Raw genomic sequence first — 48361 nt, forward strand, 5'->3', positions numbered from 1 at the left:
TGGGATTGCTTTGACAATCAGGAGGTTGGCTTAGAAGCAGCCATCCTTTAAAGAAAGCGTAACAGCTCACTGATCAAGCGATCCTGCGCGGAAAATGTAACGGGGCTCAAGCCGTGCGCCGAAGATATGGGTTTGCAGTTTACTGCAAGCGGTAGCGGAGCGTTCCGTAAGCCTGTGAAGGTCGCCTGTGAGGGCGGCTGGAGGTATCGGAAGTGAGAATGCTGACATGAGTAACGATAAACAGTGTGAGAAACACTGTCGCCGAAAGACCAAGGGTTCCTGCGTAAAGCTAATCTGCGCAGGGTTAGTCGGCCCCTAAGGCGAGGCTGAAAAGCGTAGTCGATGGGAAGCAGGTAAATATTCCTGCACCAGCTGGAAGTGACGGATGACGTAAGTTGTCGGGGCTTATTGGATTGTTCCCGGCAGCGAAGTTGTCCCTGGAAATAACTCCAGCAGAGACCGTACCCGAAACCGACACAGGTGGTCAGGTAGAGCATACCAAGGCGCTTGAGAGAACTGTGCTGAAGGAACTCGGCAAATTGCACGCGTAACTTCGGAATAAGCGTGACTCTTCTTTGGGCAACCAGAGAAGAGTGGCACAAGCCAGGGGGTAGCGACTGTTTAGCAAAAACACAGGGCTCTGCGAAGCAGCAATGCGACGTATAGGGTCTGACGCCTGCCCGGTGCCTGAAGGTTAAAGGGAGTTGTGCAAGCAACGAACTGAAGCCCAGGTAAACGGCGGCCGTAACTATAACGGTCCTAAGGTAGCGAAATTCCTTGTCGGGTAAGTTCCGACCTGCACGAATGGCGTAACGACTTCCCCACTGTCTCCAGCACAGGCTCAGTGAAATTGAATTCCCCGTGAAGATGCGGGGTTCCCGCGGTCAGACGGAAAGACCCTATGAACCTTTACTATAGCTTCGCCTTGGCGTTAGCGACCGTATGTGTAGGATAGGTGGGAGGCTATGAAACCGGGGCGCCAGCTCTGGTGGAGCCATCCTTGAAATACCACCCTTACTGTCGTTGACGTCTAACCGAGGGCCGTTATCCGGTCCCGGAACATGGCGTGGTGGGTAGTTTGACTGGGGCGGTCGCCTCCTAAAGTGTAACGGAGGCGCGCGATGGTGAGCTCAGAGCGGTCGGAAATCGCTCGTCGAGTGCAATGGCATAAGCTCGCCTGACTGAGAGACTGACAAGTCGATCAGAGACGAAAGTCGGCCATAGTGATCCGGTGGTCCCGCGTGGAAGGGCCATCGCTCAACGGATAAAAGGTACTCTAGGGATAACAGGCTGATTTTGCCCAAGAGTCCATATCGACGGCAAAGTTTGGCACCTCGATGTCGGCTCATCACATCCTGGGGCTGGAGCAGGTCCCAAGGGTATGGCTGTTCGCCATTTAAAGTGGTACGTGAGCTGGGTTCAGAACGTCGTGAGACAGTTTGGTCCCTATCTGCCGTGGGTGTTCGAAGCTTGAGAGGATCTGTCCCTAGTACGAGAGGACCGGGATGGACATACCTCTGGTGGACCTGTCGTGGCGCCAGCCGCGCAGCAGGGTAGCTAAGTATGGAATAGATAACCGCTGAAAGCATCTAAGCGGGAAACTAACCTCAAAACAAGGCTTCGCTGAGGATCGTGGAAGACTACCACGTTGATAGGCCAGGTGTGGAAGTGCGGTGACGCATGAAGCTTACTGGTACTAATAATCCGATCGGCTTGATCGTTTCTCAGCAAAACTCATTCGGTTTTACTTGCCGAAACAAAAACGCGACGATGTCTTCTCATTTCTGTGTGTCTGGTTGACCTGGTGACTATGTCGGAGGTTCCCCACCCGATCCCATTCCGAACTCGGTCGTTAAGCCCTCCAGAGCCGATGGTACTTCGTCTTAAGGCGCGGGAGAGTAGGTCGTCGCCGGGTCTACCAGACACACAGAATGCTTTTCGGCCTATGCTCGCAACGCGGTTGCTCGCGACTTGAGGCCGGATCGTTCTCGAACCCTTCTTCCTTCACATAGACCGCCTTGCCGCGGGATGGAGCAGCCCGGTAGCTCGTCAGGCTCATAACCTGAAGGTCGCAGGTTCAAATCCTGCTCCCGCACCCAAGACACAAAAAACCCCACGGTTCGCGCCGTGGGGTTTTTGCTTGTCCGGCGTCCAGTCAGCGGGCTTGAGCGTCAACCAGACGGGCGACCGCGTCGGCGGCGGCGGCCATGGCCGCCTCGGTCCCGTCCCAAGGCACCGCACCGAGGCCGGCGCGCGCGGACCTGGCGGTCGAGCGGCGATAGGCGGGGTCGTAGTGGTCGCGGATCAGGCTCTCGGCCAGGTCGGCCATTTCGCCGGCGCGGGCCTGGGCCAGCCAGGCGGCGCGGGCCTCGCGGCTGTGATGGGCGGGCAGGGCGGCGATGGCGGCCTGCAGCCGGGACAGGTCATTGGCGATGTCGGCGTATTCCTCGACGGTGCGGCGCACCCGCGCCGCGATCGGCACATCGAGGGTGATCGCCGGCGCCGCCTTCATGGCGGACCACAGGCCGTGAGGAATGATCAGCCGGCCGATGCGGCTGGACTCCGCCTCCACCACCATGGGGCGGTTGGGGTCGCAGCCCGCAAGAGCCGCGGCCAGGCGGCTCTCGAACAGCTTCTGGTCGGGCTGGGGCTCGGCCGCGGCGCCGAACAGGGAGCCGCGATGGTTGGCCAGGCCCTCCAGATCCAGGGTCTGGACGCCCCGAGCGGACAAAGCGGCGAGCAGGGCGGTCTTCCCCGCGCCAGTCGGGCCGTCCAGCAGGATCACACGCGGCGCCTGGGCGGGATCATGCAGGCTGGCGACCACATGGCGCCGCCAGGTCTGATAACCGCCCTCCAGCTGGGTCACCGGCCAGCCCACCTGATCCATCACGCTGACCATGGCCCCGGAGCGCTGACCGCCGCGCCAGCAGTAGACCAGGGGGCGAAAGGCGCCGGGACGATCGGACAGGACGCCGTCCAGATGCGTGGCGATGTTGCGCGCCACCATGGCCGCGCCCAGACGGCGGGCCTCGAACTTGGATTTCTGGACGTAGAGGGTTCCCACCTCCACGCGCTGGGCGTCGTCCAGCACGGGCAGGTTGATGGCGCCGGGCAGATGATCCTCGGCGAACTCGGCCGGGCTGCGCACATCGATCAGGGCGTCGAAGGCGGCCAGGGCCTCGGGCGAGACGTCGCGGGTCAGCCGCGCCATCAGACGACGCGGACGGCGGGCGGGCCGTCGGTCACCCGGCCGATGCGGCGGGCCTCCACGAAGCCGTCCGCGCGGATCAGGTCCAGCACGGCGGCCGCGGCATCCTCGGCCACGGAAATCAGCAGGCCGCCGCTGGTCTGGGGATCGGTCAGCAGGTCTCGGGACGCGGGATCGAAGCCGTCCGGCAGGATGACGCCGTCGCCATAGCTGTCCCAGTTGCGTCCGGAGGCGCCGGTGCGGACGCCCTCCCGCGCCAGACGGGCGGCCTGGGCGATCAGGGGCACGGCCTCGAGCTCGATGTGCAGCTCGCGTCCGGCGCCGCGCGCCATCTCCATGGCGTGTCCCAGCAGGCCGAAACCGGTGACGTCGGTGACCGCGTGGACGCCCTGGACGTCGGAGAGGCGCGCCCCGATGCGGTTCAGGCGGGTGGTGGTGGCGATCAGGGCGGCGTAGCCGTCCTCGTCCAGCCGGCCCTGCTTGAAGGCGGCGCTGAGCACGCCGACGCCCAATGGCTTGGTCAGGATCAGGACGTCCCCCGCGCGGGCGCCGCGATTGGTCAGGATGCGGTCGGGATGGACCAGGCCGAGGGCGATCAGGCCATAGATCGGCTCGACGCTGTCGATGGAATGGCCGCCCGCGACGGGAATGCCCGCCTCGGCGCAAACGGCGGAACCGCCGTCCAGAATGCGGCGGATCACCTCGGCGGGCAGGACCGAGACCGGCATGCCCACCACGGCCAGGGCGAAGATGGGCGTGGCCCCCATGGCGTAGACGTCGGACAGGGCGTTGGTCGCGGCGATGCGGCCGAAGTCGAAGGGATCATCCACCATCGGCATGAAGAAGTCCGTGGTGGCGACCAGGGCCTGCTGGTCGTTCAGCCGCCAGACGGCGGCGTCGTCCGAGGTCTCGCGGCCCACCAGCAGGTCCGCGAAGGCGCCCGGCGCCGGGGCCTCGGACAGGATGGAGCGCAGCACGGCGGGCGCCAGTTTGCAGCCGCAGCCGCCGCCATGGGCCAGCGAGGTCAGGGGAGGGTGCGGTTCGGACATGACCAGCGCATGACGAATGCCGCGCCGCGACGCAAGCCCCGGGGCGATGACCATGCGCCGCCACCCCGGACCCGGACAATCGGTCGAGTGAGTAGGTGTTGAATATAGAATCTCACATAACATTCGTATGCGATATATCGACAATGTAGTGAATTCGCCGTGCTGACTTGATTAATTAGTCATGAGTCAGTGCTGGGCGTGCCATCGGACTTGACCAATTATGATCATTGGCTAGAAATGGAAAAACAATGTTTTGCGGCATACGATTCTCAGCCGAATAGGTGATCGTCTGTGGATCGTAACGCAGACATTCAAGCGAGGGGCAAATTATGAGGAATTATGGGCGCTTAGTCTGTCTGGCAGCTCTGTCGGCGATGCTGACGGGATGCGGCGTGATCGGCGGGGGCGGGTGTTCAGCCGTTGAGCTGGATGTGCTGGTCGAGCGGGGCATGTTCGCCAACAACGTGTCGGCGCGCATCGAGAATAATTCCGATGACGAACGGCGGGTCACCATTTCAGCGGCTGATCCCGACGGGAATGCCTCGACCGTCGGTCCTCTGACGATCGCAGCGAACGGTTCCCGCACGGTTCCCCTTGGACCCCTGCTGACCAGCTACGGCTCGAACCAGGCGGAGCTGGAGCGCAGCGGGGCCAGTTTCGAGATTATCGACTGTGAGTGACGGCGAAGCAGATTTGCCGGTCCTTTTTTATTGGGTGAGGGTGTGATGAGAAAAGTGTCTTTGATGGCGGCCTGTGTGTCCGCTCTGGCGCTGGCGGCCTGCGGGTCCGGGGATGAAACATCCGAAGCCGGGGCGGACGGGGCTTCCGGGGAAGTGACGACCGCAGGACCGGGGGGCTCACCCGCGCCCAGCCTCGAAGAGAAGCGCGCGCTCATGGACGCCTTCCGCGAAGGGCCGCCCGCCGGCTGCGCGGATAATTTCGTGGAAGCGACCGATGACAGCGAGGGCAGGGAGTTGTCCGGAACATCCTTCGTTGCCTGTGCGGGGTCGGAGTCGTCAGAAGAACCCTATGTCTTGTCGTTGATCACAGAGGGCAATGGTCAGATCGAGGCCGGAACCATGGAGTTCTATATGCAGGCCAACTCGCATCCTCTGGCCTATGAGGCGCTCAAGGACATGATGCACGCCGCCGCAGGCATCGAAAGCGATGCGGAAAAAGTCCGCTTCGGCACGGAGCTGGGCCGCTTCATGATGGCCGGGGGCAACATGCCGCGCAACACCTACACCCTGTACGAGACGTCCGGCGGCGTCACCACGAGCGTCATGCCCAACAGTCCGGAGGGCGGATGGATTACGGTCCGGGTGCTTCCGTAGGAAAGGAAAAGTTGAAGTCTCGTCGCCTGTTTCGGGCGGCGGGGTGAGGTCAATCGGGTTGGACACCCGCGCACTCCAAGGGGGAAAAGATGACGGACATGCAGGCGCGCCTGGACGACTGGCGCCGGTTGAAGAAGGGGCATGCGCAGACGAGGCGAGGCGCCATGATCCTCGGGATCGCCACGGCGCTGGGCTGGGTGCTGTTCCTGTTCAAGATCGCGCAGACGTCCGAGATGGCGCTGCGCTATTCCGAGGCGGCGCAGGAAGACATCGGCAAGTGGGTGCTGATGCTGCTGGTCATGACCGCCGTCAGCATCGCGCTGTTCGTCATGGCGGGTCTGGCCAAGAAGCGCGTGGCCCGGGCGGCGAACGACCTGACCACGGCTCTGCGCCAGGAGCTGAGCGGCGCGGAAGGCGGGGACCGGGCGCGGATCGAATCCCAGCTGAGAGAGCTGGGCGCCTAGCAGAGCGAGGCGGGGCGAGCTTTATCCCCCGCCGCGACATCCCCGGCCCTTTTCCGCCGCCGTGCAGATGCTAGACCCGGCCCATGGCGTTGCATCTGATCAAGCTGTGCGTGGGCGTGTCCGAGATCGAGTGGCTGGAGACGCGGGCGGGCTCGGGGCGGCCGCTGATCGTGCACACGCGCATGACGCCCAAGCGGGCGGCCGAGATCGAGGACGGCGGATCGCTGTACTGGGTCATCAAGGGCGCGGCGGGATGCCGCCAGCCGATCCTCGACATCACGACCCTGGGCGAGGGCAAGACCAGCCGCTGCGAGATCACCCTGGAGCCCCGCGTCATCCGCACCGCGCCCTTGGCCCGGCGGCCGTTTCAGGGCTGGCGCTACCTGGAGGCGAAGGACGCGCCGACGGACCTGACCACGGCGGAGGCGACGGATCTGCCTCAGGATCTGGCCAAGGCGTTGCGCGAAATGGGAGCCTGGTGAGGTGAAAACCTCGTCTGCGATCATGCTGATCGGCGCATAATCGTTGTTCCACCGCGCCCGTTTGCCTATCTTGTTGAAATGAACACGCGCTGGACTCCCGACAGCTGGAGATCGAAACCCGTCAAGCACATGCCGACGGACTATCCCGACATGGCCGCCCTGGAGCGGGTGGAGGACGAGCTGCGCGCCATGCCGCCGCTGGTCTTCGCGGGCGAGGCGCGCAACCTGAAGGACCGTCTGGCGCAGGTGGAGGCGGGCAACGCCTTCCTGCTGCAGGGCGGAGACTGCGCCGAGAGCTTCAAGGAATTCTCCACCGACAACATCCGCGACACCCTGCGGCTGATCCTGCAGATGGCGGTCGTGCTGACCTTCGCGGGGCGCAAGCCCGTGGTGAAGGTGGGCCGCATCGCCGGACAGTTCGCCAAGCCGCGCTCTTCGGCGATTGAGCAGATCGGCGAGGTGGAGCTGCCCAGCTATCGCGGCGACATCATCAACGGCATGGGCTTCACGCCCGAAGAGCGTCTGCCGGATCCGCAGCGCCTGCTGAAAGCCTATCACCAGTCCAGCGCCACCCTGAACCTGCTGCGCGCCTTCGCGGGCGGGGGCTATGCGGACCTCTACAACATCCACCGCTGGACCCTGGGCTTCGCGGCCGAGAACGCCTACGGCGCCAAATACCGGGATCTGGCCGACAAGATCAGCGAAGCGCTGGCCTTCATGGCGGCGGTGGGCGTGACGCCGGAGACCCATCCGGACCTGAGCCGGGTGGAGATCTTCACCAGCCACGAGGCCCTGCTGCTGAACGTGGAGTCGGCCATGACCCGGCTGGACGGCGCCACGGGCGAATGGTTCGACACCTCGGCCCACATGCTGTGGATCGGCGAGCGCACGCGCCAGCTGGACGGCGCCCACGTGGACTTCATGAAGGGCATTTCGAACCCCATCGGCGTGAAGTGCGGCCCGACCATGGAGCCGGACGACCTTCTGCCCCTGATCGACGCTCTGAACCCGGACAACATCCCCGGCCGACTGACCCTGATCGGGCGCTTTGGCGCGGACAAGGTGGGCGACCGCCTGCCGGCCCTGATGGCCGCCACCAAGGCGGAGGGCAAGCGGGTGATCTGGTCCATCGATCCCATGCACGGCAATACGCTGAAGGCGTCCACCGGCTTCAAGACCCGGCCGTTCGACCGCATCCTGGGCGAGGTGCGCAGCTTCATCGACGTGGCCGAGGCCGAGGGGGTTCACCCGGGCGGCGTCCATCTGGAGATGACCGGCCAGAACGTCACCGAATGTCTGGGCGGCGCCCAGGCGGTGACCGAGGACGACCTGTCCAGCCGCTATCACACCCACTGCGACCCGCGCCTGAACGCCGACCAGGCGCTGGAGCTGGCCTTCCTGGTGGCCGAGCGGCTGAAGTCGGGCCGGGTGGAGACGTCCGAGGCGGCTTGATCATCCTCGCCCCGGAGTGAGGAACGGCCGGGGGGAATGCTGATGCGGCGTGTGATCGTTCTTGCACTCGCCGGGGCGTTTTGGATCCCCGGCATCTATCTGATCGCCAGCGTGTTTCATCCGCCCTTGCTGCTGTTTCCGCATGTACGGACCGTGGGCGAGACGCGGGTCTATTCCGAAACGCCGATCCCGGACGAGATCACGGGGGTCATAGTCCGCGCGGACACCCTGGTCCGGGCAAGCCCGCTGTTCCGCGGCGAGGTTCTGAAGCGACCGGTCTATCTCACGAACGGGGACCTGCGCTGGCGACTGCTGACCTTCAGTTCGAGCGCGTTGGCCATCTCGCGCCCCCCGACCGAGACCATCGTGATCAACCGCTCCAGCATCGTCACGGACGAGGTATGGAACAGCGTGGATCCATTCCCGGCCCGGGATCTGTCAGGGGTCATCGCCCACGAACGGACCCATGTGCTGATCCGCCATCGGTTCGGTTTCCTGGGGCATCGATCGTATCCGACCTGGGTCGTGGAGGGGTACTGCGACCACGTATCGGGTTCGGGGAGCCTGTCCGATGAAGCGGCGGCCCGGTTGATCGCCGAGGGGCGGCGGACGCCGGCGCTGTTTTACTACGAGAGCCGCCGGCGTGTGGAGCGTGAACTCGAGGCCAACGGCGGCTCGGTGGAGGCGTTGTTCCGCTCAAGTCTGGACGATGGTGGTTGACGCGCGACTGTTCGCGGTTACGCGAACAGCCGCGCCACCGTATTGATCGCCTGCTCCGCCTCGGCGCGGTCGGCGACCTCCTCCTCGATGCCATAGCCGTACATGTCGCTGCCGCCCAGGGCCTGGACGACGATGCCGTCGGGGCGGGGGACGACCGAGACGCCGCTGTAATAGAGGCTGTAGTCGACCTCCGGCTGGGGGGCGAGCCAGCTGATCTGGCCGCGCACGGGGGTGAGGGTGTCGTCGCCCCACAGGGCGCGGGCGCCGTAGCCGGTGCAGTTGACCACCACCGGTTCGGACAGGCGCGCAAGGTCGGCGGGGGTGTGGAAGGTCATCTGCTGGATGCGGCCGCCCTCGCGCAGGAAATCGTCGGTCAGGCGCGCGGCCAGGGCCGCGACATTGAAGGTCATGGTCAGGCCCAGACGCGCCTGGGCGACGGGGAAGGGGTGCTCGTGCGGCTCGAGCGGGCGGGACCGGGAGCCCAGGTCGCGCACGCGGCTGGAGTAGTTGGCGAAGTCGATGGCTGGTCGGCCCGGGTCCGGCGCGGGCTGCGTACCGGGCTGCGTCACGGGCGCGCGCGGGGCGTCGCGCAGGATATAGTTGTCGTTCCAGAACAACGGCCGGCCGGGCAGGCCCACATAGGTCTGGTGCATGGCCCAGGAGTCGCGGGTCATGCGCTCCCAGACATCCCCTAAGGCGGCGGGCGCCCGGGCGGCGTCGGCGATGCGGGAATCCGGCGACCAGACGCCGGTGGCGCGGGCCGAGCGGGTCTGGGGGGTGCGTTCGGCGGCGTAGATGCTCACGCGGGCGCCGGCCCGTTGCAGCGTCAGGGCGGCGGTCAGACCCAGGGCGCCGCAGCCGATGACGGCGATGTCGCGATGGCCGCCCTCCAGCGCATTGGCGGCCGCGATGCGGGCCGAGCCCCAGGCCAGGGACCAGCCGCTGCCGCCGTGGCCGTAGTTGTGCACCACCCGCTTGTCGCCCACGGTCTCCACGTCCAGTCGCGGCCCGGCGGCGCGGAACGGACGCAGGCAGACGGTCATGTGGGTTAGGCGCGACATGTCCATGCGCAGCGGCGCCAGGACGCGCGGCTGGAAGCCGGGACGGGCCGGAGCCGGAGCGGCGGGGGAAGTGGTGGCGCATCCCGCCAGACCCGCCACGCCGAGTCCGCCCACACCGGCGAGAACATGACGGCGGCGGACGGGGGCGAGGATCATGGACGGGCTCCGTGGACTGCGCCGACCCTAACGAGCGACGCCTGAGGACACCACCTCCTCTCTTGGCGCCCTGCGTGAAACGGCGGATATGTAAGACATGAACGCACCGGATCCATCGCAAGGCCCGGCGCGGGTGGCCTATCAGGGCGCGCCCGGCGCCTTCAGCCACGCGGCGTGCCTGGCCCTGCGGCCTTGGGACGAGCCGGTGGCGTTCGAGACCTTCGATCAGGCGATCGATGCGGTGCGCTCGGGCGACTGCGGCCTGGCCCTGATCCCGGTGGAGAACTCCACCATCGGCGTGGTCCAGCCCGCCGCCGATCTGGTGGCGGCCTCGGGTCTGGCGGTGGTGACGGAGGTGTGGCGGCCGATCCGGCTGGCGCTGATGGCGGCGCAGGGGGCGCGCCTGTCGGACCTGAAGACCGCCGAAAGCCATCCCGCCGCCCTCGGGCAGTGCGTGAAGGCGCTGGCCGAGTTGGGGCTGGAAGCGCGCGAGGTTTTCGACACCGCCGGGGCCGCGCGGGCCGTGGCCGAGGCGAAGGATCTGAGCCGCGCGGCCGTGGCGCCGCCGCCCGCGGCCGAAATCTATGGATTGTCGATTCTGCGCCACGATCTGCAGGATTCAGCGGATAACCGCACGCGCTTTGTCCTGTTGACGGCCTCAGAGGGTTGACGGCGCAAGGATTTTGCGTGTTCTGGGCCGCACGGTCGATCTGACCGCAACTGCCGGACCCTTGTCATGTCCATGTCGCGCGCGCTTTCCGTCTCCACCTCTGACCGTTCGCGCGCGGCCTATTTCGGCTATTTCGCCTCCGAGTTTCGATACGCCGGCTGAGGCGTCGGGTTTTCTGAAAACCGACCGCCTCGCCGGCGACCGCTCTGAACGCCAGAGCGGCGGACCGCGCCCCTGTCCCTGAAACTCCTCTCCAGCGAAATCACCCATGTCCAATTCGACCCTGCATCAGGTCTGGCCTGAATCGGCCGCTGACTCTCCCGAACACAAGGCGCTCGCCGCCCTGCGCGCCCAGATCGACGCCGTCGACGACCAGCTTCTTGAGCTGTTCCAGAAGCGCCTGGATCTGGCCGGTCAGGTGGGCCGGGCCAAGGACGCGCCGACGGGGCCGCACACCAAGCTGCGCCCGGACCGGGAAAAGGCCGTGCTGGCCCATGTCCACGGCCGTGCGGCCGCCCCCCACAAGGAGGCGGTCACGGGGCTGTGGCGCGAGATCGTCGGCTGGGGGCTGGCCCAGCAGGGCCAGCTCAAGGTCCAGGTGTGGTCGCCCAACGAACCGGCCCGGGCGTTCGACGGGGCGCGCCAGCGGTTCGGCCGGGCGGCGGACATCCGCATGGTGCAGGACGCCGAGGCCGCCCTGCGCTTCGCCTCGGACGGGGGCGGCGTAGCCGTGCTGGCGGTGAACAACGACACGCCCTGGTGGATAGGACTGCGCAAGGAGTGGGCGCACCTGAGCGTGTTCGAGGGCTTCGGGGGCGAGGTTCCGTCAGCCTTTGCGGTCGGCCCTATTGACCCGGCGGCCCTGCCGGGCGGACGGCGGGTGGTGGTGTCGGCCGGCGGCGACGCGGGCGACGGCGCGGGCGCACGCCGCTGGGGCCTGCACACCCACCACGGCTGGACCCTGGCCCTGACCGAGGCGCGCATCGCGCCGGGCGGGCCGGAGGGGTGTGTCGGAGCGGTGGGTTAGCTCGCTAAGGGGAAGGACACGCAGTCGTAGCTGTCAGCAAGGTTCATTGTACCGACCGCCTATCCCCCGGGTTCTCTACTGCTTGAGTCAGTATCGTTTCGCTTATTCACTAGAAAGGCCGATACAAATAAAACAAAAATCAATACATATGTTGTGTAAAATACTATTGCCAAATCAGTCGGAACATATCGAGGCCCCGGATTGTATATGTATACAGCGTATTTGGTTATATCCGTTTTTATCAAAGAGCTGCGTTCGTAGAGATAAACGCACAGAAAGAATGACGCAACTGTGATGTAGCTAAGAATGTTGTGAAACTTTTTCATTCTTCCGGACATGATCCGTTTAGCCGCAGGCGTTGAAGAAGCTTTCGACGGCGGCTTCGGACCCGGCGTGGGCGGCGTAGGCTTCGCGGCGGTCGCCGACCCAGGAGGCGATCCAGCCGACGCGGCGGAAGCGCTGGAATACCGGATGGGACGGGTCGGCCGTGGCGCTGAGGATCACACCGCCGCTGAGCATGGACGGCTGGGCCTCGGCGGGGAAGCGTTCGGTTTCGCCGCCGGATTCCAGATGGATGACCGGCGCCGCGCCCTCTTCCACATCCTTGTAGAGCATCAGGCCCGGCGTTCCGGTTTCGCAGTGCAGGCTGAGGCGCACGTCGTCGCTTTCAGCGACGCCATAGGCCAGGGCCGCGCCGTCGGCATGGCGGTTGAAGTGCCAGTCGAAGCCGGCGATGGGCGTCGGCGCGGGGCTTTCCGGACGCACCCAGGGTTCCGGCGTCGGCGTCTCCACCGAGGCGCAGGCGGCCAGAATCAGCACGGACGATACGGTGATCAGGGGATTGAGGGCTCTCATGGGGCCTCCGGGGTCAGCCGCCGCAGGCGCGGCGAAGTCATTGAGCAGGGCGCCGTGCCGGGCGCCCACGCGCACGGTCCAGCGGTTCTCGCCCTGGTGCAGGGCCAGGGCTCGGGTTTCCAGGAAGGCGGCGAACACCGGGTGCTCCATGCGCATGGAGGCGGTCAGGCGCGTGGCGCCTCCGTCTTCGGCCAGTTCGCCCTGGGACGCCGTGGAGGCCTGGCCCGAGCGGATCGAGACATAGCCGGCGTCGGCGCCCTCGCGGTCGAACACCGAGACCAGAACCGCGCCGCTGCCGGGGTCGCACTCGAGGGTGGCGCGCAGGCTCGGGGTGTCGGGGATTTCATTGGCCAGGACGACCCTGTCGCCGCCATCCGCGCCATAAAGGGTCCAGGTCCAGCGCGCCTGTTCGGGCGACTGGCCGGCGAGCGCCGCAGCCATCAACAGCCATGCGGTCATGGTTCAGGCACCCCCGTTTCCTGAACCGACAGTGATCAGGCGCGGTCCGAAGCGCAATAGCCGAGGAATCGCGAAACCGTGAGGCGCTCGGCCTCGGTGGCGGGCAGGGTGAAGGCGCCGGCGGCCCCCTCGACCTGAAGGGCGCCGCGCTCCACCAGATTGATCAGGGCGGAGTCGTTCAGGGCGATGCGGGTTTCATAGGCCTCGCCGCCCGACAGCGGGTCGGGCTCGGAATAGCTGACGGAGGCCCGCATCAGGCGGGGGGAATCGGGCTGAACGTCCCCATAGATCACCGCGCTGCGGTCACCGGGATCACAGGTCATCATCAGGGCCAGCTGGTCGGAATTGGCCACGCCATAGGCCAGCTTGGCCATGGAGCCTTCCTGGTGCAGGTGCCAGCCCATGGGCTGAACGTCCTGCTGGACCTCATAGCCGGACGACGCGGGCTGGGCGGCCAGGACCACAAAGCCCAGAAAACCGGCGGCGGGAATAAGAACCTTGAACATACTGTTACTGCCTCCGCCGATCAGAACGCGGACGGCCGGGAACAGTTCACGGCTCAGCTTTCTGCGTTCGATGATCAGACCCTGACAGGCCGAACATGAACGGAAGCTGAGCCGTTTTCGCGGGTCAGAACGGGTTGAAGCGCTCCACCAGGGACTGGGCGGCGGGGGCGCCCTGGACCCGGCTGATGTCGCCGCGTCCGCCGTAGTGGATGCGGGCCTCGGCGATCTGGTCGTGGCGGATGATGTTGGCCGAGGAAATATCTTCCGGGCGCACGATGCCGGCGACGGTCAGCTCGCGCACCTCGCGGTTGGTGCGCACTTCCTGCCGACCCTGGATCACCATGTTGCCGTTGGGCATGACCGCCGTGACCACCGCGGCGATCGTGACGTTGATGTTCTCGGAGCGGCTGACGCTGCCCGAGCCGGCCGAGGTGGAGCCGCCGCCGAAGCCGATCAGGGCCGAGGGGTCGAAGGCGCCGCCGATGGCGTCGGCGGCCTCGGCCTCGAGCCCGAAGAAGTTGGTGACGCCCGAGTTGATCTCGTTGGACCGGCTGCGCTGGGTCGAGTTCTGGGTCTGGGCCCGGTCGCGGATGTCGATGGCCACGGTCAGGATGTCGCCGACGTTGCGGGCGCGCTGGTCGCCGAAGAAGGTGCGCGAGCCCGAGCGCCAGATGGAGTTGGCCGAGGCGGGGCGCGTCTCGGGCGCGGGCAGGATCTGCTGGGTCGCCGGCACCAGGGCGGCGGGATAGCCGATCGGCGCCAGTTCGGGGCCGCGCACGGCCTCCATGGCGGTGGAGCAGGCGCCGAGCAGGGCCAGGGGGACGATGGCGACGAGGGCTTTACGCATGACGGGATTCCTCTAGCGCAGGGCGGCGAATTGTTGGGGATTGGCGCGGGCGGCTCGGGCGGCGGGACCGGCGACAGCCTGGCCGGGACCGACCGCCACCGCATCGATGGCGCGACCGGAGTCGAGGTTGGTGACGATCACGGGCTCGCCCATGGCGGCGTTGCGGGTGGCGCGGCCGGTGACGGTCAGGCGCACCCCGCCGGAGATGAAGGCCACCTGGACCATGTCCCCGCGCGCGATCACCTCGGGCGCCGTGAGGTCGCGGGACTGGACCGGCGCGCCGGCGCGCATGGCGCGGCGGGCGGACAGGCCGATCACCTCGGCCGCATCCTGGGGCGCGCCCGCGGGCGCTGGTGGGCCTGGACCTGGGACCAGACCACGTCCTCGGGCTGGACCACATCGCCGGACGCGAGGCTGCGGGCGTAGGTCAGAACCTCGACCGTCGCGCCGGGACGCCCGGCGGGGGCTGAGGTCTGGGTGAGAGAGGCGCCAGCCGATCCCTGTCGCACCACGATGCGGCGCAGACCGTCGGGGTTGCTCCAGTGCAGCCCCGCGCGGGCGGCGGCGGCCTGGATCTGGCCGGCGTCCAGAACGGCGGTCGGGCCGCTGCGCCGGGCGACGACCACGGACGAGGCCGAACCGGCGCCGTCGAACAGTTCGCCCAGGGTGATGCGGCCGTCGTCATCCATGGGGTTGGCGGACAGGCTGACAGGGCTGGAAAGGGCCGGAGTGGCGGCGACCACGGCGATGATCAGGGCGGCGAGGGCGGCGCCCCCCATGCCCATGCGGGCGCGGCGGCGGCGCGGCATCACCTCGAAGGCCGGGCGGCGATAGACGGCTCTCATCATGACTTCACCTGGGCGGAGACGCTGAGCATTTCGTCGGCGGTGGAGATGACCTTGGAGTTCATCTCGTAGGCGCGCTGGGCCACGATCAGGGCGGTGATCTCGCTGACCGCATCCACATTGGAGGCTTCGGTGTAACCCTGCAGAAGTTGCCCGTAGCCGATGTCGCCGGGCGCGCCGATGGTGGCGGGGCCCGAGGCGGCGGTCTCCAGCAGCAGGTTGTCGCCGATGGCCTCGAGGCCCGCCTCGTTGAAGAAGGTGGCGATCTCCAGCTGGCCCACGACCTGGGGCTCGGCCTCACCGTCCAGGATCACCTGAACCTGGCCCGCGCGGGAGATGGACACATCCACGGCCTCCTGCGGAATCGCGATGGCGGGCTCCACCTGATAGCCGTCGTCGGTGACCAGAAGGCCTTCCTGATTGACCGAGAAGTTGCCGGCGCGGGTGTAGGCGATCTCGCCCGAGGGCATGGTCACCTGGAAGTAGCCGCGCCCGTCGATGGCCAGGTCGTAGGTGTTGCCGGTCTGGGTGGGCGAACCCTGGGTCATGATGCGGTAGACGCTGCCGGCCTTCACACCGGCGCCGATCTGGATGCCGGTGGGCACCACGGTGCCCTGGGCCGAGGACTGGGCCCCCATACGCTCGACGTTCTGGTACAGCAGGTCCTGGAACTCGGCGCGCTGTCGCTTGAAGCCCACCGTGTTCATGTTGGCGATGTTGTTGGAGATGACCTCCACGTTCAGCTGCTGGGCCAGCATGCCGGAGGCGGCGGTGCGAAGTGCGCGCATGGTCAGCTTCTCCTTTCGTTTCCCTGGCGCTCGGCCCGCAGGGCCTCGCTGCTTGAGGGAAGGGTTAATTCACGCGTCCGAGGCGCTCGACGGCGCGTTTGGACAGGTCAGACTGGTTTTCGATCATCTTAGCCGCCCGCTCGTAGGCGCGGCTGATCTCGATGAGGCTGGTGATCTCGAGGATGGTGTTGACGTTGGAGCCCTCCAGCATGCCCTGGCGGATCTGGACGTCATTGGCCTCGATGGGGGCTTCATTGGCGGTGTTGCGGTAAAGGCCGTCGCCGCCCTTCTCGAGCACCGACAGCAGGGCGAAGCGCACCACGCCGAGACGGCCGGTGACCTGGCCGTCCTGGGTGATGGTGCCGTCCTCGGCCACGGTGGGGGTTCCGAGCGCAGGGTTCAGGATGATCTCGCCGCCGTCGCCCAGAACCGCATTGCCGGCTTCGGTGGTCAGGCGGCCCTCAGGGTCGAGCGTGAAGGCCCCGTCGCGGGTGTAGGCCTCGCCGTCGCCGTCCGTGACGGTGAAGAAGGCGCCTTCGCCCTCGATGGCGAAGTCCAGGGTGCGGCCGGTCTGGCTGAGCGCGCCCTGGCCGAAGTCGCGGCCCACGCCGTTGTCCAGCACGAAGCTGGTCGAGGGGCGGATGCCATGGTTGCGCGCCCGCTGACCGATCTCGGTCCCGACCATCAGTTGCTCCACCTTGAAACCGGTGGTGTCGGCGTTGGCGATGTTGTTGGCCACGATGTCCAGCTCGCGACGAAGCGTCATCTGGCGGGACAGGGCGACATAGGCGGCGTTTTCCACGGGCAACTCCTTGCCTCCAGTCCCGAGCAAGGGTCGGGCCAACAGGGTTAATCCTTGTCGCATAAGGGATTGGTGCGGATCGGAGGCCCCGCCGCCCGGCAGAAACTGCCGGTTATGAACGCCTCGTTAACCAAACCCGCGTCATCTGGAGACTGGAATCGACTGGTCGGGATTCGCCGGCCGCGGGGCGTCTGAAGACATGCTGAAGTTCGGCAAGAAAAAGAAGGACGCGGGCCTGCCCGCCACGACCGACGCGCCCACCGAGGGCGGCGACGCGGCCGAGGGCGAAGGCGCGCCCGGCAAGAAGAAGCCCCCCATGCTGCTGATCATCGGCGCAGCCGCGGCGGTGGTGCTGCTGGGCGGCGGGGCGGCGGCCTTCTTCCTGATGCAGCCGGGTTCGGCCGAGGCGTCGGGCGATGAGGCGCCCGCATCTCCGCCCCCACCCGAGAAGGGCGGCGGCCACGGCGGCGGCGGCGGCGAGGAAGGCGGCGAGGGCGTAGGCGTCATCGCCAGCGGACCGGATGGCGTGACCTTCTACACCCTCCCGGACATGGTGGTGAACATCCAGTCGGCGGACGGCCGTCCCACCTTCCTGAAGCTGAAGCTGACCCTGGAGATGGAGGACGCGCACCTGGCCCAGACGCTGCAGGCCGAGGCGCCGCGCCTCCAGGACATGTTCCAGGGCTATCTGCGCGAACTGCGCCCCGAGGAGCTGGCCGGCTCGGCGGGAAGCCACCAACTGCGGCAGGAGCTGCTGCGGCGGGTCAATCTGATCGCCGCGCCGGGCCAGGTGGACGCCGTGCTCATCGAAGAAATGCTGGTGCAGTAAGCCATGAGTGACGCCGACACCGTCGACACGGAAGCAGAAGCGGGAGCGGCTGAGGACGGCGGCGAAGCCGGCCTGTCCGAACGCGTCCTGAACCAGGACGAGATCGACAGCCTGCTGGGCTTCGACCTGGGCGACGACGACGGCTCGGACCGATCCGGCATCCGCGCCATCATCAACTCGGCGCTGGTCAGCTACGAGCGCCTGCCGATGCTGGAGATCGTCTTCGACCGCCTGGTGCGGTTGATGACGACATCGCTGCGCAATTTCACCTCGGACAATGTCGAGGTGTCGCTCGACAACATCAGCTCGATCCGGTTCGGCGACTATCTGAACTCGATCCCGCTGCCGGCCATCCTGGCGGTGTTCCGGGCCGAGGAACTGGACAACTACGGCCTGCTGACGGTCGACTCCAACCTGATCTACTCCATCGTGGACGTGCTGCTGGGCGGCCGCCGGGGCACCGCGGCCCTGCGCATCGAGGGGCGGCCCTACACCACTATCGAGCGGATGCTGGTGCAGCGCATGATCGAGGTGGTTCTGGCCGACGCCCAGGCGGCGTTCGAGCCCCTGACGCCGGTGCATTTCAACCTGGACCGGCTGGAGACCAATCCCCGCTTCGCCGCCATCGCGCGGCCCGCCAACGCCGCCATCCTGGTCAAGCTGCGCATCGACATGGAGGATCGCGGCGGCCGGGTGGAGCTGCTGCTGCCCTATTCGACGCTGGAGCCCATCCGCAAGATGCTGCTGCAGCAGTTCATGGGCGAGAAGTTCGGGCGCGACAACATCTGGGAAAGCCACCTGGCCACCGAGCTGTGGACCACCGAGACCGAGGTCCGGGCCGTGCTGGAGGAACAGCAGATGCCGCTTCAGAAGGTGCTGGACCTGAAGGTGGGCGACACCCTGATGCTGAACGCCGGACCCGACAGCGAGATCAGCGTGCGCTGCGGCTCGATCCCGGTGACCACGGGTCGCATGGGCCGCAAGGGCCAGCACATTGCGGTGCGGATTGAACGTCCCATCAGCGTCGAAACCGCCAGCCGACTGACCGGAGGAAAACGATGAGCGCGACCGGATTGATCCTGGACGGCGTCCTGATGCTGCTGCTGATCGGGGCCGTGGCCTTCGGCATCCGGCTGGAGCGCAAGCTGGCCGCCCTGCGCAACGGGCAGGCCGAGTTCGCCAAGGCTGTGAGTGAGCTGAACGCCGCCGCCGGAAAGGCCGAGAACGCCCTGATGGCGCTGAAGTCGGCGGGGCAGGACACCGATCTGCTGCATGACCGCATCGTCAAGGGACGCCAGTTGAAGGCGGAGCTGGAGGCGCTGATGGCCAACGCGTCGAAGCGCGCCGAACCGGCGACTCGCCCCGAGCCCGCGCCGGTGGTTCAGGAGCGCCGTCTTGAGCCCAGCGCCCCGCCGGCCGCCAGGGCCGATCCGGCCCCGGAACAGGCGGCCGAGCGCGCCTCCATGATCCTTCAGGCCCTGGCCGCTAACCAAACTGCTCAACAAAGCCTGAACCGCGCCCGGCGTAAGCTGGACGAAGACCTGTTCGCCGCCTGATTTCCGGAAAGCCCGCCTGATGAAGATGCCCCGCATCCTGCCCCTGATCGCCATCGCCGTGGGCGGCATCGTCGCCGTGCGGGCGGTGGGGCTTGCGCCCGACCTGTTCCAGGGCGCCCAGGCCTGGGCCCAGGAAGGCGTGGTCGCCGCCGGGGACGTGGCCCTGCCGACCATTGCCTCGGCCCCCGCGGTCTGCGCCCTGTCGGAAGAGCAGCTGGCCGAGCAGGCGGGCATCTCGCCGGCGGAACTGCGCATCATCCAGAGCCTGTCGGCCCGGCGGGACCAGCTGGACGCCCGCGACACGGATTTCGCCACCATGCTGCCGCTGATGGCGGCGGCGGAGCTGAAGCTGGACGAGCGGATCGCCGAACTGAACGCAATTAAGGCCGAGCTGGAAGGCATGCTGGGCCAGGCCGACGAGCGTGAAGAGGCCGAGGTCAACCGGCTGGTCCAGGTCTATCAGGCCATGCGCCCGCGCGAGGCGGCGGCGGTGTTCAACACCCTGGCCGACTCGGTTCGCCTGCCGGTGGCCCAGGCCATGCGCCCGCGCGCCCTGGCCGCCATCATGGCCCAGATGCCGCCCGCCGAGGCCCGCGAGCTGACCGAGAAGCTGGCCGACCGCTATGAGGCCGAGGACCTGGCCGCCCGCGCCGAGGCGGCGGTCGCGGATGAGCCCGCGCCCCAGCCCACGCGCACGGCCCAGGCCGCCGAGCCCGCCCCTCAGCCGGCCCGCCGACCCGCTCCGCGGCCGGCGCGCCCGCAAGCCCAGGCGGCGCAGGCCGAGACCCCGCCCGCCGCTCCTCCCGGGCCGCAGCCCTATGCGGCCGAGGGCGAGGCCCCCGCGCGCACCGAACCGGCCCGGCAGACGGTGCAGTAGGGCAAGGCCCTTTCGATCCGGGGCGGGCTCGGCTAAACGGCGCTCACTGTACTGCCGAAAGAGACGCCATGTCCGAAACGCCCCCCGACCGTCTGTCCGTCAATCCCGCCAGCCCGCACCATGACGAGGCCATGCTCGCCCGCGGGGTCGGCATCCGCTTCAAGGGCGAGGAGAAGACCAACGTCGAGGAGTACTGCGTGTCCGAAGGCTGGGTCCGTCTGGCCGTGGGCAACCGCGTGGACCGCAAGGGCAACCAGTTGACCGTCAAGCTGCAGGGGCCGGTCGAGCCCTACTTCAAGGACGACGGCGAAGCCTGATCCGACTGCCTGCTGCCGAGAGCGCCGGTGAGGTCGAGCCCGCTGGGCTGCTGGAACAGGCGCAGGCCGAACTCGGGCAGGATGGCGATCAGGTGGTCGAAGATGTCGGCCTGGATGCCCTCGTATTCCGCCCAGTTGGTGGTGGTGGCGAAGCAGTAGATTTCCAGCGGCAGGCCCTCGGGCGTGGGGTCCAGCTGACGCACCAGCAGGGTCATGCCGTGGGCGTGCACGCGCGGGTGATTGCTCAGATATGACCGCACATAGGCGCGGAAGGTGCCGATGTTGGTGACGCGGCGGGTGTTGACCGGATCACGCCCCGCCTCGATCAGCTTGCCGTTCCAACTCTCCAGTTCCTCACGCTTTTCGCCCAGATAGTCATCGATGAGGGCGAAGCGGCACAGGGACTGACGCTCGTCGTCGGTCAGGAAACGAACGCTGTTCTGGTCGATCAGCAGGCTGCGCTTGATACGGCGCCCGCCGGACTCGCTCATGCCGCGCCAGTTCTTGTAGCTCTCGCTGACCAGCTTCCAGGTGGGGATGGTGGTTATGGTCTTGTCGAAATTCTGGACCTTCACCGTGTGCAGAGCGATGTCGATGACGTCGCCGTCGGCGTTCATCTGGGGCGCCTCGATCCAGTCGCCGATGCGCACCATGTCGTTGGAGGTCAGCTGCACCGAGGCCACCAGCGACAGGATGGTGTCCTTGAACACCAGCATCAGCACCGCCGCCATGGCGCCCAGACCGGACAGCAGCAGCAGGGGCGACCGCTCGATCAGGGTGGCGATGACCAGGATGACGGCGATCGCATAGAGCACGATCTTGACCACCTGGATGTAGCCCTTGATGGGGCGGTTCACGGACTCCGCGCGGCGGGACCAGGCGCTGTTGACCAGGTCCAGCCCGCCCGCCACGGCCAGCACCACGCTCAGGATGACGAAGGCCGAGGCCACGTTCTGGATCACCGTCGCCGCGGCCGGCGCCAGATTCGGGATCGCGGTGACGCCGTTGTAGATCACCAGCGCCGGAGCGATGCGCGCGAGGCGGTGGGCCACCGGCGCCATGGGTTCCGCCTCGTCATCCAGACCGACCGTCTTGAGCACCTTCTGGCCGATGCGCAGCAGCACGTGACGAACCAGCCAGTCGACCAGCACGGCCGCCAGCACGAGCAGCGTCAGACCGATGGCGGCCTCCAGCATGGGGTATTCGGCGATCTGCGCGCGCAGGGTGTCCAGGGCGGGCATGGGCCTCCGTCTCGTTCATTCAAGTGCGGTGTGACCCCGGGTCATAACAGGCGCGCCGTCCGCAAGACCACCGCATGGCTGGACTTTCCGTCCCGGGTCGGTTGAAAGTGCGCATCGACATGGGGGCTTCAGGACGGGCTTGGGCCGGTCAGCTCCCGCCCGATCCTGTAGAACATGGACGCCTGATGACCGACGCCACGCCGGCCACGCCCAATGGTTCAACCCCTCCCGGCGCTCCGCCGCCGGGCAAACGCAACGCCTTCACCCGCTTCCTCGACGGGGTGGAGTGGCTGGGCAACTGTCTGCCACACCCGGTGACCCTGTTCTTCCTGCTGGCCGTGGCCATCGTGCTGCTGTCCGGGCTGTTCGGGGCCATGGGCGTGGCGGTGGAGGACCCCCGGCCGCTGGGCGCGTCCGGCCGGTCCGAGGACGGCATGATCCGCGCGGTCAGCCTGATGACCGCCGACGGCCTGCGCCGCATCTTCACCAGCCTGGTAGACAATTTCACCAGCTTCGCGCCGCTGGGCGTGGTGCTGGTGGCCATGCTGGGCGTGGGGGTGGCGGAACGCTCGGGCCTGCTGTCGGCGGCGGTGCGCGGCATCGTGCTCGGCGCCTCGCCCAAGGTGGTGACCATGGCCATCGTGTTCGCCGGTGTGCTGTCCAACACCGCGTCCGAGATGGGCTATGTGGTGCTGATCCCGCTGGCCGGGGCGGTCTATTACTCGCTTGGGCGACATCCGCTGGCGGGCATGGCGGCGGCCTTCGCCGGGGTGTCGGGCGGCTATTCGGCGAACCTTCTGATCGGCACGGTGGACCCGTTGCTGGCCGGGATCACCGAGGAGGCCGCGCGGCTGATCGACCCCACCTATGCGGTCACGGCCACGGCCAGCTACTTCTTCATGGTCGTCAGCGTGTTCCTGGTGACCATCATCGGCTCGCTGGTCAGCATCTACATCGTCGAGCCCAAGCTGGGCGCCTATGACAAGTCCAAGGCCGATCCCGAGATCCTCAAGGGCGGCTCCATGGACGCCCTGACCGACAAGGAGAAGAAGGGCCTGAAGGTGGCCGGCCTGGCGGTGCTGGGCGTGTTCGCCGTCATGGCTCTGACGCTGGTTCCCGACTGGGGCCTGTTGCGCGATCCGGAGACCGGAGACCGCATCCGCTCGCCCTTCTTCGGCGGCTTCGTCACCTGGATCCTGCTGTTCTTCCTGGTGGTGGGCTTCGCCTATGGCCGCACGGTCGGCACCATGAAGAACGACCGAGACGTGATCGACGGCATGGCCTCGGCCATATCGACCCTGGGCCTTTATGTGGTGATCGTCTTCTTCGCCGCCCAGTTCGTGGCCTTCTTCGCCTGGTCGAACCTGGGGGCCATCACGGCGGTCAACGGCGCCACCTTCCTGCAGAACAGCGGCCTGACCGGACCGGCGGTGTTCATCGGCTTCATCCTGATCTGCTGTTTCGTGAACCTGATGATCGGCTCCGCCTCGGCCCAGTGGGCCATGACCGCGCCGATCTTCGTGCCCATGCTGATGTTGATCGGCTACTCGCCCGAGGTGATTCAGACCGCCTACCGGATCGGGGATTCCACCACCAACATCATCACCCCGATGATGAGCTATTTCGGCCTGATCCTGGCGTGGGCGACCCGCTACAACAAGGATGTGGGCATCGGCACGATGATCGCGATGATGCTGCCCTATTCGATCTTCTTCACGATCGGATGGACCATCCTGTTCTTCCTGTGGGTGTTCGGCTTCGGCCTGCCGGTGGGACCGGGTTCGCCGACCTATTACACGCCCGGCTGACCGCTCAGTCGGTCAGGGTGATCGCCGACAGCAGGCGTCCGAAGTCCGGCTCGCCGCGCTTGAAGGCCCGGCGGTTGGAGAAGAAGCGCGCCTCGTCGGTGCAGGTGTCGTGTCCGGTCCAGGCGGCCTGAACGACGCCGGCCTCGGCCAGCCGCCACAGGACGAAGCCGGGCAGGTCGAACAGGCGCTTGTCCGGCGTCGCGCCGGGTCGGAAGAAGCGGCCCGCGCCGCGATTGTGGTGCTCGAACCGTTCGTGGAAGTCCGCGTCCACCTCATAGCTGTCCGGACCGATGCAGGGGCCGACCACGGCGACCATGCGCTCGGGAATGGCGCCCAGGGCCTGCATGGCGGCCACGCCGCTGTGGACCACGCCGTTCAGGGCGCCCTTCCACCCCGCATGCACCGCGCCCACGACCCGGGCGTGGGGGTCGGCCAGCAGGATCGGCGCGCAGTCGGCGGTGAGGGCCCCGCAGACCAGGCCGGGCCGGTCGGTCACCACCCCGTCGCCCTCGGGCCGCTGATCGCCCCACGGCGCCTCGGCCACGCGGATGAGGGTCGAGTGGATCTGGTAAGCGGTGAACAGATGGTCTTCCCCGGCGCCGAACACGGCGGCGCAGCGGCGGCGGTTCTCGCGCACGGTTTGCGGATCATCGCTGGAGCCGAGCCCCACGTTCAGACTGTCGTAGAGGCCGGTGGAGGCGCCGCCGCGCCGGGTGAAGAAGGCGTGGCGGACGCCCGGCAGGTCCAGCAGGGGATGGGTCAGGGACTCAGCCATGTCAGCCCTCGAAGCCGGGGATGGACAGGCTCTTCGGCGCGAACACGCAGGCGGCTTTGAACAGGTCGCCCATCTGGTCCGGCGCGGTCAGGCGGTGCAGCTGGCGTTCGATCACCGGCGCGGCGTCGGGGCGGGACTGCATCAGCCTCTGGGCTCGGGTCTCGACGCCGAGCGCCCGCAGGAAATCGCCCTGGCCGCGACAGCCGGTGACGTCGGCGCCGGACCGCACGGCAGCCTCCAGAACCACCGGAAAGTCGGCCCACTGGGTCAGGTCGGCCTCGCCCGGCGTGTACAGGGGATCGACCTTCTCGTGCCGCTTCAGGGCCTGAAGGGTGTCGCCGGGACCGGGCCGGTCGCGGCCGTAGTCGATCAGAAGCGCGGCGCCGGACGCTTCGCGGATCAGGGCGCCAAGGTCGCGGCCGAAGGCGGCCTGCTGCTCGGAGATCTCGAAGATCTGGCCGGGGGCGATGTCGAATCCCGGTTGGACGAAGCCGGCGCTGGGCGCGGTCAAGCCGAAGGTCAGGCCGTCGGCGTCGTCGAGCCCCACGCGCCGCTCGGCCCAGCCGGTGTCGGTGCGCATGAACTGGCGCGCGGGCAGGCAGTCCAGCACCTCGTTGGCGATCAGGATGACCGGGGCGTCGGTCTCGACGGCGTGCAGGGATTTGACCCAGCGCGGCTGGCGGTCGTGGTCGGACAGGCGGCGGGCCTGAGCCTCGCGCAGCGGCGCGCTGGGCTCGATCAGGACCAGGTCGCAGGCTTCCAGAAAAGCGGGGGCCAGACGGGCGGCGCGCAGGGCGTCGTCCATCAGGGTTCCGTCGCCGGGCCCGACCTCCACCAGCCGGAATCGGTCCGGCGCGCCGAGGCGGGTCCAGACCTCCACCGCCCACAGGCCGATCAACTCGCCGAACATCTGGCTGACCAGAGGCGCGGTGATGAAGTCGCCACGCGCACCCAGATTCGGCCGGGTGGCGTAGTAGCCGTCTTTCGGGTCGTGCAGGCAGCGGGCCACGTAATCCGCCACCATCATCGGTCCGGTCAGGGCGATCTCGCGCCGCAGGCGGTCGATCAGGGGCATGGGATCACCCTTGCGCGGGCGGTCGGCTCCAGGCCCGCCAGATCAGCCAGGCACCGATCAGCATCATGGGAATGGACAGCAGCATGCCCATGGTCACCATGCCCTGCAGGGCGTCCGGCATATGGGTGTCGGGCTCGCGCACCGTCTCCAGCACCGCCCGGGACAGACCGTAGCCCAGCAGGAAGATGCCGGTGACATAACCGGGCTTGGCCAGCAGGCGCCATTTCCAGACAGCCATAGCCAGGATGACGAACAGGACAAGGCCCTCGAGCGCGGCTTCATAAAGCTGGCTGGCGTGCCGCGGTTCCAGACCGGCGGGGCAATAGCCGTAAAGCTCGAGGATCCGGTCGTTGCAGAACACCACGCCCAGCGGGCCATCGGTCGGGCGGCCCCACAGCTCGCCGTTGATGAAATTGGCGATGCGGCCGAAGAACAGGCCGATGGGCGCCACCGGGGCGATCAGGTCGCCCAGCGACAGGGGATTGATCTTCTGGCTGCGCGCGAAGAAGAACAGCGCGATGGCGACCCCGATCAGACCGCCGTGGAACGACATGCCGCCGGTCCAGAGCTGCAGAATCTCCAGCCGTTCGCCGAGGCTCGATCCGGTGAAGATCTGGCCGAGCAGGTCGGGGCGATAGAACAGCACATAGCCCAGCCGCCCGCCGCCGATGATGCCGAGGGTTATCCACAGCACCAGATCGTCGATCTGCGGCCCCGAGACCGGAGGCGTGCGCGGCGTCCACAGGCTGGTGCGCCTGGACAGCATCACCGCATAGCGCCAGCCCAGGACGATGCCCGCGACATAGGCCAAGGCGTACCAGCGGATGGGCAAAGGCCCCAGCTGGATCAGGACCGGATCGAATTCGGGAAAGATCACGCGGGACTCCATCGGCTGGGGTGGGCTTCGTTTAGCAAGCGTCGCGGGGGCCGTCGCCCCGTTTTCTCGTCTCCGGGACGACGGGCCGCATCGACATCAAGGTTTCATTCACCATATCGGGCGGAAGGTTAACGGACGCGGTGCGTCCGTTGAGTCGTTTCCAGTCGCCAGGACAGTCCCATGCAGACCCGCAATCCGTTTCTCGATGAATTCGCCAAGCTGACCACCGGCGCCATGGGCCTGGCCCAGGCGGCGGGCGAGGAGGCCAAAAGCGCATGGCGCGCCCAGGCCGACCGCTTCGTGGCCGACATGGATCTGGTGCGCCGCGACGAGTTCGATGTGCTCAAGGCCGAGATCGCGGCCCTGCGCGCCGAGGTCGCGGAACTGAAAAAGCCCGTCAAAACAGCCGCAAAGACGCCTGGAAAGGGAACGTCCACAGCGGGGGCTCGCCCGAAGGACGCAGCCGGTTGAGCCGAATCTGCGAACACGCCTACCGTCCTGAGACGGAGCCTGAGTCGCTTCGTCCTCTCACGCCTCCCACAGGGAATCGGAAAGTTTCATGGACGCACTGACCCCCGACGAGGTCGAAACCCCATACGACCCGCTCGATGTGGTGGAGCATGTGCTGACGGCCGAGAACCTGCCGTTTGACCGCAACGACCAGGGCGACCTGGCCTTCGCCCTGGCGGGCGACTGGAAGGACTACGAGCTGTGGTTCGCCTGGCGGCCCGAGGGGGATTGCCTGCAGCTGTGCTGTTCGCTGGACATCCGGGCGCAGAAGTCCCGCCGCGCGGCGGCCTATGAACTGGCGTCCCTGCTGAACCAGCGGGTCTGGCTGGGCCATTTCGAGGTCTGGAGCGAGGACGGCGAGATCGTGTTCCGCCACGCCCTGGCCCTGCCGCACGGCGAACGGCCGACCCTGGCCCAGGCGGCGTCCATGATCGATGCGGCCATCGACGCGGCCGACCGTTATTTCCCGGCGTTCGACTATCTGATCCGCGGGGGCAGCGCCCCGCGTGACGCCATCGACGCCTGCCTTTTTGAAACCGCGGGAACCGCCTGACGCCTTGACGGATCGACCTGTAATTCTCGTGGGCTGCGGACGACTGGGGTCGTCCCTGGTCGAAGGGTGGCTGAAGACCGGCGGGCTGGACCTGCGGAATCTGATCATCGTCACCCCGTCCTCCAAGCCGGTCGCCGAGACGGCGCGCGAGAAGGGCGCCCTGATCAATCCCGGCGACGAGGCCCTGGCCCGCGCCGACCGCGTGATCCTGGGCGTGAAGCCGGCCATGTGGCGGCGGGTCGCCGCCGACATGGATGCAAAGCTGGCGCCGGACGCCTGATCATCTCCATGATGGCCGGGGTGCGGGCCTCAGCGCTTTCGGACGGCTTCAAGTCGCGGCCCGTGGCGCGTGTCATGCCCACCACCAGCATGGCGGTGGGCGAGGGCGTGGCCTCCATCTGGGCGGAAACCGACGCCGATCTGGACAAGGTGCGCGGCCTGTTCGGCCCCGTCGCCCGTGTGGTGGGGCTGGCCGATGACGGCCTGATGGACGCGGCCACGGCGGTGTCCGGCTCGGGCCAGGCCTATTTCTTCGCCTTTGTGGACGCCCTGACCAAGGCCGGGGTGGAGCAAGGGCTGTCGCCGGAACAGGCCGAGGCGTTGGCCTCCGGGACGCTGGTTTCAGCCGCCGCCGCCATGAAACAGGACGGCGCCCGCGCCGAGGACCTCATCGCGCGGGTGGCGTCTCCGGGCGGCACCACGCGGGCGGCGCTCGATGTGTTCGCGAAGGACGGATCGCTGGAGCGGCTGGTGTCCGAAGCCGCCGCCGCCGCGGTCGCCGGGCGACCGAGCTGTCCGGCAGCTGATCCTGATCCGGATCTAGAGCCGGCCTTCGGCCAGACGACGCGAGAAGCGCATGAAGGCGCGGTCCGCGTCCTGCCAGGTGCTCTGATAGCGCGCGTCACGGATGTCGTGGCTGTACCAGTCATACCGGACCGGACGGACCTGGCCGTCAGCGGTGGTGATCTCGCCTTCGATGGCGGCGCCGCCGACGCTGAAGCTGCGGATGTAGTCCAGGCCCGGCGTGTCGCTCAGCTGCTGCCGGGTGGGCCGGTTCGGGGCCACGTCCGTCAGCACCAGATGGATGCGCGCCCCCTCATAGGCGGGATTGGACGCCAGCTCCCGCTCGAGCCGGGCCTCAAGGGCGCGGGCCTGTTCGGCCACCTCGGCGTGGCCGAGCTCCCGGCCGGCTTCGCGCTCAAGGCGGTCGCCGAGTGTGACCGTGACCTCGGCGGGCTGGGCATGGGCCGCGCCCGCCAAAGCCGCGGCGACGCCCGCGGCGGCGAGGAAGGAAAGTGTACGCATTGGCGAGCCTCCTGGCGAACCTGAATGACAGCCCCACGGCAGGAAAGATGCGCTCGATCCGCCGATTTCGCCAGAGGCGCCGCGCGAAATCGTGATGCCTCCGGTGTCAGCCCGGCAGCCGGATCACCGCCTTCAGCCCGCCCAGATCGCTGGCGTCCAGAGTGATGTCGCCGCCGTGACTGCGCGCCACGTCCCGGGCGATGGCCAGGCCCAGGCCCACCCCCTTGGTGTTCTGGTTGCGCGCGTCGTCGAGGCGGGAGAACGGACGGAAGGCGTCCTCGCGCTGGGCTTCGGGGATGCCGGGCCCGTCATCCTCCACCGCGATCTCCACGCCGCCGCCGACCCGGCCCAGCGACAGGCGCACGCGTCCGCCGTGGTCGGCCGCGTTGCCGGCCAGATTGGTCAGGGCGCGGCGAAAGGCGAGGGGGCGGACCCTGGCCTCGACGGACGGCTCGGGCGCGACGATCTCCACCTTCGCGCCGCGCTTCTTGATCTGGGCGCCTATGGCCTCAAGCAGGGCCTTCAGGTCGATGGACTGGGACGCCTCCCCGGCCTCGCCGCGCGCGAAGGCCAGGTATTCGTCGATCATGTGCTCCATCTCGTCCAGATCGCCCTGCATCGCCTGGGTGCGCCTGGTCTGGTCGGCGAGGGCCAGCTCCAGCCTCAGGCGGGTCAGGGGCGTGCGCAGGTCGTGGCTGACCGAGGCCAGCAGCACGGTGCGCTGTTCGATGTGGCGCTGGATCCGTTCGCGCATGTCCATGAAGGCGCGGGCGGCGGAGCGCACCTCGCGCGCGCCGGACGGGCGGAAACGCGGCGCGTCGATGCCGCGCCCGAAGTCCTCCGCCGCCTCGGCGAGCCGCTCGATGGCGCGCACCTGGTTGCGGATGAACAGGATGGCCACGGACATCAGCAGCACCGTGGCCAGGGTCAGCCACAGGACGAAGATGTGGCCCTGGGTGGCGATGGCCCGCTCGCGCGGGGCGATGATGCGCAACACCCCCTGAGGCTGCTGGACCTGGATGTCCACATAGGCCGGATAATCGGTGGTGCTGAACCAGAACGGGTCATCCAGCCGGGAGTCCAGAGCTTCGTTGATGGTGCGGTCGACCACGCCGAAAACGCTGGAATCCCGGTCGTCGGGCAGGGTCCGGCCTTCCTGCAGGGCGATGGACAGCTGCATCGACCGTTCCGCGCGGTCGGCGATGGTGGCCAGATTCGAGGGGGAGGGGTCGTCGCGGTAGCTCTCCACCGCCCAGGCGATCTCCCCGGCCAGGCCTTCGGAAAGACGCGCGGTCACAGTCTGCCAGTGGGCGTCAAAAAAAGGCCCAGGTCACCGCAACCTGCATCAGGAACACCGGCAGGATGATGATCAGCAGCGACCGGCCCCACAGGGAGCTGGGCAGCCGCCGCCTGAGGAACCGGGCCCAGAACCGGGGCCAGTAACGCCAGGCGTGGCCGGTGGACGGGCTCATCAGTCCGGCGCCAGCATGTAGCCGACGCCGCGCACCGTCTGCAGATAGCGGGGGTTCTTGGGATCCTTCTCCAGCTTGCGGCGCAGGCGTGTCACCTGCACGTCCACGGCGCGGCCGGTGATGTCGGCGGTGTCCGACGCCAGTTGCATGCGCTCGACCGGCGCGTGGGCGCTCTGGGCCAGGGTCTTGAGCAACTGGGCCTCGGCCTCGGTCAGGCGCTGGGGCTGGCCGTCGCGGGTCAGCTCCAGCCGCTCCATGTCGAACAGGGCGTCGCCCAGCCGGACCTCCTTCGGCCCGATGGGCTTGGGTCCGGTGCGGCGCAGGATGGCGTCGATGCGCAGGCGCAGCTCGCGGGGGTCGAAGGGCTTGGACATGTAGTCGTCCGCGCCGCGCGACAGGCCCTCGATGCGGTCATCCGCATCCCCGCGGGCGGTCAGCAGCAGGACCGGGGTGCTGGATGTGGCCGCCTTGGACCGCACCCAGCTGGTCAGGGACAGGCCGTCTTCGCCCGGCATCATGATGTCAAGCACCACCAGGTCGAACTCCAGCAGCTCCATCAGCCGCCGCGCGGCGGCCGCGTGGGCGGCGCCGGTGACGCGGAATCCCTCGCGCGCCAGATACTCTTTCAGCAGCTCACGGATGCGGTCGTCGTCGTCCACGACCAGCAGATGCCGCCCCTCGCCGGGCGCGGCCACGGGGCCGGAACGGCCCGCCCCGGTATGGGAATCCGACGCGCTCACCGGACCCCTCCGCGCGGCGAGGCGTTGACCTGAGCCGCCGCGCCCGTTCTAAACGGAGAATCGGTGCAGGAGATTTTATTCAATGACGTTCGTTCCCTTCGACGATCGTGACGGCTGGATCTGGATGGACGGTGACTTCGTTCCCTGGCGGGAGGCGAATACGCACGTTCTGACCCACGGCCTACACTACGCCTCTTCCGTGTTTGAAGGCGAGCGTATGTATGACGGGGAAATCTTCAAGATCACAGAGCATTCCGAGCGTCTGCACCGATCCGCCGGCATGCTGGATTTCGAAATCCCGTTCAGCGTCGCCGATCTGGACGACGCCAAGCGCGCCACCTGCGCCAAGATGGGCTTCTCCGACTGCTACATCCGCGCCGTCGCCTTCCGGGGTCCCGAGCAGCTGAGCGTCTCGGCCTTCCCCAACAAGACGCGCGTGGCCATCGCCGCCTGGGAGTGGCCCAGCTATTTCGACGCCGCGACCAAGGCGAAGGGCATCCGGCTGGAGTGGGCCAAGTGGCGCCGGCCCGACCCGGCCACCGCCCCCTCGGCGGCCAAGGCGGCGGGCCTGTACATGATCTGCACCCTGTCCAAGATGGCGGCCGAGAAGAACGGCTTCTCCGACGCCATGATGCTGGACTGGCGCGCTATGTGGCCGAGGCCACCGGCGCCAACGTCTTCTTCGTCCAGGACGGCGCGCTGCACACCCCGCCCACCGACGCCATCCTCGACGGCATCACCCGCCGCACGGTCATCGATCTGGCGGCGGCGAAGGGCATCGAGGTGGTGGTCCGCCACATCCGCCCCGAGGAGCTGTCCGGCTTCACCGAGTGCTTCGTCACCGGCACCGCCGCCGAGGTCACCCCCGTGGGCCAGATCGGCGAGTACAGCTTCACGCCGGGCGAGTTGAGCCTGGGGTTGATGGAGGATTATGGGCGGCTGGTGCGGCGTCAGGGCTGATCGGTCTCGACGGGCTTCGGTCTGGCGATCTTCTGATTGCGCCGGGCGCGCCATTTCAGGCCCAGCCAGACCAGCGGCACCGCAATCAGCGCGATCGGCAGCAGTCCGGCCACGATCAGGATCAGCCCGCCCAGCGTGGAGGTGAAGGCCGTCAGGGCATTGCTGAGCGCATTCGAAACCGGCCGCCATGCGCTGTCCGGCGCCAGTTGTCCGGCGGACTGATAGTTGACGGTCAGGCGCGAGGTCTGCACCCGCGTCCGCATGGTCTCCAAGGCCGATCTCGTGGCGTCCAGTTCGCCCTGCACCCGCGCCAGTTCGCGCTCCACCTCAAGAAGTTGCTCCAGCGGTCCCGAGCGGTTCGCCAGCAACTGCTGCAACCGGTCGCGCAGGGTCGTCAGGGCGTTCAGCCGCGCCTGTGTGTCCGTCAACTGCCGGGTCAGGTCTTCGCTCTCGGTCGAGGAGGAGGCGACCCGTCCGCCGGCGTCCTCCGCCTGTGCGCCGACGCCTGGCGAAAGGCGGCGATCCATGCGGGCGTGGCGCGCAGGTCAAGCTGGGCCGACAGGGTGTCCTGTCCATCCCGGTTCGAGGCCGCCCCCAGCACCTGACACACCGTCGGACCCGCCTCGATGCAGGCCTGCTCATGCCGCGCCATCAGCGACAGCGCCTGCTCGGTGGGCAGGCTGAGGGTGTAGCGATAGACGTAGGCGATCCGCGCCGGGGTCGCGGGGGCGGGCGCCGTGGGCTCCCCGGCCGAGGCCGCAGCGTCCCCCGCCGGAGCGACCTCCATCATGGCGCCTTCGGCAGCGTCTTCGGACGTGTATTCGCTGGCCTGCCCGCATCCCGACAAGGCCACCACGCAGGCGACGACGATCAGACGAGTCCGCATTTCAAAACCTCCGGCATCACGGTTCCGTGATCAGCCGTCATCAATGAGGCGATATGGCGGCGGCCTGCGGCCGCGAGCGGTCTCGCCGCTCCCGATCATGAAGACGGCGTGGGCCCAGTGGGCTTGAACATCATCCGGAACGCCGCGCCTTTACGCCTGTCTGCTCGCTCCAGAATGAAGTCGCCGCCCATGCGGCGCATGGCGCTTTCGCAGATGGCCAGCCCCAGTCCGCTCCCGGAACGCGAATCTCCGGTTCCCCGAACGAACCGGGAGAAGCCGGAGTCGGGGAATGAGCGCGGCAGGCCCGGCCCTGTGTCGCGCAGCAGGACTGATCCATCGGCGGAAACCACAACGCTTACCCGTGTTCCGGCAGGGGTATGCTTCCGGACGTTGTCCAGAAGGTTCCTTATGACGAGGGCGATCAGGGTCGGATCGCCGATGACCTCCGTCGGCGTGTCCAGGCCGTCCGCCTCCAGGGACCATCCGGCGGACACGAGGCGCGGCGCGGCCTCGCGCAGGACCTGGGCCACGGTCTCGGCCAGATCCAGCGGCGCCGGGGCGAAGGCCGCGCCTCCATCCAGACGCGCGATGTTCAGCAGTTGCTCGATCAGTCGCGCCATCGCATCGACGTCGCGCATGGCCGCATCCCGGTCGTGGTCGTGCGGCAGGGATTCGAGCCGTAGCCTCAGGTCCGAGAGGGGTGTCCGAAGCTCATGGGCGGCGTGAATGGAGAAGTCGCGCTGGGCCGCGGCGCCGGCTTCGATACTGTCCAGGGCCTGATTGACGGCGTGGATCAGCGGCTGGACCTCCGCAGGCGCCGACGCGCCGACAAGCCGCTCGTGGCCCAGGGTGTCGAACGTGATCCGCCCGGCCTGGGCCGCGACCCGCCGCAGGTCGTGGAGACTGAACCGGACGATGACCACCGCGGTCATGACCAGAACCAGCGACATCGCCACGGCCGCCCATCCCAGTTCTGCGAGAGACTCGGCGAAGAAGGTGCTGGCGAGTGCAGACACGTCCGCCCGCGCCCGCGCCAGCCGGAACCAGACTCCGGCCTCCGGGACGTACAGTTCGGCGATGAGAAGAGGGCCGGATCCGTCCAGCGCCGGGCCGCTCGAGAGCACGACGTCGGAGCCGGCGGCGCCCGGCCGCCCCGACGGCGCCCTCGACTCCGAGCGATCCAGCACCGTCCCGTCGGCGTCCACCAGGGTGTAGCCATAGACCGGGCGATCGCCCGTCAGCAGTCCCGTGTAGGGCGGATCGATTTCGGACGAGGGCTCCGGGGGGTGAACGAACGCCACCGTCCCATCGGGACCGCGCCGGACGGACGGAGCCCACTCCCTGATCTGGGTAGAGAGCCCTCGCTCCTCGATCGCGAACTGGCCGCGCGTGAATTCCAGCGTCAGGATCGTGCCGGCGAGGATCAGCGTCAGGGCCGACATCACGGTCACGACGATCGCGAGCCTGACGTCGAGGCGATAGGCGCGCTTCATTCGCCGGTCTCGCACAGAACGTAGCCCAGGCCCCTGAGCGTCTTGACCTCGACCGTCGCTCCCGCCTTCGACAGCTTTCTGCGCAGCCGATGAATCAGGGTTTCGATCGCATTGTCCGACCAGTCCTGATGAAAGGCGTAGAGGTGTTCGCCCAGCATCCGCTTGGGCGTCACACGGTCGCCCGCCCGGATCAGCTTGTCGAGCGCGGCATGTTCCTGGGCCGTCAGCCTGACGGCCCCCTCCGCGACCGTGAGGCTCATGCTCTGGGGCGCATAGACGAGATTCCCGATCCGGAACTCGGTCACCGTGACCTCGGCCGAGCGGCGCCGGAGCGCTCTGAGCCTGGCCATCAGTTCGTCCGTCGAGAACGGCTTGACTAGGTAGTCGTCCGCGCCCGCATCGAGTCCGGCCACCCGATCTCCGATCTCGTCGCGAGCGGTCAGCATCAAGGTCGGCGTTCTCAGGCCGGCGGCGCGCGCTGATCTGACGAGGGTACGCCCGTCGCCGTCATCCAGCATGACATCGACGATGGACAGGTCATAGCTCGTTGATCGCCACGCGATCTCGGAGTCGGCGACCGTGGCGAAGACATCGACGGCGTGCCCGGCGTCCGTCAGCCGGCGGCCCAGCGCCTCCGAGAGCAGTCGATCATTCTCGGCCATCAGGATCCGCATCACGCTTTGTCCACGTCCGGGCCCGGGTTGGTCAACACCAACGTTCGGGGGCGGCCTTCAGCCTGGCTCTGCAAGCTGGCTGCAAGCTTCAGGGCGCAGGCGTGCCGGCCATGAAGCCAGCCGTAAAATGAGGACTCCCTTGTCAGACTTGATTCTTCCGGACCTTCAGGCGGTCCAGCGTCGGCGCAAACGCGTGCTCGGCTTCGCATCCGTAATCATGCTGTTCGCCGTCCTGACAGTCGGCTCCGGCTGGCCCGAGGGCTCATGGATACGGCGCGTCACCGGAGATGCCGGAATCCTCCTGATCCTCACCGCCATCGTCGGCCGCGCCTGGTGTTCGCTCTACATCGGCGGACGCAAGAAAAGCGAGCTCGTGCAGGAAGGTCCGTACTCCCTGTGCCGGAACCCCCTTTATTCCTTCAGCATCATCGGCACGTTCGGGGCCCTGGCCCAGACCGGCAGCCTGCTGCTGACCCTGGCCTTCACAGCCGTGACCGTGCTGATCTTCATGGCGGTGGTCCGGCAGGAGGAAGTCTATCTGTCGAGGGCCTTTCCGGAGGCCTACCCGATCTATGCAGGTCCGACGCCCCGATTTCTTCCAGACCCGAGGCTGTGGCGCACGAGCCAGGAACTGACCATCAGGCCCGGGCTGTTCGTCAGGACCCTGCTGGACGGCCTTCCCTTTCTGGCGGCCTGGCCGTTGTTCGAGTTCATCGGGCGCCTGCACGACGGACCCCTGCCGCCGCTGATGCGTTTGCCGTGACCAGACTCGTCATCTGACGCAGGAGGGCGCTCCCTCAATCTGCCGGAGGGGCAAGCCCGCGCCCTGCTGGCTTGCGCCTCACTCCCCCGCCAGCCGGAGGATCACGTCGTCCACCTGCACGCCGCCGCGGTCGATGACCAGGTTCTGGTAGTTGCGCTGGCCGTCGGCGGTTTCGGCCTGGACGTCGGCGACCTCCACCTGGAACTGGCGGCGCAGATAGGTGGACAGTTCGCCGGCGGTGACCAGATTGTCGCCGTTCTCGTCGGCGGCGCCTTCCAGCCCCGTACGCAGGAAGTGGACAGATAGCCCCCGGCCTGGAACTTGTCGGCCACGGCGCTGGTCAGGTCTTCCTCGGAGGAGAAGACGCCCATGATGCCCGGGCGGGTGATGATGTCGCGGGCGAAGCCGCCGCTGTAGCAGGCGTCGATCACCAGCAGGGCGAGGCGGGCGTCCACGGTCTCGAACAGGGCGGCCAGCTCGTCGTCGGACAGGTCGCCGTCGTGGAGCGACAGCAGCTCGCGCCGGCCGTCCAGCTCGGCCGGGTCGTCGCTGTCTTCCTGCACGCCGTGGCCCGAGAAGAAGAAGATGAACAGGTCGTCCGGCCCGGCCTGGGCGGCCACCTCGCGGAACGCGGCGGTCACGGAGGCCCGGGTGGCCTGGGCGTTGGTCAGGACGATGCTGGCGGGGTTGAGCACGCCCTGACGAGCCAGTTCTTCCTCCAGCTTGATGGCGTCCTCGTCGGTGAAGGGCAGGTCGTTGTGGTCGCCGGGATAGTCCGAGACCCCCACCATGACGGCGAAGACGCGCTGGCCCGCCTGCACGGTGCGCTGGCGTTCGGATTCCTGGCCCTGCGTCACCGACAGGGTGTAGCGGCCCGTCTCGCCGGGCGCGAAGCTGGTGACCTGAATGGTGTATTCGCCGTCCTCGGCCAGCACCTCGGTCAGGCGCGCGTTGGTGCCGTCGGGGCCGTCGTCGTTGTCCAGCTGGTCGCCGGTGGGCGGGCTGAGCATCAGATAGGTGTCGAACTCGTCGGACACCGCGTCGATGGCCACCCGCTGACCGCGCCGGCCGATGAAGGTGTAGCTGTCGCTGTATTCGCCCGAGTTGAGCTGGGCGTCCCCGGCCGCAAGGCTGCCGCTGATGGTGTCGCCGATGGACAGGCGGCCGCCGGACGGCGCGGCCTGTTCGCCGCGGGTCGGCGTGTCGGCCACCTCGGCGCCCGGACGGGAGACGCTGAGCCGGTAGTCGCCGCTTTCGCCCGGCGCATAGCTGGTGGCGGTGATCTCGTAGGCGCCGTCCGCCGGCAGGGTCGTGATCAGACGGCTGTTCAGCCCGCCGTTCCCGGTCGGGTCGTCGTCGTTGAAGGTGGAGAAGCCGCCCGGCCCGGAGAGCATCAGGAAGGGGTCGAACTGGTCGGAGGTCAGGGCGATCTCGACCCGCTCTCCGGCCCGGCCGCGCAGGGTGAAGGTGTTCACATATTCGCCGCTGCGCAGCTGGGCGTCGCCCTCGCCGAGACGGCCCCGGACCTGCTCGCCCACGGCGATGGCGCCCGTGGCCGCGCCCGGCGTCGGATCGGGGCGCGACGCCCCGGCGTCGGCGCGGGTCACGCTGAGGCTGTAGCGGCCGGTCTCTCCGGCCTCGAAGCTGGTGGCGGACAGCACCACCTCGCCGTTTTCAGGGAAGGTGAACTCCAGCCGGCTGTTCAGCCCGCCGCGCTGGGACGGGTCGTCGTCATTGTCCTCGCTGAGGCCCAGGCCGCGCACCATGAGGTAGGGATCGAAGTCGCTGGAGGACAGCCGCACCACGACCCGGTCGCCGCGCCGTCCGCGCAGGGTCCAGCTGTCGCGGTACTCGCCGCTGTCCAGCCGCTCGTCGCCGGAGGCCAGGGTTCCGCTGACGGTCTGGCCGGGCTCGATCACGCCGCCGCCCGGGGCGCCGCCCACGGGGCTCCGGGCGCGTCCACCACCGCGATCTGGTAGGCGCCAGTCTCGCCGGGCGCGAAGCTGGTGGCCACGATGCGGTAGCGGCCGGACACGGGCAGGCGCACGTCCAGGCGCGCGTCCAGATCGCCGGATTCCGCGTCGTCGTTCTCGTCGCTGAAGCCGCCGGGACCGTCCATCATCAGATAGGAATCCACCGCGCCCGAGGTCATCAGGACGGTCAGACGGTCGCCGCTGCGCCCGTCCAGCTCATAGACGTCCATGAACTCGCCGCTGTTCAGCCGGGCGTCGCCCGGGGACAGCTGGCCGCTTATGGTCATGCCGGGGCGCAGCACCTGCTGGGCGTCGGCCACGGCCGGAATGGACAGGCCCAGCGCGAGCGCGGCCAGGAGGGTGGAAGTCTTCATGTCGCGCCCCGAATCCAGAGAGGCGAACAGCCTAGCTTGCCGGACCGCTGCGGCAAACCGCCGTGATCGTGGCGCTCACCAGCGCAGGGCGTAGCGTCCGGTGAGGGCGCCGACCGCGCCGCACAGGAGCACCCCAAGGGCATACCATGTGGCCACGAAGGCGGCGGTCGCCTCGGGGCAATGCAGACCATAGGCCGTAGCCCCCACAGCGCCGGTCAGCACGCCCATGGCGGCCCCGGCCCGGACCGGCGCGTGGGCGCCAGTCCTCGCGCCGAAAGCCAGATGAACGGCGCAGCGAAAACGGACACCTTCAGGATGTTGGCGGAGCAATAGCGCCAGGTGTCCCCCAGCCAGACGTCCATGCGCGCGTCGGGCGCCGAGAGCAGGATCTCGCCCGCGCCGACGGCCAGGGCTGCGCCGACGACGGCGGCGAACGCCAGGCCCGGCGGCCGCGCCGATGCGCCCGGACAGCCCAGCCGCAGCACCAGCCAGCCGCCGACGACGGCCAGCGCGCCCGTATAGGCGGCCTTGGCCCAGAACGCCGGGCCCTGGACTGCGGCACCGAGATCGGGACGCAGGCCGAGCAGGAACAGCACCGCCACGACGGCCGCCGCGGCGGCGAGAGTCAGGGCGGCGGGGCTCAGCCGGGCGGGCCCGACGGGCTCGAGCCCGGCGCCCAGGGCGTCGATGAGATCATCAGTCTTCATGGGCGGTCACGCTGGCGGTCAGGGTCTTCATGGCGCGGTGGACGCTGACCTTTGCCGCGCCCTCGCTGAATCCGTTGCGGTCGGCGGCCTCGGCCACGCTGAATCCGGACAGGCGCACATCCTCGATCAGCCGGCGCTGTCGGGCGGGCAGGATGGACAGCACCCGCGACAGGTCGCGGCGCGCCACCCCCTCCTCGGCGGTTTCGGATGCCCAAAGCACGTCCTGATGGTCCTCCAGCGGCACGGTGGCGCGACGCCCCTGGCGACGCAGATGGTCGATCAGCTTGTAGCGCGCGATGGCGAAGCACCACGCCCCGACGCTCTGGTCGGGCTGAAAGGTCGCGCGCTTGGCGTGGATGGCGATCAGGGTCTCCTGCACCAGATCCTCGGCGTCGGCCTCGCCGTCGTACAGACGTCGCCGGAAGAAGGCCCGCAAGGATCCCGCAGTTCCGTCAACAGGCTTCGCCAGGCCGCGGCGTCACCCGCCAGACCCGCCTGCATCAACCGCTTCAGATGGACTTCACGTTCGGCCACGACTGGTTCCGGGTTCGTCCGGGGACGCCAAAGGTTACACGCGGTCTAGAAAAAAGCAGGCCGACAAATTTCGCCGACCGGCTGTAACCTTCGCGGGGCGGACGTCGAACCCGGTGTTGTCGGACCACTCAGGTTCCGATCGCACTCAAGGAGATCCCGATGAACCGCACCCTGATCCTGACCGGCGCCGCCGCCCTGATGACCGTCGGCGTCGGCGTCGCCGCCGCCCAGTCCGGCGGACAGAACGCCGAAGGCGCGCAGCGCGGCGAGATGGAGCGCTGCTACGGCGTGTCCCGCGCGGGCCAGAACGACTGCGCCGCCGGGCCGGGCACAAGCTGCGCCGGCACCTCGACCCGCGACTGGCAGGGCAACGCCTGGAAGTATGTGCCCAAGGGCACCTGCACCTCCATTGAGACGCCCCGCGGTATGGGCTCCCTGACGCCCGTCAACCGCTGATCCGGGGAGACCGTCCATGCAGCCGTCCGCCGGACTGGGTCTGAAGCCACGGCACTACGCCGACGCCCTGGCCTGTCCGACGGCCGGCCTGTGGTTCGAAGTGCACCCCGAAAACTACATGGTCGCGGGCGGTCCGCGCCTGGGCTGGCTGGCCGCGATCCGCGAGCGGCATCCCCTGTCCCTGCACGGGGTGGGGATGTCGCTGGCGGGCGCCGAGCCGCCGGACGCCGCGCATCTGCAGGCGCTCAGGGCCCTGATCGACCGCTTCGAGCCGTTCGTGGTGTCCGAACACCTGGCCTGGTCCCGCCACGCGGGGACCTATCACCCGGACCTGCTGCCGTTTCCGCGCACCCGGGCGCTGCTGGACCGCATCTGCGACCATGTGGATGCGGCCCAGGACGTGCTGGGTCGCCCGCTGCTGATCGAGAACCCGTCGCTCTATCTGGCCCTTAAAGGCCACGAGATGGAGGAGGTCGAGTTCCTGACCGCCCTTGCCCGGCGCACCGGCTGCGGCCTGTTGCTGGACGTAAACAATGTCCATGTGAGCGCCCGCAATCTGGGTTTCGACCCGACCGTCTACCTGGACGCGGTGCCCGCCGGGCTGATCGGCGAGGTTCACCTGGCGGGCAGCACGCCGGATTCGGAATGGGGCGAGACCCTGCTGATCGACAGCCATGCCGCGCCTGTCTGCGAGGATGTCTGGGCGCTTTATGACCGGCTGATCGCGCGCACGGGCCCACGGCCGACCCTGATCGAACGGGACGCCGAGTTGCCGCCGTTCGAAATCCTGCTCGCCGAACGTGAGCGGGCGCACGGCCTGCTGACCGCCAGTCAGCGGCGGAGCGTGGCCCATGTCTGAGTTCCACGACGCCTTTCACAGGGCCCTGGCCGGAGCGCCGGAGGGCCTGTCGCCATGGCTGGCGCTGGACGCGCGCGGGCTGGCGGGTCTGACGATCTATCGCAACACCGCCGCCCGGAGCCGCATCGAGGCGCTGGCCGCCAACTATCCGGTGGTGGCGGAGATGGTGGGCGAGGACTGGTTCGCCGGAGCGGCCCGCGCCTTCATGCGCGCGCACCCGGACCCCGATCCCGCGCTGGCGGCGTATGGCGAGACGTTTCCGGATTTTCTGGCGTCGTTCCCGCCGGCGCGGGAACTGCCCTATCTGGTCCCGGCGGCGCGGCTGGATCGCGCCTGGACCGAGGCCCATCTGGCGCCGGATCGCGGGCCGGGACCGCTTCATCCCTCGGCGCGGCTGTTCCGTTTCGACTGGAGCGCGCCGGCCCTGTGGCTGGCCCACCGCTATCCGGATCAGCCGGGCGCCGCCATGCGCTGGTCGCCCGAGACGCAGTCGCTTCTGATCCACAGGCCGCAAGCCGAGGTCCGCGCGCGGCTGCTGACGGACGCCGAATGGACGGTTCTGGACTCTGTCCGGCGCGGCCTGACCGGCGGCGCTGTCATGGCGCGCGTGCTGATCGACCATCCGGGCCAGACCCCAGCCGACCTCATGGCCGAACTGACGGCATGGGGCGTCCTTCAATCCTCGCAGGAGTTCAATCCATGACCACCGCTGCCGACGCCCCCGCCACCCGCCGCTTTCCGCTCGAAACCCTGCATGCACGCCTCGAGACGCTGACGCCGCACAGCCTGCTGGCCCTTGTCATGCGGCTGGGCGTAGCGGCGGTCTTCTTCATCTCGGGACGGACCAAGGTGGATGGCGTCCTGACCCTGTCGGACACCACCTTCTTCCTGTTCGCCGAAGAGTACCGCGTGCCCCTGCTGCCGCCGGACGCCGCCGCCTATCTGGCCACCTGGGCCGAGCATCTGTTTCCGGTGTTGCTGGTGCTGGGGCTGTTCACCCGGTTCTCGGCCCTGGCCCTGCTGGGCATGACGGTGGTGATCCAGCTGTTCGTCATCCCGACAGGTTGGCCGACCCACCTGATGTGGGCAGGGCCCATGCTCTATCTGATCTCGCGAGGCCCCGGCGCCTGGAGCGTCGACCGGCTGATCGGTCTGGAGCGATCGTCCCGCGCATGATCTGCTTGCACCCGGCGCGACGACCGCTACAGGGAGGAACGCGCGCGGGGACCCTTGTCGATGTTCACCCTTCTCAACGCCCAGAGCCTGATTGGCCTGGCGGTCATCATCGGCCTGTGCTGGGTGCTGTCGGAGAACCGGCGGGCCTTTCCGTGGAAGCTGGCGCTGGGCGCGGTGGCGGTCCAGACGGCCATCATCCTGTTCGTGTTCGGGGTGCCGGGTGCGGATATCGGGCTGGCGGTGATCTCCGGCGCGGTGGAGGGGCTGGCGACCGCCACCCGGCGCGGGGCCCAGTTCATCTTCGGCTATCTGGCCGGCGGGGATCAGCCCTATTCGGTGGAGAACCAGGAGGCGTTGTTCGTTTTCGCCTTCCAGGTCCTGCCGCTGATTCTGGTGATCTCGGCGCTGTCGGCCCTGTTGTGGCACTGGAAAATCCTCAAGTGGATCACCCGGGGCTTCGGCCTGCTGTTCCAGAAATCCATGGGGCTGGGCGGGGCCTCGGCGCTGGCGGTGGCGTCCAACATCTTCCTGGGCATGATCGAGAGCCCCATCGTCATCCGCGCCTATCTGGACAAGCTGACCCGGTCGGAGATCTTCCTGCTGATGACGGTGGGCTTCTCCACCGTGGCGGGCTCGACCATGGTGGCCTACGCCACCATCCTGGCGCCGGTGCTGCCCAATGCGGCGGGCCATGTGCTGGTGGCGTCCATCGTCTCGGCTCCGGCGGGCGTGCTTCTGGCCCGCATTCTGGTGCCGGAGAAGCCGGGGGAGGGCGGCGCCTACGCCGAATACGACTCGGCCCTGAAGTACGACAGCGCCATCGACGCCATCTCCAAGGGCACGGCCGACGGCCTGATGGTGGTGCTCAACATCTCGGCCATCCTGATCGTGTTCGTGGCCCTGATGACCCTGGTCAATATGATGATCGGCGGCTTCTGGCTGTTCGGCGAGCCGGTGACGGTGGAGCGCCTGCTGGGCTTCGCCTTCGCGCCGCTGGCGTGGGCCACGGGGGTCGAGTGGAGCGAAGCGGGCAAGGCCGGCTGGCTGCTGGGGGTCAAGCTGACCCTGACCGAGTTCGTGCCTTCATCGAGCTGGGCGGCATTCCCGACGGCGAGATCAGCGAGCGCACCCGGCGCCTGATGACCTATGCCCTGTGCGGCTTCGCCAACATCGGTTCGGTGGGCATTTCGGTCACTGGCCTGTCCATCCTGATCCCGGAACGGCGCGAGATGGTGCTGGGTCTGGTCTGGAAGGCGCTGATGGGCGGGTTCCTGGCCACCCTGGTCACCACCTCGGTGGTCGGCGCCTTGCCGGACAGCATCTTCACCGGTTAGGTTTCGAAAAGAAACGAACCGGAGGGCGACCCATGAAGCTCTATGACACCCAACGCGCGCCCAATCCGCGCCGCGTCCGCTGGCTGATGGCGGAAAAGGGCATCGAGGACATCGAGATCGTGCAAGTGGACCTGCTCGCCGGTCAGCATCGGACGTCCGAATATCGCGACAAGGTAGGCGCGCCGCACGTCCCGGCGTTGGAGCTGGACGACGGGACCTGCATCTCGGAATCCCTGGCCATCTGCCGCTATCTGGAGACGCTGTATCCGGAACCGAACCTGTTTGGCCGGGATGCGCGTGAACAGGCCGAGATCGAGATGTGGACCCGTCGGGTCGAGATGTACCTGTCCACGCCGATGATGCTGACGGTGCGCTTCACCCATCCGGCGCTGGCCACGCTGGAAGAGCCCAAGCCCGAGGTGGCCGCCTATAACCGCGACAGCGCCGAGCGCTACATGAAGGTTCTGGACCGCCGTCTGGCCGATCGGGAATTCATCGCCACGGACCGCTTCACCATCGCCGACATCGTCGCCGCCACCGGCGTGGATTTCGGCCGCCTGATCAAATACCGCCCGCCCGAGGACTACATCCACTTCAACCGCTGGCTCGAGGCTTGCCGCGCCCGTCCGACGGCGAAGGCAGGGCTTTAACGGAGGCCGCCATGCAGGTATTGGCGCCGGTCGAACGCTGGATGGCCGTGCTGCTGGCGGCGCTGGCCGGCTATGTGGACAGCATCGGCTTCCTGCAGCTGGGCGGTCTGTTCGTCTCGTTCATGAGCGGCAACACCACGCGCATGGCCGCAGGTCTGGCCCAGGGTGACTGGCGTCTGGCCGGCGTCGCCGGGTTGATCCTTCTGCTGTTCGTGATCGGGGCCATGCTCGGCGCTCTTGTCGCGTCTGGAGCCGGTCCGCGTCCGCGGGCCCGTGTGCTGGCCGTGGAAGCCGCCCTGTTGCTGGCGGCGGCGCTCGCGGCTGGAATGGGGCGCCCTGTCATCGCCGTCACCTGCATGGTGGTCGCCATGGGGCTCGAGAACGCGGTCTTTCTCCGGAACGGACAGGTAGGCGTCGGGCTGACCTACATGACGGGCGCCCTGGTCAAGATCGGCCATACACTGGCGGCGGCCATGCGCGGCGGCCCGCTGCGGGATGTGGCGCCTCCGCTGATGTTGTGGGGCGGGCTGACCGTCGGCGCGATTCTGGGGGCTCTGGCCTTCAGCCTCGGGGGCCTCGTCGCGCTCTATCCGGCGGCGGGTCTTGCGGCGGCGCTGGCCCTGGCGTCGGGGCGTGTCCGCTCTGCGTGAGTTGCGCTCCGACGTTAGCTAACCTAGCTTACCTGCCATGGCCGCCATCGCGAACATCCATGACGCCAAGACCAATCTGTCGAAGCTGATCGAACGCGCCCTCGCCGGCGAGGACGTGACGATCGCCAGGGCGGGCAAGCCGCTCGTGCGTCTTGTGCCGGTGCAGAGCGAGCAGGAACGGGTTGATCACAGCCAGTGGCTGGGCGCCCTCAAGGGGCAGGTCTGGGTCGCGCCGGATTTCGATGAAGCGGACGCCGAGGTCGAAGCCATGTTCGAGAAGGGCCTCGACAAGCCTTGAGGGTCCTGATCGACACCAATGTGCTGATCCGAGCCTTGACCGACCCGGACCAGCTGGGTGAGGAATTTCGCGAATGGCTAAAATCGCAGGCTACGACCCGCGTCGTCGTCAGCGATGTCAGCCTGTGGGAAATCGCCATCAAGCTGTCCATCGGCAAACTCCGGCTTCCGGAGAGGTTTCGAGCCCTTGTCGATGACGGTCCCTTTGAGCGATTGCCGATTACCGCCGATCACGTGTGGGCCGTGCGCAGTCTGCCGCGCGACGGCCACGGCGACCCCTTTGACCGGTTGCTGATCTGTCAGGCTCGCCTTGAGGGGCTTGTCTTTGCGACGGCTGATCGAAAGCTCGAGCAGTATGGGGTCCCCATCCTGCGCGCCTGACCTCACGCCCGCGGGGTGAACTTCTTGATCACGCCGGAGAAGGTCATCAGGGTTCGGCCCTCTGCGTGGATCTGGCCGCGCACGAAGATCAGCGAGCCGCCCGCGCGCACCACCTCGCCGGTGGCCTCCACCAGTTCACCCACATGGGCGCCGTCGATGAAAGTGGAGTCCAACTGCACCGTCACCCCGGACTTGCCTTCCATCTCCTGATAGGCGGTCTGGAACAGGGCGATGTCGGCGAAGGTCATCAGGCAGCCGCCGTGCATGCGCCCGCCCGCATTCATGTGCTTGGGCTCGGCCCGGAAGGCGCAGCGCATCTGGCCGTCGGGGTCCGGTTTGAAATAGAACGGGCCCACCACCTGGTCGAAGGTGCCGTGCAGGTCATAGGTCTGCCAGCCGGCGAATTCGCCCTCGCTCACCGTGATCTTCTCGACCATCCTCAATCTCCGACTCGAAATATCTTTTGCAGCGCAGCATATAGGCCCGATGACCGATCCAATCGAGAGCGCCATTTTCGATCACCTGAACCGGCTGGCGCCCGGCAAGTCCATCGAGCCGTCCGATGTGGCCAAGGAATTGCAGCCCGAGCAGTGGCAGCGGATGCTGCCCAAGGTCCGCGGCGTGGCCGTGGGCCTGGCCCGCGAAGGCCGCCTGATCATCACCAAGAAGGGCAAGCCCGTCGATCCGAACGCCTTCAAGGGCGTTATCCGGCTGAAGCTGCCGGATGCTCCTGGAGATGATGACCCCGCCTGACCTGAACGCCGTCCTCGCCGAGATCCGGGCCTGCCGCGCCTGTGCGGGCGAACTGGCGCACGAGCCCCGGCCGGTGGTCATGGTGGCGCCGGAGACGCGCTTGCTGATCTGCGGCCAGGCGCCGGGGCGGCGGGTGCATGAGAGCGGCGCCCCCTTCACCGACGCGTCCGGCGACCGCCTGCGCGACTGGATGGGCGTGGATTCGGACGTTTTCTATAGCGACCCGCGCATCGGCGTGGCGGCCCAGGCCTTCTGCTATCCCGGCACGGCCGCGGGGGGCGGGGACCATCCGCCGCCCAGGCGCTGCGCCCAGCTGTGGCGGCCCCGCCTGCTGGAGGCCCTGCCGGAGGTGGAGCTGACCCTGCTGGTGGGCGGCCACGCCCAGGCCTGGGCGCTGGCGGACCGCATGAAGCCGACCATGACCGCGACCGTGGCGGCGTGGCGGGATTATCTGCCGGACGTCCTGCCCCTGCCGCACCCTTCCTGGCGCAACACCGCCTGGCTGCGACGCAATCCGTGGTTCGAGGCCGAGGTGGTCCCTTATCTGCGCGGGCGGGTGCGGGCTATGCTGGCGTCATGATCCGTCCCGTCTCCGCCTTGATCCTGATGCTGGCCTTGGCCGCCTGCGCGCCGACGGTGCAGCAGCCCCTGACCCCGCCGCCGGGCTTCGCCGGGTCCGTCATCGAGCCAGACGCCTTCGTGGTCCAGGACGGCGCCCGGCTGCCCATGCTGCACTGGCTGCCCGAGGGCGAGCCGTGGGCGGTGGTGGTGGCCCTGCACGGCATGAACGACCACAAGGCCTCGTTCCATCTGGCCGGGCCGCAGTGGGCGGAGCAAGGCGTCGCCACCTACGCCTATGACCAGCGCGGCTTCGGCCGGGCGCCGGACGCGGGGTCTGGGCCGGGCAGGACCTGATGACCGAGGACCTGCGCACGGTCGTGGCGCTGGTCCGCGCCCGGCACCCCGATGCGGTCATCGCCGTGGCCGGGGAGAGTATGGGCGGGGCCGTGGCCGTGGCCGCCTTCGCCTCGGACCGTCCGCCCGCCGCCGACCGGCTGGTGCTGCTGGCCCCGGCGGTGTGGGGCTGGTCCAGCCAGCCGTTCAGCTATCGCGCCAGCCTGTGGGCTGCGGCGCGTCTGATGGGCTCCACCGCGCTGGAGCCGCCCGACTGGGCCGTGCGCGACATCCGCGCCTCGGACAATCTGGTGGAGCTGCTGCGCATGGGCCGAGACCCGGACATGATTTTCGCCACCCGGTTCGACGCGCTGGCGGGCCTCGTGGACTTGATGGAGACGGCCAGCCGCGATCTGGGCCGCACCCGCGTCCCGACCGCCCTGTTCTACGGGACCCACGACCAGATCATCGAGGACGAGCCCATGGCGCTGGCGCTGGAGCGGGCAGGTGAGCCGCCGAACCTGCGCACGGCCTTCTACGAAGACGGCTGGCACCTGCTGAACCGGGACCGGCAGGCCCTGCGCGTCTATGGGGACGTGGCGGCCTTCCTGCGCGATCCCGCCGCGCCGTTCCCGTCGGGCGCCCCGCCGGTTCCCGCCAAATAGTCAGCGCCTCGAAACCGTCATGCTTGCCCGGCAAGAGCAGGCGGCGTATCTGGCGCGCACAAAAATCTGCTCAGGGAAGGCTCAGTTCAGGGCATGACGCTTTTCGATTCGCCGTCTTTCGCACAACACGAAGGCGTGCACGCCTTCTTTGACGAGAAAACCGGCCTCAAGGCCATTGTCGCGGTGCACTCCACCGCGCGGGGCCCCGCGGTGGGCGGCTGCCGCATGTGGAACTACGGCTCCTCGGCCGAGGCTCTGGAGGACGTTCTGCGTCTGTCGCGCGGCATGAGCTACAAGAACGCCGTGGCCGATCTGGACATGGGCGGCGGCAAGTCGGTCATCATGGGCGACAGCCGCACACAGAAGACGCCGGAGCTGTTCCGCGCCTTCGGTCGCGCGCTGAACACCCTGGGCGGGACCTATTATTCGGCCGAGGACGTGGGCGTGTCGGTGGAGGACATCGCCGAGGCCCGCAAGGAGACCCCCTATGTGGTCGGTCTGTCCGGCGGCAAGGAGGGCTCGGGCGACCCCAGCCCCGTCACCGCCGAGGGCGTCTATCGCTCCACCCTGGTGGCCGCGCGCCGCCTGTGGAAGCAGGACGACCTGACCGGCCTGACCGTGGCCCTGCAGGGCGTGGGCCATGTGGGCGGCTATCTGGCCGACAAGCTGGCGAAGGCCGGCGCGAAGCTGATCATCACCGACGTCAACACCCAGGCGCTGGAAGAGGTCGCGGCCCGCACGGGCGCCGAGATCGTGGCCCCGGACGCCATCTATGACGTCCAGGCCGACATCTATGCGCCGTGCGCCCTGGGCGCGACCCTGAACGAGAAGACCCTGGACCGCATCACGGCCCGGGCGGTGGTGGGCGCGGCCAACAACCAGCTGGCCACGCCGGAGATCGGCCTGGAGCTGTTCCGCCGCGGTGTATTGTATGCGCCGGACTACGTGGTGAACGGCGGCGGCATCATCAATGTGGCCTCCGAAATGCGCGCCCGCGAAACCGGCGGCTCGTATGATCCGCAATGGGTCGAGGGCAAGGTGGACCGGCTGATGCAGACGTTGGAGGAGGTGCTGGAGCGCTCCGACGCCGAAAAGCGCCCGACCCACGAGATCGCCGACGCCATCGCGGAAGCGCGCATCAATGCGGCGCGGGACGAAAAAGAAGCGCAGCGCAAGGCGGCGTAACGACCTGCCCTTCTCCCGTTGGGAGAAGGGGGAACCC

General features: G+C 68.0%; 53 protein-coding genes, 1 tRNA gene, 2 rRNA genes and 5 pseudogenes (1 of these 61 running past the window's edge). 36 read left to right on the forward strand and 25 right to left on the reverse strand.

The window, feature by feature from the left end:
• From MBEBAB_RS05090 to MBEBAB_RS05100, 3 genes are all read left to right on the forward strand, one after another.
• Positions 1-1721, forward strand: a 23S ribosomal RNA gene (locus MBEBAB_RS05090) (it extends 1070 nt beyond the left edge of the window).
• Between the two features lie 79 nt (positions 1722-1800).
• A 5S ribosomal RNA gene (gene rrf / locus MBEBAB_RS05095) occupies positions 1801-1915 on the forward strand.
• Between the two features lie 107 nt (positions 1916-2022).
• Positions 2023-2099, forward strand: a tRNA-Met gene (locus MBEBAB_RS05100).
• Between the two features lie 56 nt (positions 2100-2155).
• Here MBEBAB_RS05100 and mnmH read toward each other — a convergent pair.
• Complete coding sequence (gene mnmH / locus MBEBAB_RS05105; RefSeq protein ID WP_021696869.1) at positions 2156-3211, reverse strand: tRNA 2-selenouridine(34) synthase MnmH; 1056 nt, start codon at positions 3209-3211, stop codon at positions 2156-2158.
• The gene (gene selD, locus MBEBAB_RS05110; RefSeq protein WP_045318906.1) at positions 3211-4257 is read right to left on the reverse strand and encodes a selenide, water dikinase SelD; all 1047 of its coding nucleotides are present in this window, start codon (positions 4255-4257) and stop codon (positions 3211-3213) included. Before selD ends, mnmH begins: the two co-directional genes overlap by 1 nt.
• Before the next feature lie 374 nt (positions 4258-4631).
• Here selD and MBEBAB_RS05115 point away from each other — a divergent pair, with 374 nt between their 5' ends.
• From MBEBAB_RS05115 to MBEBAB_RS05140, 6 genes are all read left to right on the forward strand, one after another.
• Positions 4632-4937 carry a hypothetical protein gene (locus MBEBAB_RS05115; RefSeq protein WP_021696871.1) on the forward strand — a complete coding sequence of 102 codons (306 nt, stop codon included), beginning with the start codon at positions 4632-4634 and terminating at the stop codon, positions 4935-4937.
• Between the two features lie 213 nt (positions 4938-5150).
• Positions 5151-5591: a hypothetical protein gene (locus MBEBAB_RS16080; protein ID WP_206771050.1), complete on the forward strand. Its 441-nt coding sequence runs from the start codon at positions 5151-5153 to the stop codon at positions 5589-5591.
• An 89-nt stretch (positions 5592-5680) separates the two neighbouring features.
• A complete protein-coding gene (locus MBEBAB_RS05125) occupies positions 5681-6055 on the forward strand; it encodes a hypothetical protein (protein ID WP_045318898.1) in 375 nt (124 codons plus the stop codon).
• An 83-nt stretch (positions 6056-6138) separates the two neighbouring features.
• Positions 6139-6537, forward strand: a complete 399-nt coding sequence (locus tag MBEBAB_RS05130) for a DUF1489 family protein (RefSeq protein ID WP_021696874.1) — start codon at positions 6139-6141, stop codon at positions 6535-6537.
• 78 nt (positions 6538-6615) lie between these two features.
• On the forward strand, positions 6616-7989 hold the full coding sequence (locus MBEBAB_RS05135) for a class II 3-deoxy-7-phosphoheptulonate synthase (protein ID WP_045318899.1): 1374 nt from the start codon (positions 6616-6618) through the stop codon (positions 7987-7989).
• Positions 7990-8031: 42 nt separating this feature from the next.
• The gene (locus tag MBEBAB_RS05140; RefSeq protein WP_045318907.1) at positions 8032-8709 is read left to right on the forward strand and encodes a hypothetical protein; all 678 of its coding nucleotides are present in this window, start codon (positions 8032-8034) and stop codon (positions 8707-8709) included.
• A gap of 17 nt (positions 8710-8726) precedes the next feature.
• Here MBEBAB_RS05140 and MBEBAB_RS05145 read toward each other — a convergent pair whose 3' ends face one another.
• Complete coding sequence (locus MBEBAB_RS05145; RefSeq protein ID WP_021696877.1) at positions 8727-9926, reverse strand: FAD-dependent oxidoreductase; 1200 nt, start codon at positions 9924-9926, stop codon at positions 8727-8729.
• Between the two features lie 97 nt (positions 9927-10023).
• Between MBEBAB_RS05145 and MBEBAB_RS05150 the strand changes: the two genes are divergently transcribed.
• Together MBEBAB_RS05150 and MBEBAB_RS05155 are read left to right on the forward strand one after the other, a co-directional pair.
• Positions 10024-10596: a prephenate dehydratase domain-containing protein gene (locus MBEBAB_RS05150; protein ID WP_021696878.1), complete on the forward strand. Its 573-nt coding sequence runs from the start codon at positions 10024-10026 to the stop codon at positions 10594-10596.
• A gap of 268 nt (positions 10597-10864) precedes the next feature.
• Positions 10865-11623, forward strand: coding sequence for a chorismate mutase (locus MBEBAB_RS05155; RefSeq protein WP_021696879.1), 759 nt, complete (start codon positions 10865-10867; stop codon positions 11621-11623).
• A gap of 345 nt (positions 11624-11968) precedes the next feature.
• Here the strand turns inward: MBEBAB_RS05155 and MBEBAB_RS16085 are convergent, their stop codons facing one another.
• From MBEBAB_RS16085 to flgF, 7 genes are all read right to left on the reverse strand, one after another.
• The gene (locus MBEBAB_RS16085; RefSeq protein ID WP_021696880.1) at positions 11969-12937 is read right to left on the reverse strand and encodes a hypothetical protein; all 969 of its coding nucleotides are present in this window, start codon (positions 12935-12937) and stop codon (positions 11969-11971) included.
• Positions 12938-12972: 35 nt separating this feature from the next.
• On the reverse strand, positions 12973-13443 hold the full coding sequence (locus MBEBAB_RS05170) for a hypothetical protein (protein ID WP_021696881.1): 471 nt from the start codon (positions 13441-13443) through the stop codon (positions 12973-12975).
• A 124-nt stretch (positions 13444-13567) separates the two neighbouring features.
• Positions 13568-14290 carry a flagellar basal body L-ring protein FlgH gene (flgH, locus tag MBEBAB_RS05175; RefSeq protein WP_021696882.1) on the reverse strand — a complete coding sequence of 241 codons (723 nt, stop codon included), beginning with the start codon at positions 14288-14290 and terminating at the stop codon, positions 13568-13570.
• A gap of 12 nt (positions 14291-14302) precedes the next feature.
• Complete coding sequence (gene flgA / locus MBEBAB_RS17285) at positions 14303-14608, reverse strand: flagellar basal body P-ring formation chaperone FlgA (RefSeq protein ID WP_052516744.1); 306 nt, start codon at positions 14606-14608, stop codon at positions 14303-14305.
• Positions 14605-15138, reverse strand: coding sequence for a hypothetical protein (locus MBEBAB_RS17290; protein WP_242397086.1), 534 nt, complete (start codon positions 15136-15138; stop codon positions 14605-14607). Before MBEBAB_RS17290 ends, flgA begins: the two co-directional genes overlap by 4 nt.
• On the reverse strand, positions 15135-15923 hold the full coding sequence (gene flgG, locus MBEBAB_RS05185) for a flagellar basal-body rod protein FlgG (RefSeq protein WP_021696884.1): 789 nt from the start codon (positions 15921-15923) through the stop codon (positions 15135-15137). Before flgG ends, MBEBAB_RS17290 begins: the two co-directional genes overlap by 4 nt.
• A gap of 64 nt (positions 15924-15987) precedes the next feature.
• Positions 15988-16725 (reverse strand): flagellar basal-body rod protein FlgF, encoded by a 738-nt coding sequence (flgF, locus tag MBEBAB_RS05190; protein ID WP_021696885.1) that lies wholly within the window; start codon positions 16723-16725, stop codon positions 15988-15990.
• Between the two features lie 199 nt (positions 16726-16924).
• On the opposite strand from flgF, the gene MBEBAB_RS05195 reads away from it, so the two are divergent.
• The 5 genes from MBEBAB_RS05195 to MBEBAB_RS05215 all read left to right on the forward strand — a co-directional run bounded on the left by MBEBAB_RS05195 (position 16925) and on the right by MBEBAB_RS05215 (position 20304).
• Positions 16925-17554 (forward strand): flagellar basal body-associated FliL family protein, encoded by a 630-nt coding sequence (locus MBEBAB_RS05195; RefSeq protein WP_021696886.1) that lies wholly within the window; start codon positions 16925-16927, stop codon positions 17552-17554.
• 3 nt (positions 17555-17557) lie between these two features.
• Positions 17558-18616 carry a flagellar motor switch protein FliM gene (gene fliM, locus MBEBAB_RS05200; RefSeq protein ID WP_021696887.1) on the forward strand — a complete coding sequence of 353 codons (1059 nt, stop codon included), beginning with the start codon at positions 17558-17560 and terminating at the stop codon, positions 18614-18616.
• The gene (locus MBEBAB_RS05205) at positions 18613-19110 is read left to right on the forward strand and encodes a DUF6468 domain-containing protein (protein ID WP_021696888.1); all 498 of its coding nucleotides are present in this window, start codon (positions 18613-18615) and stop codon (positions 19108-19110) included. The genes fliM and MBEBAB_RS05205 overlap by 4 nt, the downstream gene beginning before the upstream one ends.
• A 19-nt stretch (positions 19111-19129) precedes the next feature.
• Entirely contained in the window at positions 19130-19987 is an 858-nt protein-coding gene (locus tag MBEBAB_RS05210; protein WP_021696889.1) for a MotE family protein, read from the forward strand.
• 68 nt (positions 19988-20055) lie between these two features.
• On the forward strand, positions 20056-20304 hold the full coding sequence (locus MBEBAB_RS05215; protein WP_021696890.1) for a DUF3297 family protein: 249 nt from the start codon (positions 20056-20058) through the stop codon (positions 20302-20304).
• On the opposite strand, the gene MBEBAB_RS05220 is transcribed toward MBEBAB_RS05215, so the two are convergent.
• Positions 20277-21545, reverse strand: coding sequence for a mechanosensitive ion channel family protein (locus MBEBAB_RS05220; RefSeq protein WP_021696891.1), 1269 nt, complete (start codon positions 21543-21545; stop codon positions 20277-20279). The genes MBEBAB_RS05215 and MBEBAB_RS05220 overlap by 28 nt on opposite strands.
• Before the next feature lie 185 nt (positions 21546-21730).
• Between MBEBAB_RS05220 and MBEBAB_RS05225 the strand changes: the two genes are divergently transcribed.
• Complete coding sequence (locus MBEBAB_RS05225; RefSeq protein WP_045318900.1) at positions 21731-23353, forward strand: AbgT family transporter; 1623 nt, start codon at positions 21731-21733, stop codon at positions 23351-23353.
• 4 nt (positions 23354-23357) lie between these two features.
• Here MBEBAB_RS05225 and pgeF read toward each other — a convergent pair whose 3' ends face one another.
• Genes pgeF through lgt form a run of 3 tightly spaced genes read right to left on the reverse strand, consistent with a single transcriptional unit; the run spans position 23358 to position 26080 of the window.
• Entirely contained in the window at positions 23358-24128 is a 771-nt protein-coding gene (gene pgeF / locus MBEBAB_RS05230) for a peptidoglycan editing factor PgeF (RefSeq protein ID WP_021696893.1), read from the reverse strand.
• A 1-nt stretch (position 24129) separates the two neighbouring features.
• Positions 24130-25203: a class I SAM-dependent methyltransferase gene (locus tag MBEBAB_RS05235; RefSeq protein WP_021696894.1), complete on the reverse strand. Its 1074-nt coding sequence runs from the start codon at positions 25201-25203 to the stop codon at positions 24130-24132.
• A 4-nt stretch (positions 25204-25207) separates the two neighbouring features.
• A complete protein-coding gene (lgt, locus tag MBEBAB_RS05240; protein ID WP_045318910.1) occupies positions 25208-26080 on the reverse strand; it encodes a prolipoprotein diacylglyceryl transferase in 873 nt (290 codons plus the stop codon).
• 180 nt (positions 26081-26260) lie between these two features.
• Here lgt and MBEBAB_RS05245 point away from each other — a divergent pair, with 180 nt between their 5' ends.
• From MBEBAB_RS05245 to MBEBAB_RS17300, 4 genes are all read left to right on the forward strand, one after another.
• Positions 26261-26551, forward strand: coding sequence for an accessory factor UbiK family protein (locus tag MBEBAB_RS05245; protein WP_021696896.1), 291 nt, complete (start codon positions 26261-26263; stop codon positions 26549-26551).
• Between the two features lie 88 nt (positions 26552-26639).
• A complete protein-coding gene (locus tag MBEBAB_RS05250; protein ID WP_021696897.1) occupies positions 26640-27143 on the forward strand; it encodes a type III secretion system chaperone family protein in 504 nt (167 codons plus the stop codon).
• Positions 27144-27171: 28 nt separating this feature from the next.
• Positions 27172-27423 (forward strand): pyrroline-5-carboxylate reductase family protein, encoded by a 252-nt coding sequence (locus MBEBAB_RS17295; protein ID WP_021696898.1) that lies wholly within the window; start codon positions 27172-27174, stop codon positions 27421-27423.
• Between the two features lie 74 nt (positions 27424-27497).
• The gene (locus MBEBAB_RS17300) at positions 27498-28472 is read left to right on the forward strand and encodes a pyrroline-5-carboxylate reductase family protein (protein ID WP_242397087.1); all 975 of its coding nucleotides are present in this window, start codon (positions 27498-27500) and stop codon (positions 28470-28472) included.
• An 82-nt stretch (positions 28473-28554) separates the two neighbouring features.
• Here the strand turns inward: MBEBAB_RS17300 and MBEBAB_RS05260 are convergent.
• A pseudogene (locus tag MBEBAB_RS05260) lies at positions 28555-29920 on the reverse strand (ATP-binding protein).
• Positions 29920-30615, reverse strand: a complete 696-nt coding sequence (locus MBEBAB_RS05265) for a response regulator (RefSeq protein WP_045318901.1) — start codon at positions 30613-30615, stop codon at positions 29920-29922. Before MBEBAB_RS05265 ends, MBEBAB_RS05260 begins: the two are co-directional and overlap by 1 nt.
• Before the next feature lie 127 nt (positions 30616-30742).
• Here MBEBAB_RS05265 and MBEBAB_RS05270 point away from each other — a divergent pair.
• Positions 30743-31620 (forward strand): annotated as a pseudogene (locus MBEBAB_RS05270) (branched-chain amino acid aminotransferase).
• Here MBEBAB_RS05270 and MBEBAB_RS05275 read toward each other — a convergent pair.
• The 4 genes from MBEBAB_RS05275 to MBEBAB_RS05290 form a co-directional block, all read right to left on the reverse strand.
• Positions 31611-32048 (reverse strand): DUF4349 domain-containing protein, encoded by a 438-nt coding sequence (locus tag MBEBAB_RS05275; protein WP_021696903.1) that lies wholly within the window; start codon positions 32046-32048, stop codon positions 31611-31613. The pseudogene MBEBAB_RS05270 and the gene MBEBAB_RS05275 sit on opposite strands and share 10 nt — an antisense overlap.
• Before the next feature lie 8 nt (positions 32049-32056).
• Positions 32057-32506: a DUF4349 domain-containing protein gene (locus MBEBAB_RS05280; RefSeq protein WP_021696904.1), complete on the reverse strand. Its 450-nt coding sequence runs from the start codon at positions 32504-32506 to the stop codon at positions 32057-32059.
• 95 nt (positions 32507-32601) lie between these two features.
• Positions 32602-33999 carry a sensor histidine kinase gene (locus MBEBAB_RS05285; protein ID WP_021696905.1) on the reverse strand — a complete coding sequence of 466 codons (1398 nt, stop codon included), beginning with the start codon at positions 33997-33999 and terminating at the stop codon, positions 32602-32604.
• Positions 33996-34673 (reverse strand): response regulator, encoded by a 678-nt coding sequence (locus MBEBAB_RS05290; protein ID WP_021696906.1) that lies wholly within the window; start codon positions 34671-34673, stop codon positions 33996-33998. Before MBEBAB_RS05290 ends, MBEBAB_RS05285 begins: the two co-directional genes overlap by 4 nt.
• Before the next feature lie 217 nt (positions 34674-34890).
• Between MBEBAB_RS05290 and MBEBAB_RS05295 the strand changes: the two genes are divergently transcribed.
• A complete protein-coding gene (locus tag MBEBAB_RS05295) occupies positions 34891-35436 on the forward strand; it encodes a methyltransferase family protein (protein WP_242397088.1) in 546 nt (181 codons plus the stop codon).
• A 101-nt stretch (positions 35437-35537) separates the two neighbouring features.
• Here the strand turns inward: MBEBAB_RS05295 and MBEBAB_RS05300 are convergent, their stop codons facing one another.
• From MBEBAB_RS05300 to MBEBAB_RS05315, 4 genes and pseudogenes are all read right to left on the reverse strand, one after another.
• A complete protein-coding gene (locus tag MBEBAB_RS05300) occupies positions 35538-37379 on the reverse strand; it encodes a caspase family protein (RefSeq protein WP_021696908.1) in 1842 nt (613 codons plus the stop codon).
• Positions 37352-37783: a PPC domain-containing protein gene (locus MBEBAB_RS05305; protein WP_021696909.1), complete on the reverse strand. Its 432-nt coding sequence runs from the start codon at positions 37781-37783 to the stop codon at positions 37352-37354. The genes MBEBAB_RS05300 and MBEBAB_RS05305 overlap by 28 nt, the downstream gene beginning before the upstream one ends.
• Positions 37784-37858: 75 nt before the next feature.
• Positions 37859-38490: pseudogene (locus tag MBEBAB_RS05310) on the reverse strand (NrsF family protein).
• Positions 38480-38926 (reverse strand): sigma-70 family RNA polymerase sigma factor, encoded by a 447-nt coding sequence (locus MBEBAB_RS05315; protein ID WP_021696911.1) that lies wholly within the window; start codon positions 38924-38926, stop codon positions 38480-38482. Before MBEBAB_RS05315 ends, MBEBAB_RS05310 begins: the two are co-directional and overlap by 11 nt.
• A 257-nt stretch (positions 38927-39183) precedes the next feature.
• Between MBEBAB_RS05315 and MBEBAB_RS05320 the strand changes: the two genes are divergently transcribed.
• From MBEBAB_RS05320 to MBEBAB_RS05360, 9 genes and pseudogenes are all read left to right on the forward strand, one after another.
• Positions 39184-39480 carry a BufA1 family periplasmic bufferin-type metallophore gene (locus MBEBAB_RS05320; RefSeq protein ID WP_021696912.1) on the forward strand — a complete coding sequence of 99 codons (297 nt, stop codon included), beginning with the start codon at positions 39184-39186 and terminating at the stop codon, positions 39478-39480.
• Between the two features lie 16 nt (positions 39481-39496).
• Entirely contained in the window at positions 39497-40339 is an 843-nt protein-coding gene (gene bufB / locus MBEBAB_RS05325; protein WP_021696913.1) for an MNIO family bufferin maturase, read from the forward strand.
• A complete protein-coding gene (locus MBEBAB_RS05330; protein ID WP_021696914.1) occupies positions 40332-41042 on the forward strand; it encodes an HvfC/BufC N-terminal domain-containing protein in 711 nt (236 codons plus the stop codon). Before bufB ends, MBEBAB_RS05330 begins: the two co-directional genes overlap by 8 nt.
• Positions 41039-41515, forward strand: a complete 477-nt coding sequence (locus MBEBAB_RS05335; RefSeq protein WP_021696915.1) for a DoxX family protein — start codon at positions 41039-41041, stop codon at positions 41513-41515. The genes MBEBAB_RS05330 and MBEBAB_RS05335 overlap by 4 nt, the downstream gene beginning before the upstream one ends.
• A gap of 60 nt (positions 41516-41575) precedes the next feature.
• Positions 41576-42849 (forward strand): annotated as a pseudogene (locus tag MBEBAB_RS05340) (NupC/NupG family nucleoside CNT transporter).
• A 32-nt stretch (positions 42850-42881) separates the two neighbouring features.
• Entirely contained in the window at positions 42882-43499 is a 618-nt protein-coding gene (locus MBEBAB_RS05345; protein WP_021696917.1) for a glutathione S-transferase family protein, read from the forward strand.
• An 11-nt stretch (positions 43500-43510) separates the two neighbouring features.
• A complete protein-coding gene (locus MBEBAB_RS05350; RefSeq protein ID WP_021696918.1) occupies positions 43511-44149 on the forward strand; it encodes a YoaK family protein in 639 nt (212 codons plus the stop codon).
• 37 nt (positions 44150-44186) lie between these two features.
• On the forward strand, positions 44187-44447 hold the full coding sequence (locus tag MBEBAB_RS05355; protein WP_021696919.1) for a type II toxin-antitoxin system Phd/YefM family antitoxin: 261 nt from the start codon (positions 44187-44189) through the stop codon (positions 44445-44447).
• A complete protein-coding gene (locus MBEBAB_RS05360) occupies positions 44444-44827 on the forward strand; it encodes a type II toxin-antitoxin system VapC family toxin (RefSeq protein ID WP_021696920.1) in 384 nt (127 codons plus the stop codon). Before MBEBAB_RS05355 ends, MBEBAB_RS05360 begins: the two co-directional genes overlap by 4 nt.
• Positions 44828-44829: 2 nt before the next feature.
• On the opposite strand, the gene MBEBAB_RS05365 is transcribed toward MBEBAB_RS05360, so the two are convergent.
• Positions 44830-45264 carry a PaaI family thioesterase gene (locus MBEBAB_RS05365; RefSeq protein ID WP_021696921.1) on the reverse strand — a complete coding sequence of 145 codons (435 nt, stop codon included), beginning with the start codon at positions 45262-45264 and terminating at the stop codon, positions 44830-44832.
• Positions 45265-45313: 49 nt separating this feature from the next.
• Here MBEBAB_RS05365 and MBEBAB_RS05370 point away from each other — a divergent pair, with 49 nt between their 5' ends.
• The 4 genes and pseudogenes from MBEBAB_RS05370 (at position 45314) to MBEBAB_RS05385 (ending at position 48324) form a co-directional block, all read left to right on the forward strand.
• A complete protein-coding gene (locus MBEBAB_RS05370) occupies positions 45314-45580 on the forward strand; it encodes a DUF3253 domain-containing protein (RefSeq protein ID WP_021696922.1) in 267 nt (88 codons plus the stop codon).
• The gene (locus MBEBAB_RS05375) at positions 45552-46160 is read left to right on the forward strand and encodes a uracil-DNA glycosylase family protein (protein ID WP_021696923.1); all 609 of its coding nucleotides are present in this window, start codon (positions 45552-45554) and stop codon (positions 46158-46160) included. Before MBEBAB_RS05370 ends, MBEBAB_RS05375 begins: the two co-directional genes overlap by 29 nt.
• Positions 46161-46363: 203 nt before the next feature.
• Positions 46364-47139: pseudogene (locus tag MBEBAB_RS05380) on the forward strand (alpha/beta fold hydrolase).
• 93 nt (positions 47140-47232) lie between these two features.
• On the forward strand, positions 47233-48324 hold the full coding sequence (locus tag MBEBAB_RS05385; RefSeq protein ID WP_021696925.1) for a Glu/Leu/Phe/Val family dehydrogenase: 1092 nt from the start codon (positions 47233-47235) through the stop codon (positions 48322-48324).
• Positions 48325-48361: the final 37 nt, after the last annotated feature.

The sequence above is a fragment of the Brevundimonas abyssalis TAR-001 genome (assembly GCF_000466985.1).
GTDB classification, from domain to species: domain Bacteria; phylum Pseudomonadota; class Alphaproteobacteria; order Caulobacterales; family Caulobacteraceae; genus Brevundimonas; species Brevundimonas abyssalis.

Bases quoted from the DNA above. Each gene is read 5' to 3' on its own strand.
- MBEBAB_RS05215 (WP_021696890.1), top strand. From the start codon at position 20,056: ATGTCCGAAACGCCCCCCGACCGTCTGTCCGTCAATCCCGCCAGCCCG.
- MBEBAB_RS05345 (WP_021696917.1), top strand. From the start codon at position 42,882: ATGAAGCTCTATGACACCCAACGCGCGCCCAATCCGCGCCGCGTCCGC.
- MBEBAB_RS05305 (WP_021696909.1), bottom strand. From the start codon at position 37,783: ATGAAGACTTCCACCCTCCTGGCCGCGCTCGCGCTGGGCCTGTCCATT.
- fliM (WP_021696887.1), top strand. From the start codon at position 17,558: ATGAGTGACGCCGACACCGTCGACACGGAAGCAGAAGCGGGAGCGGCT.
- MBEBAB_RS05195 (WP_021696886.1), top strand. From the start codon at position 16,925: ATGCTGAAGTTCGGCAAGAAAAAGAAGGACGCGGGCCTGCCCGCCACG.
- MBEBAB_RS05245 (WP_021696896.1), top strand. From the start codon at position 26,261: ATGCAGACCCGCAATCCGTTTCTCGATGAATTCGCCAAGCTGACCACC.
- MBEBAB_RS05140 (WP_045318907.1), top strand. From the start codon at position 8,032: ATGCGGCGTGTGATCGTTCTTGCACTCGCCGGGGCGTTTTGGATCCCC.
- MBEBAB_RS05115 (WP_021696871.1), top strand. From the start codon at position 4,632: ATGCTGACGGGATGCGGCGTGATCGGCGGGGGCGGGTGTTCAGCCGTT.
- MBEBAB_RS05350 (WP_021696918.1), top strand. From the start codon at position 43,511: ATGCAGGTATTGGCGCCGGTCGAACGCTGGATGGCCGTGCTGCTGGCG.
- MBEBAB_RS05320 (WP_021696912.1), top strand. From the start codon at position 39,184: ATGAACCGCACCCTGATCCTGACCGGCGCCGCCGCCCTGATGACCGTC.
- MBEBAB_RS05375 (WP_021696923.1), top strand. From the start codon at position 45,552: ATGCTCCTGGAGATGATGACCCCGCCTGACCTGAACGCCGTCCTCGCC.
- mnmH (WP_021696869.1), bottom strand. From the start codon at position 3,211: ATGGCGCGGCTGACCCGCGACGTCTCGCCCGAGGCCCTGGCCGCCTTC.
- MBEBAB_RS05250 (WP_021696897.1), top strand. From the start codon at position 26,640: ATGGACGCACTGACCCCCGACGAGGTCGAAACCCCATACGACCCGCTC.
- MBEBAB_RS05385 (WP_021696925.1), top strand. From the start codon at position 47,233: ATGACGCTTTTCGATTCGCCGTCTTTCGCACAACACGAAGGCGTGCAC.
- MBEBAB_RS17290 (WP_242397086.1), bottom strand. From the start codon at position 15,138: ATGATGAGAGCCGTCTATCGCCGCCCGGCCTTCGAGGTGATGCCGCGC.
- MBEBAB_RS05285 (WP_021696905.1), bottom strand. From the start codon at position 33,999: ATGAAGCGCGCCTATCGCCTCGACGTCAGGCTCGCGATCGTCGTGACC.
- MBEBAB_RS05280 (WP_021696904.1), bottom strand. From the start codon at position 32,506: ATGCGGACTCGTCTGATCGTCGTCGCCTGCGTGGTGGCCTTGTCGGGA.
- bufB (WP_021696913.1), top strand. From the start codon at position 39,497: ATGCAGCCGTCCGCCGGACTGGGTCTGAAGCCACGGCACTACGCCGAC.
- MBEBAB_RS05225 (WP_045318900.1), top strand. From the start codon at position 21,731: ATGACCGACGCCACGCCGGCCACGCCCAATGGTTCAACCCCTCCCGGC.
- MBEBAB_RS16080 (WP_206771050.1), top strand. From the start codon at position 5,151: ATGGACGCCTTCCGCGAAGGGCCGCCCGCCGGCTGCGCGGATAATTTC.
- MBEBAB_RS05220 (WP_021696891.1), bottom strand. From the start codon at position 21,545: ATGCCCGCCCTGGACACCCTGCGCGCGCAGATCGCCGAATACCCCATG.
- MBEBAB_RS05210 (WP_021696889.1), top strand. From the start codon at position 19,130: ATGAAGATGCCCCGCATCCTGCCCCTGATCGCCATCGCCGTGGGCGGC.
- MBEBAB_RS05130 (WP_021696874.1), top strand. From the start codon at position 6,139: ATGGCGTTGCATCTGATCAAGCTGTGCGTGGGCGTGTCCGAGATCGAG.
- MBEBAB_RS05330 (WP_021696914.1), top strand. From the start codon at position 40,332: ATGTCTGAGTTCCACGACGCCTTTCACAGGGCCCTGGCCGGAGCGCCG.
- flgH (WP_021696882.1), bottom strand. From the start codon at position 14,290: ATGCGTAAAGCCCTCGTCGCCATCGTCCCCCTGGCCCTGCTCGGCGCC.
- MBEBAB_RS05125 (WP_045318898.1), top strand. From the start codon at position 5,681: ATGACGGACATGCAGGCGCGCCTGGACGACTGGCGCCGGTTGAAGAAG.
- MBEBAB_RS05235 (WP_021696894.1), bottom strand. From the start codon at position 25,203: ATGCCCCTGATCGACCGCCTGCGGCGCGAGATCGCCCTGACCGGACCG.
- MBEBAB_RS05290 (WP_021696906.1), bottom strand. From the start codon at position 34,673: ATGCGGATCCTGATGGCCGAGAATGATCGACTGCTCTCGGAGGCGCTG.
- MBEBAB_RS05295 (WP_242397088.1), top strand. From the start codon at position 34,891: ATGCTGTTCGCCGTCCTGACAGTCGGCTCCGGCTGGCCCGAGGGCTCA.
- MBEBAB_RS05335 (WP_021696915.1), top strand. From the start codon at position 41,039: ATGACCACCGCTGCCGACGCCCCCGCCACCCGCCGCTTTCCGCTCGAA.
- MBEBAB_RS17300 (WP_242397087.1), top strand. From the start codon at position 27,498: ATGCCCACCACCAGCATGGCGGTGGGCGAGGGCGTGGCCTCCATCTGG.
- flgG (WP_021696884.1), bottom strand. From the start codon at position 15,923: ATGCGCGCACTTCGCACCGCCGCCTCCGGCATGCTGGCCCAGCAGCTG.
- MBEBAB_RS16085 (WP_021696880.1), bottom strand. From the start codon at position 12,937: ATGACCGCATGGCTGTTGATGGCTGCGGCGCTCGCCGGCCAGTCGCCC.
- MBEBAB_RS05150 (WP_021696878.1), top strand. From the start codon at position 10,024: ATGAACGCACCGGATCCATCGCAAGGCCCGGCGCGGGTGGCCTATCAG.
- MBEBAB_RS05155 (WP_021696879.1), top strand. From the start codon at position 10,865: ATGTCCAATTCGACCCTGCATCAGGTCTGGCCTGAATCGGCCGCTGAC.
- MBEBAB_RS05370 (WP_021696922.1), top strand. From the start codon at position 45,314: ATGACCGATCCAATCGAGAGCGCCATTTTCGATCACCTGAACCGGCTG.
- MBEBAB_RS05170 (WP_021696881.1), bottom strand. From the start codon at position 13,443: ATGTTCAAGGTTCTTATTCCCGCCGCCGGTTTTCTGGGCTTTGTGGTC.
- MBEBAB_RS05145 (WP_021696877.1), bottom strand. From the start codon at position 9,926: ATGATCCTCGCCCCCGTCCGCCGCCGTCATGTTCTCGCCGGTGTGGGC.
- MBEBAB_RS05135 (WP_045318899.1), top strand. From the start codon at position 6,616: ATGAACACGCGCTGGACTCCCGACAGCTGGAGATCGAAACCCGTCAAG.
- selD (WP_045318906.1), bottom strand. From the start codon at position 4,257: ATGTCCGAACCGCACCCTCCCCTGACCTCGCTGGCCCATGGCGGCGGC.
- MBEBAB_RS05355 (WP_021696919.1), top strand. From the start codon at position 44,187: ATGGCCGCCATCGCGAACATCCATGACGCCAAGACCAATCTGTCGAAG.
- MBEBAB_RS05205 (WP_021696888.1), top strand. From the start codon at position 18,613: ATGAGCGCGACCGGATTGATCCTGGACGGCGTCCTGATGCTGCTGCTG.
- pgeF (WP_021696893.1), bottom strand. From the start codon at position 24,128: ATGGCTGAGTCCCTGACCCATCCCCTGCTGGACCTGCCGGGCGTCCGC.
- MBEBAB_RS05365 (WP_021696921.1), bottom strand. From the start codon at position 45,264: ATGGTCGAGAAGATCACGGTGAGCGAGGGCGAATTCGCCGGCTGGCAG.